The organism is Chitinophaga silvatica (genome assembly GCF_003419895.1).
In the GTDB taxonomy this organism is placed as follows: domain Bacteria; phylum Bacteroidota; class Bacteroidia; order Chitinophagales; family Chitinophagaceae; genus Chitinophaga; species Chitinophaga silvatica.
In genome coordinates, this window is the sequence record NZ_QPMM01000002.1 from 1 (window position 1) to 57,671 (window position 57,671).

Here is a 57,671-nt window from a genome sequence, read left to right on the forward strand (position 1 = left end):
GTAGATTGATATTAACATGAAATATATCTACCGGATGAAAATTTAGTTTCGGTGAAATCCTGTTGGGGCAGGGTTTTAGCAAATTATAGTTTCCATATTATAGAATTGTTTCTTAATAGAGTTGAAATTAGTAGATTGACATTAACATGAAATATATCTACCGGATGAAAATTTAGTTTCGGTGAAATCCTGTTGGGGCAGGGTTTTGGCGAATTACAGTTTCCATATTATAGAATTGTTTCTTAACAGAATTGAAATTAGTAGATTGATATTAACATGAAATATATCTACCGGATGAAAATTTAGTTTCGATGAAATCCTGTAGGGGCAGGGTTTACCCCTGCCCAGTCTACGGTAAAGGAAATCAGTCCTTTAAATTGAATTCAATTTAATAACATGGCTTTTGCCTCCACACAATCTACCAATCATTTTAGAACCAAGAAGGAATAGAAATCACTCCAAAATAAAATTTCTACAATTTCCAACGTCCATACAGAGACCTTACAAGTATACTACAATGATACTCTCTCTATTTTAACATAGCTCACGTCTTTACATCTGATTATCAAATCAGAGTCTTTATTTTCTTTCAAAGTTGATGCTCCGAGTCTTAAGGGAAAGAAATCAAAAGTCAAAACTCCATTTTCCTTGATCAAAAGAGCTTCATTGATAGAAACACTAGCTTCATTTTCATTTTCAATAAATCGAAAGGAAATCACATCATTAAATGAGAGTTTAATTGTTTCATACTTATAGTCATTTAATTTGTTCATACAATCAATTGTAACTATAATTTCCTTAGAAGCTCCTCTTGTGAAGTATTCGAACTTCAAAATTATTGAATCTGAAAACTGTTCGTATTTATTTTGTATCTCATTTAACATGAATAAAATTTTACAATCACGCAATCTATAGGTAACTCAAATATTTAGTTGTGTGCCAAATCCTTTATCGCCTGAATTGTTTCTTCACTATCGCACTGTTTTTCAATCTTTTATTGAAAGCACAAAAGTATCAGAAGCAAAACCTTTTTTTATAAGATTGAGATACTGAATTAATCCTTCAATTAAATACCAATCATTTCTTCGTTAGATCCAACTCTTGCCCAACCGTCAATGTCACCATTAAATCGCAGGTATATTGTGATTTTAGCTATTGTGATCACAGGCTAAGGATATTATTTTTTTAACAAAAAAAAGAGATTGCAAAAGCGAAAATACTCATGCAATCTCTTTAAAATATATCTATCAAAATATCTACTTTATCTCCTTCAACAAATCCAATACTTTCTCCCGTTTAAGAATGAGATATCCGATCTTCTCTTTTGCAATTCCATCTTTCAATTGATAGGTAAAATGAAGATCATCATCAATTACAGTCGATTCAAAATATTTAAATTGAATTCTCTTTTCTCCGCTTAAATCTTCTGCAATTTCATACAGGTGTGTGCTTAGGATAAAGAGACAATTAGAACTTTGTAATAAACCTCTGATTACCGCCAGAGAACAGTTTCGGGCATCTTCAATATTAGTACCTTTAAACATTTCATCTATCAGCACCAACCACTTTTTACCGTTATTGATCTGGATGATTGTGTTTTTGATCCTTAATACTTCACTAAAGAAATAACTTTCCCCCTTGAAGATATTATCCTGTACCTGGATGTTACTGAAGATGCCATCAAAAAAGCTTAGCTGCATCTTTTGTGCAGGCACACCCATGCCAATATGGGCAAGGAATGTAGCTACTCCCACTGCTTTGATATAGGTAGTTTTTCCTGCCATATTTGCACCGGTGAGGAACATAAAATGACTGATTGCATCGAGCCTTACATCATAGGCAACAGGATTGCTAAGAATAATATGATATAACTGATCTGCTATAATCAGCGGATGCTCAGTCTCTATAAACTGTGGGAAGGTCAGTTTGTAGCTTTTTACGGCTTTGGCCATTGAATAGAAGGCATCCAGTTGCTGATAAATAACCACCAGTTCATTGACCGCTTTGCGGTGTTGTGATCTGATTAAATTATCGAATCGCAGGATTTCAATAAAATTGAGTTTCCCTGTTTCATCCGATTTAAGTATTTCGTAAAAATCTTTTCTTGAAAGCAGTTGCTGGGCTCTGTCTAACAGTATTTTCAGCGTCTTAGGGGTCTTGTCTGTATTGAAGCCGTTGATTAATTCTCTGTAGCCTTTAAGCAAGTTTATAAGTTGGGCAAAAGAGAATTTGATAAACCCAAAATCCGGTGCATACAGGGTTTTTTTGATGGCAGCCTGAATATAGAGTGCCACTCCATCTGCATGGCCGATAGGTTCTATCTGTGCTTCCATGTAGTTTTCTACTACTACTATTGTACCGTTGGAAATGCTAACTGGCCAGTTACCTTCGTTCTCTAACAAAAACTGGATTGCTGCCTGTCTGTTGGTTATTTCCTGGATATTCTGGAGCGGATTACTAAAAAGATAACGTAGGTGCTCACGGCCGCCTGCTGTAGTAGTAAAATCAAGCCGGTGAAAGAGAGAATACTCTTCCTCGCGGTTGAAAATAGAGAGATCGTAATAGGAGGTTTTGTCCAGTTGCATGCAGCTTCGTTTTAGTGACTATACGTTGATAGATGCAAGGATAAAAAAAATCCATATCAGATGCAGGATTTTTTTAATAAAAAACCCTGCATCGAATAAAATTTATCTGCTGAATGCTAAGCGCTGGCCCTTAACATTCTCATTGAAAATACCATTTTCGTAGGCGAGATGGCCGCTCACAAAGGTATGAGTGATGGCTGAAGGGAAAGTATGACCGGTAAACGGACTCCAACCACATTTGTAATAGATATTATCTTTTTCTACCGTGCTTTTTCCATTCAGGTCTACTATTACACAGTCGGCATAATATCCTTCCCGCAGAAATCCTCTTTCCTTAATCTGGAAGCAGATAGCCGGAGCATGTGACATCTTGTTTACCAGTTGTTCCAGTGTTAACTTTCCTTGTTTCACATACTCGAGCATGAGCAGCAGACTATGTTGAACTAACGGTACTCCTGATGGAGCCTGGGTATAAGGTTGTTGTTTCTCTTCCCAGGTATGAGGAGCATGGTCTGTTGCAATAATATCCAATCTGTCGTCCAGCAATCCTTGCCAGAGGGCATCTCTGTTATCGGGAGATTTAATAGCCGGATTACATTTGATCAGATTACCATACTTCGCATAATCGTCTGAAGTAAAGTGCAGGTGATGCACGCATACTTCATTGGTAATTCTTTTCTCCGCTAATGGCAGCATATTGCTGAAGAGTTGCAGCTCCCGCCCGGTGGAGATATGCAGGATATGCAAACGGGCATTATGTTTTTGGGCAAACTGAATGGCTACTAAGGAAGATTCGAAGCAGGCTTCCACATTTCTGATCAGCGGATGATCTGCTGTAGTCAGGTTTTCTGTTCCTTTCTCTTTGATGAAGGCTTCCATATTCTGACGAATGATCTTTTCATCTTCACAATGGGTAGCGATCAGCAATTCACTATTACCAAATATTTTTTCCAGTGTGAGGTAATTATCTACCAGCATATTACCGGTAGAAGAACCCATAAATATTTTTATACCACAAACACTGTCTTTCTTTGCGTTTGTTTTAAGTACTTCTTCAGCATTATCGTTGGCTACTCCCATGAAGAAAGAATAGTTTGCGAGGGAGTGCTGACGGCCTAATTCATATTTATCTTCGAGTAGCTCCTGAGTGAGTGCTGCAGGTTTGGTATTTGGCATTTCCATGAAGGAAGTAGTACCGCCTGCTACTGCTGCCCGGGCTTCTGTATAGATGGTAGCTTTTTGCGTTAAACCTGGTTCCCGGAAGTGTACCTGATCATCAATAACGCCAGGGATCAGATGCTTTCCTTCTCCATTTATCTCTGTATAATTTCCAGTTACTGTAAGGTTCGGGGCCATTTTTTCAATACGGCCATCTTTGATCCAAACATCCTGAACTGTGGTATTACCTTCGTTTACCACAGCTATATTTCGTATAAGATAGTTTTGCATGGCACAAAGGTAAAACTATACCTCAAATAGATTGCTATTAACCTTCAAGGTGGATGGAAAAGACAAACATGCGTGATTGTAGTTTGTCTATCACATTGGAGTATCTGAGATTTGGATCCTTTACATGCACATTGCCGAATCCGTTACTGATCTTGAATTCAGGGCTAAAAATGAAGCTCTCGAAATAAAACTCAAAGCCAGCTCCTAATTCATAGCCATAATCACTTTTCTTGATTTTAACGAGGTCATCTGCCCGGCGAAGCCGTGCATTGGAAGAGAGATCATAATCGTATTTGAGGCCGGCAATGGTATAAACCCTCATGTTGCCGATACGATCCGACTTAAATTTAATTTGCAGCGGGAAGCTTAATAAGATAGACTCTATCCTTTTCTCAGTATCCTCGGGTTTTGGATAGGTATCTCTATAATAAAGGTTCTTGGAAGCGAAAATCAACTGTGGATTAAATCGAAGGTCGAAATGTTCGGAAAGGCGGGCATTAGCCAGCAAACCAAGGTTGAACCCCATAGTTTTAAGAGGTTCTGCTACCATAATAGAGTCTGTTGCCAGAAAAGCCGGTGAATGCTCTAATTTGAAATACGACTGGTTAGCGGCCAGTGTAATTCCGAAATAATAGGGTTTTGCATCATGTTCAATCATATTCAGGTTTTGCTGTGCCTTAGTTGTAAGGGCCAGCACCGAAAAAATGACTATTAGCGAGTAGCGCAATAGATGGAACATATGCCGAATGATAGCGTTTTGCATGTAACGGCTTGGAAACCAACGTTATTTAAAATAGTTTTCATCGCTTCGCCCTGAGGAAATGCTTTTACAGATTCTGGCAGATAACTATAGGCCTCCTGGCTTTTAGCGATCCATTTACCGATCAGGGGAGTTATATAACGAAAATACAAATTATATAATTGCTTAATAGGAAAAACTGTCGGATTAGAAAATTCTAATATCACTAATTTGCCACCAGGTTTTAACACCCGGCACATTTCTGCCAGTCCTTTTTCCAGATTTTCAAAGTTTCTAACCCCAAAAGCAACGGTTATGGCATCAAACGTTTTGTCCTGAAAACTTATTGTTTCACTATCTCCGGCCTGCAAGGTAATTTTATTGCTTAATCCCAGCTTTTCCACCTTTTCTCTGCCATGAGCGAGCATTCCTTCAGAAATATCAATCCCTACGATTTTTTCAGGGTTTAGCCTTTTTTCTGCCATAATCGCAAAATCTCCGGTGCCGGTAGCTACATCAAGCATGGTTTTAGGCTGTATGGAACGTAAATAATTCAGGGCTTTTTTTCTCCATATAATGTCAATACCCATCGACATAAAATGGTTAAGAAAGTCATATCGATAAGCAATATTATCGAACATGGTCGCTATCTGCTCCTTCTTGCTTAATTTTGACCCTTCGAAGGGTACAATCTTCTGAACATCTTGCATTTCTGACATAGTGCGCAAAGTTAAGTGAAATGTCGGCATGCTGTATCAGATTTTATATATAACAAAGCAGTTTCAATATGGTTATCAAAACGGCAACATATCTTATTAGTAGCCCGGACTGGACGAAATGTCCAAAGCCTGATTATCCCGAATACGCATTCATCGGGCGTTCCAACGTTGGTAAATCATCGTTGATCAATTTGTTGACAAATAATGAAAAGCTGGCGAAAACTTCCGGTACTCCAGGTAAAACTCAACTGATCAATCATTTTGAGATCAATAATGCCTGGTATCTGGTAGATTTACCCGGTTATGGATTTGCGAAAAGAAGTATGTCGCAACGTAAGCAATGGGAAAAAATGATTGAAGATTACCTGCGCAAACGTGAGAACCTGATGAATGTGTTTGTATTGATAGATAGCAGACATAGTCCTCAGAAACTCGATATCGATTTTATTAATCAGTTGGGAGAATGGCAGATTCCTTTTAGCTTGGTATTTACCAAAGCCGATAAGAGCACACAGCTTGAGGTAAGCCGGAATATCAAGTCTTTCCTTAACAAGATGAAAGAATCCTGGGAATTCTTACCACCTCATTTTGTAACATCTACTGTAAAGAAAAGTGGGAGGGATAAGATATTGGATTATATAGAAGAATTAAATGTGCAGTTCAGAGCTATTGCATAGGGGAGAAAAAGCCTTACAACGTGATAGCACGTTGATAATATAATTTGAGAGAGGTACACAAACAGTTAGTAGTGGCGCTAATTAACTACTTTATTAGCGCAGCTACTGCTGGCAAATGCTTCGGGCTTGGCCTTAAATGCGAAGCCCATTCCAAGAATATAACCCATAGCTTCGTGAAGCGCCAGATTACTCTTGAATTGTGGGTTAGTATTTATGTCGGCATGTACTTCCATGTCAACATCATACTCAGTAAACAGATCACAGAGTTCATAAGCAATTTCAATGCTTTTAGCTACTTCCACTAACATACGCTCTTTGATGGTATAGCGTTCTTTAGATTTTTCGTTGTGGATAAACATGAAACCTCCATGACCTTCTCTCAGGAATACGATAACGGTAGCAAATTCCGTATCTACACCTTTTACCTGAGAATCGGTGCCAATGCAAACTTTCAGATGAAATCCCTCTGCTGATTCTCTAATAATGGCCTGGCGTACTTCTTCCTTGATTGGAAGATGGATCGCTTCTCCATTAAATCTTCTCCAGATCATAAAATGTATAATTAAAGGGTGAACATGCGTAATTGGGTTTATACTAACTGCCTGCCTGATGAAGTAAAGCCATGCTGGGTGGGTCAACAGAATGGGATGTTCAATGGGGGATAACAGCTATTTGCACTAATATACGAATATTTCCCGCAAAGGCGCAAAGATTAATATTAAGGCAGCAAGGATTTTTTTAAGATTTTATTAAGGAATTTTCAACGGTTTAACTTACTGGAAACTTTCCTGCAATTCTTAAAAACATTTGCTTCAAATCTTAAAAAAATCCTTGCTGCCTTAATATTAATCTTTGCGCCTTTGCGAGCAATTGATGCTAAAACTGATTAGTACTAAGTAATACCAGAGTACAAGCTTCTACTGGTTGTATGTTATGTTCACGGGCTATTTCTTCGAGCTCGGGATTCTCGGCACCTGGATTAAAAATAATCCTCTTTGGCTGCAACTGCAGAATATAATCATAGTATTCTTTTTGAGCTATTGGGTTCAGATACATTGTTACCGTATCTACCTTTTCCAGCGGAGGATGTGTAGCAATAATAGGAGTATTACCTATCGTTGCTTCACGCTTTCCTATGGCCACCACAGGATGACCTTTGGCTTGTAATCTGTTTACAGCCATATTGCTATACCTTTCAGGATTAGGGGAAGCACCTAACACTACTGTGAGCTTTTTATTTTCGGTATTTTCCATACCTCTAAGTTACTGATTTCAGAACAAGTGGTAAGCATTGCGTGGCAGGTGTGCAATGATATCATTAATGGCTCCGGGAAGCTGTGGATATTGGAATTTGAAGCCAGCCTGAAGCGCTTTTGTTGGTACTACCCATCTGCTTTTTAGGAGTAATTCTGTTTCTGTACCTATGAGTGAAGCACCCAGTCTTAACATCAATGCTGGTGCAGGCAATCCAAATAGATGGCCGGTGGCATTTCTCAATGTTTTCATAAAATCTTTATTTAAAACAGGATTGGGAGAGGTGCAGTTGAAGGTACCTTCAAGATTATTATTTTCATATAGCCATTCCATCATATTTGCTACGTCGGCAATATGCACCCAGGTGTAACGTTGTTGCCCATTTCCCTGGTAACCACCCAGGCCAAATTTGAGCAGGTTTAGATAGGGATACATAACGCCACCAGGTTGCCATCCTAACGTAATTCCCAATCTCATGATAATTTTTCGTGTATCCGGTGCCGTGATATCAAGAAAAGTTTTCTCCCATTTTTTACAGACCTGTACGGAAAAGTCGTTCTCCATCTCGCCTGTAAATTCGTCCATTGGCCTGTCTTCCGCATGCCGGTAAATGGTTGCACTGGCTGCATTGATCCATACTTTAGGCGGTTGTTTTAATGTTGTAAGTGCTTGTCCTAACAGGGTAGTGGTAATTGTTCTGCTATCGAAGATCTGTTGTTTATTGGCTTCGGTATATCGGCAGTTTACGCTTTTACCGGCAAGGTTAACCAGGAGGTCGGCTCCTTCGAGTGCCTGGCTCCAGTTACCCATGGTACAACCATCCCAATGCTGGTATTTGACATTGGTTGTTTCAGTTACGGGCTGCCTGCTTATCACCGTAATTTGATTGTCTTTTTCCCAGAGTTCAACCAGGCTTCTGCCTATAAAGCCGCTGCCACCAGCGATTACAATGTTTTTGTTTTTCATTTTGATAGAGATTTAATTGATGAATAGAATAAATGGGTTAGCCTGATTACAGGGATAAATAGATGAAAGGCCATTAATGCGGGAAGGAGATATATAATTGACAGATATACAAATACAAAAACAGGCGGAATTGCCAAACCTAAAAGAGCAGATCCGATACATAAAGCCAGACTGGCAGCTGCCGATACCTGAAATATTTTTTCAAGTTTGAATACCAGCTTAGGTTTATAGTGTTTGTACTGTAGTAATGAATTAAAGACCTGTAAAAGAATTAATGTTACTATTGTAAGCGCTGCTCTATTGAATATAACTCCAATGGCCAGCAATATTTCAGATAGATCAATAATTACTGGGCTGATTCTGATTGATAATATATTTTTCATGTTTCTGAATTTTCAGTAAAATTTGAAATTTTGAAAGAAAAAAATGCTGAATGAACTTAAGAGATAGAAGTTTTTGTGTTCAGAATTTTCAGAAAATATTGAAATATAGGGGCAAAAAAAATTACTTTATCAGCTTAATCAGGCTGCTATAGAACCAATTTTCTTCTGATTTAATAAAGGCGCTGATAGTTTTATCTGTTTGCGCAGCAAACTTGGTAATGTTGTTAATTGAATCTTTAAAGGCTTTCATTTCCTTGTCTTTAGGATCACCTTCCGCCTGTTGTAATTGATTCAAAACTTTCATTATCGGGTCTAATTCCCGTTTCTTTCTTTCGCGGGCAATATAGGTGGCTACTTTCCAGATATCTTTTTCTGCTACGAAGAATTCTTTTCTTTCGCCAGGAATAAGAATCCGTTCTACAAGGCCCCAATTAATCAGTTCACGCACGTTCATGTTGGTATTTCCTCTGGAAATATTCAACTCTTCCATAATATCGTCTGCGCTCAATGGATCCGGCATGATCAGCAATAACGCGTGGATCTGAGCCATAGTGCGATTAATGCCCCATTGCGCCCCGAGCGACCCCCAGGTCTGAATAAATTGTGCCTTTGCTTCTGCTAGGTTCATTGTAGGTTGTAATTTATAGCTAAAACAATGATTATATCGCCAAATGTATATCTAGTTTTTGAACTTTCAAAATATAATGAAAGAAATTAACAAACACTTTATTTAAGAGATTGACTATAAACGGAAAAGACGCCCCATTCTACCCAATGAGACGCCCTTTAATTTCCGAATTCAAACCAACTTAGTAAGAATAGCCTGGGTTTTGCTTTAGGTTAGGATCTGCTTTTATATCGGCAGTCGGGATAAATAGTAATAACGAATGATCGGACCATGGTTGTTTTTGTGTTAGTGACCCTAATACTGTAGCTGATTTTTCTGTACGTTTCAAATCAAACCACCTGTGACCCCATTCTGCAAAGAACTCTACTCTACGTTCTTTCAAAATTGCAGTCAACAGATCTTCTTTACCAGTAGCTGTTGTGCCATTGAGGCCCGCTCTGCTTCTGATGGTATTCAAATCAGTGATAGCGCCACTCAGATCTCCTGATTGTGCTTTTGCCTCTGCACTGATTAAATATAATTCTGCAAATCGCACTACTGTATAATAAGGCTTAAAAACATCATAAGTCTCCGGATCAAGTCTTGGATGCTTTACTGGCCAGGAATAAGTGATCCCATTGTAAGGCTCAATATTTGGCATTTTTAAACTCCTTATCCAATCTTTTTTCCTCAGGTCATTATTTTCAAATGATCCGGCTAGCGAAGGAGTCAGATAATAGTTAGGAATGAGGCCTATAAGAATGATGGGATCAATTTGGAAAAGCATTTCTAAATCAGCTTCAGACAACATTGATCCATCTGTCTGAGGTGACAGATAGAAGGATTCCTGCAAATACTTATCTCCGTTGGCACTAAGTTTTAATTGCCAGATGGCTTCACTGCTGTTGGCTTTGAAAACCTTGTTTGTAGCTGCTAATGTAAATTTGCCGCTGTTGATCACCACATCAGCCATGGCCAATGCATCTGCCCATCTTTTTTCATAGAGATAAAATCTTGCTAGTAATGCTGCTGCGGTATAGGAACTAGGCCTGATCTTTTCTCCCCTCGATACATCGTAATTGGCTGGTAAATGCTGATAAGCAAATAGGAGATCTTCTTCCACTTGCTTTTTTACAAGATCAATAGCTGTTCTTGGCATAGCCGAGTGTGCTAACACATCTGTAGAAGTAACCATTGGAACATCCCCATATAAATTATAGAGATAGAAGTAACTAAATCCTCTTACCAGCCTGGCCTCTGATCTTAACTGATTTCTTGCACTATCCGAAAGTAAAACGGAGGTGGATGCAGCTTCTCCTTCAAGAATTGAATTGGCGGTATAGATTACTTTATAAGTTGGCCCCCAAAACATTCCATTTATCCATACATTAGATAAGCGAATTTTATTTGTGTATAACTCATAGGCATCTAAATCCTGCGCTCCCATGGTAGGAATCAATTCATCTCCTATTAATCCTCCGCCTATTGTCATCATACCATTGGTCAAACAAGGTTGATCCTCATTGTAAATCATATAACTATATAATCCTGCAATGGCATTGGCTGCATTGTCGTTAGTTTTAAATACGATTTCTGGACCTACTGTATCGATTGGTGGATCTATTTCTACCAATTTCTTACAACCCGTTACAGCTATAATGATTGCTAACAGTAATGTATATACGTTATTTTTATTTTTTATTGAGTACATGACAAGAATCTTTTAGAAAGAAGCGTTAATACTGAAAGTAATTGCACGTGTTGGTGGCACACCACCCTGAAATCCGTTTTCAGGATCTATTCCAATAAAGTTGGTGATTAGAAAAGGATTCCTTGCATTCATACCTACTACAAGTGATGAACATTTCATCTTTTTAATAAATGCATTAGGTGCACTCCAACCCAATTGGAGGGACGTACATCTTATTAAATTCACCATCTGATAACTGGCATCTGACTGAGCAAATTGAGCATCACCCGTTAAAGTAGGTTTGGCAATTGTAGCATCTGTTTGGCCAGGATATGTCCATCTGTGGTTGAATGAATAATAACTCGTATTGTAGAAATTTGTATTTGGAATAGTCAGCATAGTGTTCCACATATACTTTCTGCTGAATGCAAATTGTGTGTTTACAGACCATCTTTTGAAACTGAAAGATGTTCCAAAACCCCCGTTAAATCTAGCATTCATATCTAATGTAATAATTCTGTCGTCATCTGCCGTACCTGCTAATACTTCACTATTCACATAGATCTTACCATCTTTATTGGCATCTTCGTACATCCTCAAACCTGTTTGTGGATCTATGCCCAATGATTTAAGTACATAGTTATTGTTTAATGGATCGCCGACCTTATATACATTTTTGTATGGAGAATTTTCCAGGCCCGGATAAGAAATAAGCTTATTGTCCTGCAGATTGAGATTTAAATTAAATGACCATCTTACATCCTTAGTTTGAACAAGTTGGGCATTGACAGCAAAATCGAATCCTGAGTTTTTAACATTAGCTGGTAGATTCGCTGTAATAGTGGTAAAACCTGTGAAAGAAGCAAGTGGATAACCAACCAGTTGGTTATTACAACGGTTGTCATAAACATCAGCAGAAAAACTGAATCTGTTAAATAATTCCCATTCAATTCCAATTTCAGACTTCTTATTTAGCTGCCAGTGAAATGATGGATTAGCTGCCAACTTTACTACATTGGGCTTTAAACCATCATAATCACTATGATAATCGCCTGAGAAGTTACCCCATTGAGCCAGGTATTGATAATCTCCAACTCCATCACTTCCCGTTGTTCCATAGCTGGCGCGTAGCTTTAAATAATTAATGGCTTTAGGAAGAAATTTCTGTGCAAAAGATTCTTCAGTAATAATCCACCCCAGGCCCACTGCACCAAAATTCCCAAAACGATTATTGGGTCCGAATTTGCTGCTACCATCTCTTCTGCCGCTTAGGCTTACAATGTATTTGCCTGCATAATTATAGCCAATACTTGTAAATGCGCCTGAATATTTATACTGGGCGTTACGATTAAAGGTACTTGAAGTACCGGCATTACTTAATGAATTGATATAGTCGTCAGAGCTATAGCCAGAGGATGTTATGTACAGATTTTTAGAGGAAGTACTTTGATAAGTTCCCCCAACGAGAACATTTAAATTGCCCTGACCGATTGTTGTGCTATAACTAATCTGAGGCTCTAAGTTTAAATTGATTAACACGGAATTCCCAACATTATGTAATCCTTTCGATTCTCCTGCTGCTATATTATATGAGGATCGTGGGGATATACTTTCTGTATTGGTATTTGAATATGAATACCCCATTATCGCTGAAAACTCAAGACCTTTCATTAAAGTATAACCGATATTCAGATTAGAATTTAACCGGTTGCTTTTGGAGGAAGTAGTTTGTTTTAAATAATTAAATGAGGAAGTATTAATACTTGCTTGCTTTAAAACGTTCCAATTGATATTTCCCACACTGTCAAAAGGGTCAGGAAGATTTGGCGCGTAATTCCAAAGAGAGGGTACTTTGATAGAATTAGAAGAGGTAGTAGTAAAGTTCGATTGCAGAGAGGTTCTCAGTCTGTTATTCAAGCTGGTATTAGATAAACTAACCAACACATTTCCCGACTGATCTGAACCGCTTACAGTAGATAAGGATACTTCTTTGCTGTATCCACCACTAATCCTGTATGAATTGTTACCTGATCCTCCGCTAAGCGCTAAATTGGCGGTAGTATATTTGCCGGTTCCACCGTAGAAATACCTTTGCCAGTCGGTATACCTTGTACTATCCCAAATCATTAATTCTGGTGCATAACCCGGAGAACCCAATACCTTGGATGGTGTTACTCCTGAGTTTTGATACATCTCTCTTCTCATCTGAAGATAATCCTGGAGGTTTAGTGCGTCTGTATATCTGGCAACTTTGGTAAAACCCTCTGAAAATCCAACATCTAATTTGGATACACCTGCTCTTGCTTTTTTTGTATTTATAAGGATTACTCCATTGGCACCACGGCTACCATAAATAGAAGTTGCTTCTGCATCCTTCAATACTGAAATAGATTCAATATCATTTACATTCAAACCAAAAAGTGGGTTTAAACCAATATTACTACCCGATTGATCTAATCCAAATTGTACAAAAGCTTTTTTTAAAAGAGTACCTTCATAGCCACCTGTATTAAAGTTCAGAATAGTTTGAGGAACTCCGTCAATAATGATCATCGGATCACTGGAAATCTGCGCATTCAACGCATTACGACCTCTTACCTCCATTCTGAAAGGGGCACTGGGGGAGTTGTTGGCTCTTGCAATTACTAACCCGGGAACCCTTCCTTCCAATGCTTCCAATGGATTCTGAACAGGCAGGTTTTGAATATCTTTACCCGATACGGTAACGATATTTCCGGTGCTGTAACGTTTGGTAGTAGTTCCATATGCTTTAACTACTACATTATCCAATGTATTCTCTGCCCGCATCATCACTACGTAGACAATCGGATTTACAACCGGCTCTATCTTGGGCTTATAACCTACATAGGTAATCTGTATATTTTCTCCTCTTTCTACTCCTCTCAGCACAAAGTTTCCTTTCACATCACTAAGTGCGTTCTTTTTGGTTCTTGAAGTTGTTATGGAAGCATTTTGTAAAAAACCTCCATCTGTACTGGAAACAGTACCGGTAACAGTAAGAGTATCCACAGCAATTTCGGCTGTTACATCTTTAGTGCGATTACCTGCTGCCTGTACGGCTACTACCTTATCCACAACTTTGTACTGATAAGGAGATCCATCAAAGATTTTTTCCAGAGCGGTTTGCACACCGGTGTTTTTAAGTTCTACACTTACCAGTTGCTGTGAAATACGGTCTTTAGGGTACACAAAATAATACCCTGTCTGTTTTTCAATTTCCTTGCACACTTTGTCGAGTGGCATCTTGTTTACAGTTAGGTTCACTGTCTGAGCGCTTATGGCTCCAGTGGAAAATAATGCCAGGAACATCAATATGCCTGGCCGGAATCGAAGGTGCATAGAGTTGTTTGTTTGAGTGCGTCGGCGCTTCAAAAGAAATACTAGTTGCATGTCTCGAAAACGATTTAGATCTGTTGGCTGTTGATAACGCTACCAATCGTTGGTTTTGAATGGCGACTGTCAATGAATCGATATATCACAGGATAGAACGTGAAGCACTCAAATTTGAACTAGTGCGATTTAGATTTTTTTTGGCAGGGGAGTTCCTTTTTTGTGAGAACACGGGTAAGGAGAGGCAATGGATGTATAAAAAACAAACGAGGCTGACCAAAAACATAAAGTTTTCAATCAGCCCCGTCTTATATAAAGTAAGTTATAAACTAACTATACCAGCATGGTTACCGGATTTTCCAGGTAGCCTTTCAGTGTAGCAAGGAAACGAGCACCTACAGCACCGTCGATAGCTCTGTGGTCGCAGCTCATTGTCAACTTCATGATGTTAACAACTTTAATCTGTCCTTTTTCTACAACTGCAGTTTCTTTAATACCACCTACAGCAAGGATTGCTGAATCCGGAGGATTAATGATAGCAGTGAATTCGTCGATACCCAGCATTCCCAGGTTGGAAACGGTGAAAGTATTACCGCTGAATTCCTGTGGTTGCAGCTTCTTATTTTTAGCTTTATCGTACAACACTTTCGCATCGGCAGCGATTTGGCTCAATGTTTTCTGATCTGCGAAACGGATAACCGGAACGATCAGACCATCTTCAATTGCCACTGCAGAACCGATATGTACGTGATGATTTTCACGGATAAAATCACCCATCCAGCTACTATTTACTTCAGGATGCTGACGCAGTGCTAAAGCGCATGCTTTAATCACCATGTCATTGAAGGAAATCTTAACAGGAGAAATTTCGTTGATAGATTTACGAGCTTCCATTGCTTTATCCATATTCACATCTATTTTCAGATAGAAGTGTGGAGCAGTAAACTTGCTTTCGCTGAGACGCTTAGCAATTACTTTACGCATTTGAGAAAGCGCGTGATCGGTATGGCCTTCCTGACCAGCTGGTGTGAACGCAGCGGCAGCAGGAGCTGAAGTGGAAGTAGTGGTAGCTTTAGCAGCAGGAACAAAGTTATCCACATCTGCTTTGATAATACGACCACCATCACCTGTACCGGAAACCTGGTTGATATCAATTCCTTTTTCTGCAGCCAGTTTCTTAGCTAATGGAGAAGCTTTCACTCTTCCGTCAGTGCTGGTTGCTGCAGCAGCAGGAGCTGAGGCAGGAGCGGTAGTGGTAGCAGCAGGTGCTGAAGTTGCAGCGGCGGCAGGAGCAGCAGGAGCGGCGCCTTCACCGGCAAGAATAGCATCTACGTTTGTACCAGGTTTACCAACTATTGCAATGATGCCATTTACTTTAGCAGCATCGCCTTCTTTTACACCTACATATAATAATGTACCATCGGCATATCCGATTACTTCCATGGTAGCCTTATCGGTTTCCACTTCAGCCAATACATCATCACTCTTAACGGTGTCGCCTACTTTTTTATTCCAGGCTACTATTTTTCCTTCTGTCATAGTGTCGCTCAGGAGCGGCATTCTGATAACAGTTGCATTTTTTAGTGCTTCTTTTAAGGCAGCATCATCAGCCGGTGCAGCTGCTGGAGCAGGAGCGGCTTTTGGTGCCGGCGCAGCGGCTGCCTGTGCAGGAGCGGCAGGTGCGTCATTTTTACCTTCCAGTAAAGACTTATAATCTTCTCCTGGTTTTCCAACAATGGCAATGATATCGTTAACCTTAGCTGCTTTTCCTTTCTCTACTCCTAAATATAATAAGGTACCTTCTACATACCCCATTACTTCCATAGTAGCTTTATCTGTTTCTACTTCAGCTATAACATCGTCTGCCTTTACTGTATCGCCCACCTTTTTATGCCATTCCGCAATCACCCCTTCTGTCATCGTGTCGCTCAAAAGGGGCATTCTGATAACTTCTGCCATAATGCTTATTCAAAATTTTGCTCAAACCTACAAGTTTTTGCGCAAAAACGCAAAGAAGGAATTGTAAACGTTTAAAAATGTATGTTGTCTGTTAATTATTTATTAGATCACTCCCTTAGAAATCAAGCTCCATATTCAACCGGTCTTTTAGCTCCTTTACCAGTGGATATTTGTCGGCAATCTGCTGAAACTGCTCCCGGCTCGAAAGAGGGGCGGGCCCAATATCCTGAGTTTGCTGACTTTCGTCCAGTGATAAAGTCAAAACAATACTCTGATTGCTGAAGCGCTTTTTAAAATAATCGGCTATTGCCAGCTTTTCTTCTTCAATAAAGTTCAGTTGCACGATGTTACGGCTCACGATTCCTACCTCATCTTTCCCTTCCAGTATTTTTAACTGTGCTAACTGAAGGTTACTTACTACCGTCATTTTGTTGGCCTGGCGGTACTGATCTATGAATTCTTCCCAATATACGTGTAAAGCACCCATTGTCAGGGGAAGTGCCTGTACCTGAGTGTTTACCTGTTGTTTTGCTGCCATTGCCTCTTTCATAGCTGCCAGACCAGTTAATTTGGTAGTGGTGGCTGATGTAGTGGTAGCGGCGGCTGGCTTGGGAGCTGTTGTCACTGGCTGGCCAACAGGGGTGGCCACCGGTGGAGCTGGTGTTGTCGGAGTAACAGACGTTTGTGCAGGTAATGGCGTCGGAGGTACCGGATTGGATACAGGCACCTGCGGAACAGGCTGACCTATAGATTCTACAGTAGCAGGTTTTACTATCGTTTTAGCCGTAACTGGTTGAACACCAGGGGCTCTTAGCTTTTGTGGCGCACTGCCATCAGGAACTAATTTTTTTTTTGCTACTTCTCCATTACTATCGTCACTCACCAAAACAACCGCCTGTTGAAGATAACAGAGCTTAATCAACGCCATTTCCACATGCAACCTTTTGTTGCGGGCCATGCGATAGTTAATCTCCGTTTCATTCAGCAAATGAAGCGCTGTTATTAAATAAGCAGGACTTACCTGCCCGGATAATTGTTTATATCGATCTTTCAGATTACCAGATACTTCTACCAGGTGTAAGGCCTTCTCTTCTTTGCATAATAACAGGTTACGCAGAAACTCGGCCCACCCGTTAAGGAAGTTATCTCCCTCAAATCCTTTTCTCAAAACTTCATCAAAAATCAGGAGGGCAGTAGCTACATCCTGGTTTAATACCGATTCCATTACCCTGAAGAAATAATCATAATCCAGGATATTCAGGTGTTCGAGGGTATTCTGATAGGTAAGATGACCACTGGTGAAACTTACAATCTTATCAAGTGTACTGAGGGAGTCACGCATGCAACCATCAGTCTTTTGTGCAACAAGATGCAGGGCATCAGCTTCAGCCTGGATATTTTCCTTGGTACAGATTTCCTGCAGATGATCTACAGTGTCCTGAATGGTAATCCGTTTAAAATCAAAAATCTGGCAACGACTTAAAATCGTAGGCAGAATTTTATGCTTTTCTGTAGTAGCGAGGATAAAGATTGCGTATGATGGCGGTTCTTCCAGGGTTTTCAGAAAAGCATTGAAAGCCGAGGAGCTAAGCATATGCACCTCGTCTATTATATATATCTTATATTTTCCGGCTTGAGGAGCAAAACGAACCTGCTCCACCAGGGTACGGATATCGTCTACCGAATTGTTGGAAGCCGCATCCAGTTCATGGATGTTGAATGAACTACCTTCATTGAAGGAGGTGCAGGAATGACAGGCATTACATGCCTCCCCGTCTGGCTGGAGGTTTTCACAGTTAATAGTTTTAGCTAAAATACGTGCACAGGTAGTTTTCCCCACACCTCTGGGCCCACAAAACAGGAAGGCATGAGCCAACTGGTGATTGCGGATGGCATTTTTCAGAGTGGTAGTAATATGTGCTTGTCCGACAACGGTTGAAAAATTTTGTGGACGGTATTTTCGGGCTGAAACGATAAAATTCTCCATATAACGGCTTACGCATTCGCGAGCGTCGAAAATACGCACAAATTCACTAAGAGAAAAATAACGAGTAAGAATAAGGGTTTCAGAAGCTAATTGCCTGGTTCAAGTGTCAGAATAAAATCAAGATATGTTTTTTTCAATAATATTATTCCGCTGTTAAAATGTTCCATTAATGTAGAACTGATTTCATGTAGCGACTGAATAGCTACATAATCAGGAACCATATCGTCTACAAAGCGGCAATCCTGTTCCCGGAATTTCCTGATTTTATCATCTACTTCTTCTGGAAATGAATGGTAAATCGGGGAGTTAACCAGTTGGGCCAATAACATTTTAAAATTCCAGCATTCTGTAGATAATACATCAAACAGGTCTGGAAGAATAGCAGAATGCTGATCGCTACTGTTGAAAATCAGGCTTACACAGTGGATAATCTTTATTACCTGATTATTTAATCGTTGCCCGCTCTGCTGGTATTTTAATATTTCTGTATACTGTTCTACCAATAAATCTGCAATTTCCTGACTTTCCTGTTGGGCAATGGTATAATGATATCTGAAGGCAAATTCATCATGGTGTTTCAACCAATCCTGCTCCTGATTCACGTGCTCCCACAACATTCTGGATAATTGCTGGGCTCTGGGAGCGCTGTATTTTTGGCCATTGAACTCAAAATGCTTTGTTTTCAACTCCCCATTACTAATGGCTTGCAGCATTTCGGCATCCTGACGATCCCTGTAGAAGCTGCGCATCCGGAGCACCACTGCCGGATGGTAAATTGTAGCCATATTATTACTGGTCAGATCCTCCCGGCTTAAAGGGGTGGAGTACGATTCATTGAATTCGCTGAAAGCCCTGTTATCGTAATAATCATTAAATACACACGGATACTCATAAAGCTGATGACGTTCTGCCAGTTCATCAATATATTCATCAGCACTGATCATCTCCAGACTATCGAAAGATGGAGTGGTGAGCTCATATATATGGTTGGTCATGGCCTGCTGCAGTTGTTCGGGATCTGTAAACAACACCCATGCGCTTAATGATAAAGGTTCGCAGGTAATGTTGGCATCTTTGAAATGAGTTTCCCGGGATTCGCGGGTAAGATGAGAGGTCCATTGTTCCCGCAGCTGAACCTTACTTTTAAGAAAGGATTGAAAATAATTATCTGAAATGATTGGTAAACCGGCATCATCTAACGACAGATGATGTTGCATTGCATAATAATGAATCAATGATTGCTGAACGAGAAAAATATTATCAAATCGCAATGATTTTTCTGCCAGGTCAGGAAGTTTATGAAAACAATGATCAAGACAATATGCTCCCATTTCCTGGCGACGTAAGCCGGAAATAGCAGTTTCTGTACTGCTAAGATTTACGGCAATTGTATCGGCATACCATTCCATTTCCTTGCTTAACTCAAGGTATTGCTGATTAGTTATGGAATAGAATTTTTTTAGAATAGATTGAATAACATGCAGAATTTTACTTGTTATATGGGCATAAAAACTGAATAAATGATTTTTATGCTGCCAGTTAGCTTCTATTTCGTTCCACTGTTCATTTTCATATAACAGGTTATACAATCGCTTATTGAAGGTGTAAACATAGCAGCCCAGTTTCATGCTTCTTTTTGAAAAATGGGCAAATTCATGTGCCAACAGCATTTTAAGCTCACTCAGATTCACGCTGTTGATAAGACCAATTCCAATTTCAAGATTTTTGCGGGGCGCCCAAAACAGGCTGAGTAAACTGGGATCATCAAACATCGAGGTATTTGAATCAGGAACCAGGAAAATTTTTTTAGGAAAACGAATACGGGTATCTTTTACCAATTGTTGAATAAAATCGAACAGGTAAGGGTGATTGGCTGCCAGTATCTCTCTTCTGTAAGGGTTGCTGCTGCTACGTTTACTAAACAGGAACTTCATTAAAAAAAACAATACCATTCCCCCCAGCACAATAAAGCTAATGCTTATTGCACCAGTGAGCCAACCAGGATAGGTACGAAATAATAAAGCACCACCTGATATGCAAGCAACAGCCAGGGCCACGGCTGTAAGTAACAAAACCACGTAAAGGATAAAAAACAACACCACACAGCTGATCGCCTTTACTATTTGTTGTTTAAACAATAACGTGGGTTCGATGAGTGCCAAGCCTGCGTTTCTCTGGCACTCGGGATAGAAGTTGGTCATAGCAAACATCCGGTTAGAAAAGATCGTAACAGCAAAAAGGAATTAAATGTATGTAATATTCACTATTTCTTCTGCTCCAAATAGCACTCGTATAAACATATGATTGGGGTAAGTGGGCCATCGGTAAGGGTTTGAAACTTTTTTAAATTGATATTTTTTTTAAAGTTATATATAAATGCACTTATGTTTGGTCAGATTCTTCAAAAAAAAGATGCATAGTCAATTTTACAACCATGCATCTTCCATATTAAAAATATATTAAATAAAATTATAATCCAATTATTGGGTGTCTTTCATATGGTGCATTTCTATCAAACAAATACCTGTAAGTTGTCAGTTTTCGCGATGGTACAGCTCCCAGGTTCTCACAAACATTCATCATCTTGGGATTAAAATCTCCCACCCATTGCATCTCATAATCTATATATTTAGTGTGATGCTGAATAATATTTGCGCCTTCAACAATAATGTAAGAATCTACCCCTTTGCCCTGAAAATCAGGTACTACACCAAAAATAATCCCTACGATTTTTTTACAATATCCAGTGTTTTTCAACCATAAAAATTTGAGTTTTTGCAATAACCCAAATTTCCCATCCATCAACTTAATATACTGATTCAGGTCAGGTAAGTTTAGCCAGATAGCGATTGGTTCATCTTTATAAAAAGCAAACCAGGCAACTTTTTCATCCAGCAGAGGCTTCATTTGTTTGAAGAGTGCCAAAGCCTGTGCTTTGGGCATATCCTTTCCTCCGGCGTGTTTTGCCCAGGCCTTATTATATACGGTACAAAAAGCATCAGCATACTTATTGAGATCCTTTTTGCTTATATGTTCGGCCCTGTAATTAGGATCTGCAGCAATAGCTTTATGACGATCATAAAATTTAGGTTGCAATTCTTCCGAAACAGCCATGCTATAGCAGATCTGGTTGAAAAACAACTTAAACCCATAATTTTCAAACAATTGAATATAATAGGGAGGGTTAAAGTTCATACAATACATAGGTTCCTTGAAACCCTCTGTCAGTAAACCCCACCAGTTATTTCTTTCACCAAAATTAATGGGGCCATCCATGCCAATTATTCCTCTTTCCTCCAACCATTTTTTAGCTGTATCGAAAAGATAATTAGCAGTATCCTGATCATTAATACAATCAAAAAATCCCACACCGCCAATTAATCCAGGGTCACCCTTGGATTTGTATTTCTTATTTACGAATGCTGCAATCCTTCCGATCAGACTACCTTTTTCGTCCTGAAGTACCCACCGAATACACTCTCCATGTCTGAATGCCTTGTTCTGTTTCGGGTCAAATACCTGGTTGATATCCTTATCCAGCGGCCTGATATACCCTGGTACATCTTTATTCAATGCAATATGTACGTCGAGAAACTGCCTGGCTGTTTGTTCATTGTTTACAATTGTTAGTTGCATTGTGACTAGACTATTTGTACAAAAATAAATAAAAACTGTATTGGCACTATTTTTTCTCTTCTGCTAAGCATGAAGAGAAATGTCGTATATCCTGTTGTCCTTCTTTTACTTGTTATAATATTTAGTTTGGGCTATTGCCAGCAGCAACGCCATTCACGTAAGATATTGACAGAAAATCAGCGACTTTGGAACGAAAATCGTGATTTGCGTAAAAGTTTGCAACAAGCAGGGGCTATTGACGATCAAATAGCCAGTCATCAGGCGGTTCAACAGCGCACCGCTGGTCAGTTTATTGAACGTCGCGCTTATTATCGCCGCAATTGGAAGCAGTTTATTGCCGTTTCGGCCGATGATTATAAAACAGGGTTCCTGGGGGGCATCAAAAATCTTCACATCCTGGTACGTAATCAAACCGAATATGCTATCGATAATGTGGTTGTAACCGTTGAATATTTACGCAATAATAACGAAGTATTTAAAACTGAACAATATACAATCAGTAATATTCCAGAAAAATCTGTTCGAAGTATCGCCGCTTCCAATAGCCGTAAAGGCAGCAAAGTGAACGTGAAATTGGAAAGCATCACCAGTCAGGCTATGAATTTCTGCTATGCGGTATCCAAACCCGTTTTGGCAGGAAACCCCGACCCCTACGAATGCGTTCCGTCATCCCACCAATAATTGGTAACTTAGCTAATGATCCATCTTACACCAACTCTTACAGCCGATAAATATACCAAACACCTCTATATAAATTCTTTCCCCAAACATGAAAGAAGATTATGGACCAAACAATTGGAACTACTAAAACAAAATCAATTAAAGCTCTTAAAAATTCTGAATGAAGAACAGGAAGTCGGATTTATATTTTATTGGCAGCTCAACAAATTTGCCTTTATAGAACATTTTGCAATAGACCCCAATGCCAGGGGAGGGGGGATTGGATCACAAGTAATGAATAAAGTAGCAGAGATATTAAAAACTATTATTCTTGAAGTGGAGCCACCTTTAACTGAAATGGCTAAGCGTAGAATTAATTTCTATGAAAGGTTAGGATATCAAACATTTAATGATACGTATCTCCAACCTCCGTATAATCCGCATAACCCTCCTCTTGAACTACGGTTAATGTATCTGAACCTACCTTCGGAACTGACTTATGAGGAGGTTAAAAATGAACTTTACAGTACTGTTTATAAATAGGAAAGCCGGCAATTAGCCGGCTTTCCTATTCTATTTATCCTTCACGCTGTGGGCGTTGATGTTGTTGTTCGGGAGGGCGTTGTTGTTGCTGCGGTCTTTGCTCCTGTTGTCTTTGTTGCTGCTGTTGCTGTCTTTGTTGTTGTTGCTGTTGCTGCTGAACCCTTTGCTGTTGCTGTTGTTGCGCCCTTTGTTGCTGCTGTTGTTGTTGTTGGACCCTCTGTTGTTGCTGTTGTTGCTGTTGTTGTTGAGCTCTCTGCTGCTGTTGCTGTTGTTGCTGAATTCTTTGTTGTTGTTGTTGTTGTTGCTGAGCTCTCTGCTGTTGTTGTTGTTGCTGCTGAACTCTCTGCTGTTGTTGCTGTTGCTGTTGTTGAATCCTTTGCTGTTGTTGTTGCTGTTGTCTTTGTTCTGCCTGAACTCTTTGCTGTTGTTGCTGCTGTTGTTGTTGCTGTTGAGCTCTTTGTTGTTCTTGTTGTCTCTGTTGTTGTTGCTGTTGCTGTTGTTCAGGTGTTACTCTTGTTGGTCTGTTATTATTATTTACAGGATTATTATTGTTACCTGGATTAACTCTGCCAGGGTTATTATTATTACCAGGATTATTATTTCCAGGGGTTACTCTACCCGGGTTATTATTGTTACCTGGATTTACTCTACCCGGAATATTACCTGGATTGTTGTTGCCAGGGTTTACTCTACCGCCATTGTTATTATTATTGTTCTCAACTCTATTTGGTCTGGAAGGATTATTTCCTGGTTGAACAGGTCTGTTACGATCCGCTTCCTGACCTCTTTGAATGGCACTTCTGTCTGGACGGTAAATGCTTAATTGATTATTGTTAACCCTGCTAGGAGTTGGACGACTTGAATTCTCAACTCTTATTGGCCTGATCTGTTGACCTGAATATCTTTGTACATCACGGGCAGTTGGACCAGTATAAATTCTATTACCCTGATAGTTATTATAATTATTGATAACAGTTGTATTATTAATAATAGTGGTATTTCTACTCCTGTTTACATAGTAATTACTAATTCTCGGACTATTAATGTATTGTCTTGGTACGAATGTCCAATATGCAGCCGGGGAATTATAGGAATAATCGTATTGAGGACCCAGAGGTGCCCAACCGTAATAATCGCCTCCGGTTCTCCAGCTTACCCATGCCGGACCCCAGTCATTACCTGGTATCCATAACCATCCAAGCAAATTATCATATAACCAACGTCCATAGTGAAATGGCGCCCATCCCCATGAATAGTTCGATACCCATGTCCACCCATAATCTGTATATACCCAGTTACCATCAGAGTAATATGGTCTGAAATCTGATCCTACATTTGGTCTCCATACTCTGTCATAACCCGGATAACTTTGCCAGGTACCATAAGGACTCAGCGCATCATAGAAAGAAACAGATACACCCACCTGAACCTGTGGCCCGGAAGGATACGTTCCATACTGATCATCATAGGCTGGTACATATGCTGCTGTTGCGCAGCCACTGAAAAATCCTGCTATGATGAAAAGTGTTACTCCTGTATATTTTATATATGTTTTCATGACTCTTTAATTTATAATAAACGGGATATAGGAGAATAATAATGATGGCTAATTGATTAGCTGGTTCTATGAATGTATAACTGGTGGCATACTTTAAATGTTAAAGGATTATGTTAAAAATTTTATAACGTGTAAAGATCTTTCCTCGTTTATAAGCTATATGACAAAAATGATTCCAAAATCGCTATTCCCTTTACCATACTGATTCTTGCCGTTTTTATCCAGTTCCCGATATACCTTGGATTTTATGATTGAAGTAAGGCCGACAAATTATCTCTTATAATTATTAAATTGTGCTGGTAGCTCAAGTAATTATTCTATGTCTTTTGCCGACGTTTTTAATACCCTCTTAATATTAGGAACCTTACAAGGATTGATCCTGTCAGTACTATTATTCTTCACAAAAAAGAATCGTAGGGCTAACAGATTCCTTGCCGTAGTAATGCTGCTATTTGCATTGGCTTCACTTAATTTATTTATTTACTATTCTCCCGCTGTTAAGAACGTACCAATATTATTTTTTGCCTTAAATTTTATCCCGCTAATCCTTGTAATGCCAATTGGGCCGCTGATCTACTTTTATGTCAGAAGTAATTTTGAACCTGATTTCAAACTAAATAAAAATCAACGCTGGCATTTTGCTCCTGCGATCATCGACATTGTTCCGCAGTTGACTGCTGCAATTTTTGTCATTGGTGTATTAACTAATACTATAAGGAATAATCCCGGACCCTGGACTATATTTATTGATACCTATAACATTTATGCAGATATTCCCAGGTGGCTCTCGGTTAGCCTTTATATCTGGACATCTATTAAATACCTGCGTTCAGTAACCGGAGTTACAAATAACAGATTGAAGTGGTTCCGGCAGTTTCTTCAGATTTTTATGGTTTTTCAGGCGATTTGGGGAATATACCTGATACCGTATGTTATTCCTGCTTTTACAGATTTTATGTTAAATACCTTCGATTGGTATCCTGTATATATACCAATGGTTGTCCTTATTTATACGCTAGGTCTGAAAGGCTATTTACTGCCGGCTCAGGAACCTTTAATTGTTAGAAAATCAATTCCACCTCCTGAATCTACTGTCAATGAAGTGGTACCGCTCCTAATTCAGGCAATGGAACAAGATAAGAAATATCTCGATCCGGCTCTAGACCTCACCCAATTATCCAAACATATCGGTATTCCCGCAAAAACTATTTCTGCTGTCCTTAATCAACATTTACATCAAAGCTTTAATGAATTTATCAATAGCTACAGAATAAGCTCCTTTCAACAAAGAGTACTGAGTGGAGAATTTAAAAATATGACGATCATGGGAATTGCATTCGAATCGGGTTTTAATTCCCAGGCAACCTTCCAGCGATCCTTCAAACAACAAACTGGTATATCCCCCAGTGAATTCATTCAACAGAATACACAAAAGGTTGAAAACTAATACTCAAATCCGGATTTGAATAGGTCTGATAAACGTTTTCGGCGTCCTTTGGTTTAAAAAAAACTATGCTGAAAAGGACCATCAGACTATTTGTGATTTGTTTATTCTTATCATGTAAGATTCTCTCTGCCCAGGAGAATTATGAAACTATCATTGGAAAAGTTAAAGAAGCAGCATCTTCATCTCCCATCCCTTATGCTACTATTCAGTTAAAAGATCACAGCCTTGGTACCGCGTGTAATGGAACCGGAGAATTTATCTTAAAAATTCCACAAGCATTGCTGACAGATTCACTTATAATTTCATCTGTCGGTTATAAAACACAAACAATTTCAATCCCTCATACCAGTGTCATAATTGAACTTCAGGCAGCCCCAATCTTACTGGAGGGTATAACAGTTAAAACTATTGATGCACTCGATATTATTAAGGAGGTAATTGTGAGAATTCCTGATAATTATGATACCGCTGCTAATAAGGCTACCGCTTTTTACAGGGAGTTCATCAAACTACAATCAGATACTATCAACTATAATGAATCAGTTCTGGATATCTATAAATCTCCCTACTATCAGTCTGTCAAGGCAAACCAGATTAAACTAATCAAGGGGCGAAGACTGGAGTTCGACCAGCATGGCGATCCACGCTTCTATGGATGGATAAGTAATATTATGAATACTGCCTACAGTTCTCTCATGGAAGATATTCAGCGTACCCCAAACTATCCTTATTCCTTCCTGAATAAAGACTACTTCCAGGATTATAAATATAGTTATGAAGGGATGATAGAAGAAGGTAATATCAATCTGTTTGTAATTTCATTTGGGCCTAAAACCCCTAAAAGTAAGGCAACCGTTAGTGGTAAACTGTATCTCGATGCTACTTCTTATGCCATTGTAAAATGTGAGTGGAAAGCAACCCCTTTCGGAATTTGGTATGTCAACAAGCATGGGAGAGGTGGAATGGGATACAAGGTTACAACCTTTTTAATAAAGGCCTCTATGGATTTTGTGGGTATACAAACGGTGATAGATTATAAACAATATCGTGGCAAATGGTATTTAGGAGGGATTCAAAGACATTGGAATATAGATATAAATAGCCCCAAACGTGGATTTAAAAATGCTCCGTGGGTGGGCTTGTTTACCATGCAGATCACTGATATTAATACCGATTCGGTAAAGCCATTCAGAGATAGCGTTATTAATCATTTCTCATCTGTTAATTCGCAAATCAGGAATATCTATGATACTTCATTCTGGGAGCATCATAATTTTCAACTGCCTGAAAATACTGTAAAAAGTAGGGATTCGCTTGTTCATTTAGGGAACAGGCAACAGGGATTCAACCGGGGGGATACGCTGAGAGGTATGCTTACGGATCTTCGTACGTGCTATGATGTTAGTTATTATAATTTGGATGTTGATATTGATCCTGATAAGAGATATCTGAAAGGAAGTAATACTATGACATTTAAAGTGCTGCAACCCTTTACGCGAATGCAAGTGGATCTGTATAGCAATATGAAGATTAACCAGATCAGGTTTCATGGGGTACCGGTGAAGTATACACGCGAATATGACGCTGTATTCATAGAATTACCTGCAACGTTGAAGCCCGGAAATACAGAGGCCGTAGAAATTGATTACGAAGGTAGCCCACAGCTGGCCAGGTTTGATTTACCAATGTGGGGCGGTATGCTTTGGGATACTACTTCAACAGGTAAACTGTGGGCTCAAATGGTTTGCCAGGGCTCTGGCGCCAGTGTCTGGTGGCCGAATAAAGATCATCAGTCAGACGAACCTGATAGCATGCGAATATGCATTACCATTCCAAATACCTATACTGAGATATCTAATGGCAGGCTTGTGAGTAAAACTCCCGTGGGCAACCAAATGAGATATGAGTGGAAGGTTTCTTATCCAATAAATAATTACAACGTTAGCTTCATTATTGGCTCCTATGCCAATTTTCGCGATATCTATATCCGAAATGGCGTTGATACGTTAATGTTAGATTATTACGTACTGCCTGAGCATCTTGAGAAAGCAAAAACACTATTTACGGAAGTAAAACAGATGCTAAAGATCTATGAGAAGTATTTTGGTCCTTATCCCTTTCCCAAAGATGGTTTTAGGTTGATAGAAAGTCCTTATCCCATGGAGCATCAAAGTGGTGTTTGTATCGGAAAGGTGTTGGCAGATACTTCTTTGGAAATGCTACCCCCGATTGTATGGCATGAATCCGCGCATGAGTGGTGGGGGAACGCCATTACATCAAAAGATATAGCCGATATGTGGATTCATGAAGCGTTTGCAACGTATGCCGAATCACTGATGATGGAAGAGATGGTTGGAACAGAAAGCGCTGCGGAATATCTGAATGCCCAGCGTACGAGTATTATTAACAAAGAGCCGGTGACGGGCGTATACAACGTCAATCATATTCATTATGATATTGGAGATATGTATTCCAAAGGCAGTCTGATGCTGCACACAATCAGGAATAGCCTGAATAATGATAGTAGCTGGTTTGCGTTACTTAAAAATATACAGACATATTTCCGCTATCAGACTATCAGTGCTGATACACTGATAAGTTTTATTTGCAAAGAGCTGAAAGCAGACTACAGACCTGTGTTTGAGCAGTATTTACATCAGACAGCCATACCTGTTTTTTCTTATCATTTAAAACAATTAGGGAATGATTTACAGGTTAGTTATCAATGGAAGGATGTAGTAGCCGGATTTGCAATGCCTGTGTGGGCAAGTATTTCGGAAGATGAGAAACAGATGCTTTACCCTACTGCTGAATTAAAAACTATTGTTATAAAGAATATTCGGGCGAGTGATTTTAAGGTTGATGAAGCCAATTTTTTGATCAATGTAAAGCAGTTGTAGTTGGCTGGCCTGTGGAAGGCCAGCCCTAAGAATTATTTAAGCGTATATTCTCCAACTTTAGTTCCGTCATCTCTTAGCATCTCGAGTTTTAACTGAGACTGATCTGCTTTTATTTTGATGAGGGTTCTTTTGCCGTCCTGTGGCCCGCCACCAATGATTAGTGGGTATTCATGTTCTCCTTTGGAAGGAGCATAAACGCCATATTTATGAGTGTGCCCGCAGATGAGCATATCTATTTTATACTTATTAAATAGTGGTCCGAATAATTGCCGGCAATGCATAACTCCGTGCCAGTCGCCCGATTGGTAGTGAGGAATATGCATCATTACGATTTTATATTTTGCTTTTCTGAAGGCTTTGCTTTGCAATTGTTGTTCGAGCCAGTGCGCCTGTTGTTCTCTGTAGTTATCGAAATCCACTATTCCGGCGTAAACGGGGGTATTATCTTCTTTGTCTTCTCCGGTATCCAGGACGATGGCGGCAACTGGTCCTGCCTGGAAGGAGAAGTAATAACCCTGGCCGGGGTTATCGAAGTATTGGTGCCATTCCCTGGCGTATTTTCCGCGGGTTTCGTGATTTCCTCTTACATACATGAAGGGGGTTTGAGTAGAGAAAGCCTCGCCGCAGGGAGTAAGCAGGTGGTCTATGATCTGCTTTTCGTCGGCCTGGTAGTCGAACATATCTCCATTCAGGAATACGAAGTTATAGGGATCATTTCCGTGAAGGCTGATCAGGTGCGGGATAGAGGCTGGTCTGTCGTGAATATCATTAAGAATAAGCCAGGATACTTCTTTGGCGTTAGGATCGGGAGCTGTAAAAGCGTATACGGGGCTCTCGATAGTTTCGCCGTAGGTAAGTTTATAAGGCTCGAAGGAAAGAATATCTTTTGAGAATATTTTATATTGATATTGTTTCCCTGGTTCGAGGTTATCGAGTCGGATGCAGTGTTGGCGATTATGGGCATCGACCAGGCCATTGGTAACGTGATGTGCTTTTTTATCAAGTTGTCCGTTTGTGCCATAGGTTACCCAGCTGTAGCATGGTTTGGCAGTCAGCCAATTTACCGAGATGGTTTGTGGACCAGGAAATTGGAGATAAGGTTTGCAGAGGAAAATGTGGTCGGGTTCGGGGGCGTTCCTATTGCTGTTGGAGGAAGCTTTGAGCCCGGTGAGCCCGATTATTCCGGCTTTGGAAATTTGGCCAAGAAACTTTCTTCTTGGATGTTCACTGTTGTTGTTCATATGATAATATAATATATATCAGACGGATAGATGAATAAAAATAATATTGTGAGGAGAAGGAAGGGTGATTTTTATATGAGTGGTATTGATTAGTTATAGATAATTTTTTTATTTAATATCACAGGCTACTCTTTAAATTGCGGGGAATGGAACATTTCTTAACGAAGAATTGGCAAAAAAATGGGTAGAGAAATGCTTTTTTTTCATCGTTGTCGTTTTGATATTCTCCCATTTACACTTACCTTTGCGGCAAATTTCAGAAACTGTATGCATAGAGCTGAGTGCCTGAGATTATTTTTAGTATTTTATAAACCACTTTAAAATATGCCTAACACAGGTAAGATCAAGCAAATAATCGGTCCCGTAGTGGACGTGCATTTTGATGACAAACTGCCCGAAATCTACAGCGCATTGGAAGTTACCCGCGAAAATGGTCAGAAGGTAGTATTGGAAGTACAACAACACCTGGGTGAAGACAGTGTACGTACAGTAGCAATGGATTCCACAGACGGTATGGTTCGTGGAATGACGGTAGTAGATAAAGGCGCGCCTATTAAAATGCCGATTGGCGACCAGGTTAAAGGTCGTTTGTTTAATGTGGTAGGCGAGGCTATTGATGGTTTAGGAGATATTGATACCTCCAATGGTTATCCTATTCACCGTGAACCGCCTAAATTCGAAGATCTGGCTACAGAAACAGAAGTATTGTTTACTGGTATCAAGGTAATCGATCTGATCGAGCCATATGCAAAAGGTGGTAAGATTGGTTTGTTCGGTGGTGCTGGTGTGGGTAAAACCGTATTGATTCAGGAGTTGATCAACAACATCGCTAAAGGTTACGAAGGGTTATCAGTATTTGCCGGTGTGGGTGAGCGTACCCGTGAAGGTAATGATCTGATGCGTGAGATGATTGAAGCTAACATCGTAAAATACGGTGATAAGTTTAAAGAATCTATGGAGCATGGCGACTGGGATGTAAATTCAGTTGACAAAAACTTACTGAAACAATCACAAGCAACTTTCGTGTTCGGACAGATGAACGAACCACCAGGAGCACGTGCTCGTGTGGCTTTATCTGGTCTGACACTCGCAGAATATTTCCGTGATGGTGACGGTTCTGCAGGTGGTGGCCGTGATATCCTCTTCTTCGTTGATAACATCTTCCGTTTTACCCAGGCTGGTTCTGAGGTATCTGCGTTGTTAGGTCGTATGCCTTCAGCGGTAGGTTACCAACCAACTCTGGCTACTGAAATGGGTCTGATGCAAGAGCGTATTACTTCTACTAAAAATGGTTCAATCACTTCCGTACAGGCGGTATACGTACCAGCGGATGACTTGACCGACCCTGCTCCTGCAACCACCTTCGCTCACTTGGATGCTACCACGGTATTGGATCGTAAGATCTCCGACTTAGGTATCTATCCTGCGGTGAGCCCTCTGGATTCTACATCACGTATCCTGACACCAGCTATCGTTGGTGAAGCTCACTACAATACTGCTCAACGCGTTAAAATGATCCTGCAACGCTATAAAGAATTACAGGATATCATCGCCATCCTCGGTTTGGATGAATTGAGCGACGAAGATAAACAGACTGTAGCACGCGCTCGTCGTGTTCAACGTTTCCTGTCACAACCTTTCCACGTGGCAGAACAGTTTACCGGTCTGAAAGGTGTACTCGTTCCTATCGAAGAAACTATCCGTGGCTTTAATATGATCATGGACGGAGAAGTGGACGAATATCCTGAAGCAGCTTTCAACCTCGTTGGTACTATCGAAGAGGCTATCGAAAAAGGTAAGAAATTACTGGAAGCAGCTAAAAACTAATTAATGATGATCCCGGCGCTGTCGGGATCATTTTTCACCATTTACGATCATAACATGCTATTAGAAGTATTAACACCAGAAAGAAAATTATATACCGGCGAAGTGTACGGAGTACAACTGCCTGGTATTGACGGTTCTTTTGAAATACTGGATAAACATGCGCCATTAATTGCTGCTCTCGGAAATGGTAAAATGAAAGTTCTGAAAGATAAAAATCATTCAGAATTCTTCACCATCAGCGGCGGTTTCGTTGAAGTTCTGCGCAATAAAGCTACCGTACTGGTTGAAGGTGCGGTTGCCGTAGATAAATAAGCTATACCAGCTACAAAGATAATAAGGCCGGGTAAGATTACCCGGCCTTCGCTTTTGTCCTAACTATTCCAATCTTAGATGAACCCGAATAAATACGACTATCCGCTCGGGTTGCCCTCTGTATACAAAATATAACCAGTACGACTATACGTGATAGCCGAGTTACAACTTGTACACTCAATAGACAGCCATGTCAAGGCTGCATATATTACCTAATGAATATTGCCTTTAACGATAATTAACTTATTGGTATTCAGGTAAAAAATTAATTCGGTCTATGGAAGGATCAACGTGTATTTCATAGGTTTTGCCTTCATAGGTGTATTCTGCTCGGTTTTATTCTTTACTTACCTTACCTGAAATCGGGTTAATATAATTGCCTTTGTTTTTACCAATTACTTTAGCAAGATATTTAATTTGTTTTAATAAATAGCATCCTGATGGATCATTTTTTAAGATTAATTCTTACTAATTTAAAGACGGGTCTATCGGGTAATTTTCCATCATGGCAAATGAACTGCCTAAGTTTCTTAATGATTGCTGCCAGATTTGCTGCTCATTAGGGTCAAAAATCAATGATGCCCCCGTTTGGGATACAATCCACGACTTCTCCTTTACTTCCTCTACTAACTGCCCGTCCGTCCATCCTGCATATCCCAGGAAGAACTTAACATGGCTCGGGTCTAATAATCCCTTATTCAATGCACCGATTACGTCCTCAAAACGCCCACCCCAGAATACTCCTGGTAATATCTCCTGCCCCCCGCTTATCAGCTCAGGAGTTCTATGAATAAAATGAACGGTATCCATCTGCACAGGTCCTCCATAATACACCGGAATATTATTCAATAATATCTCAGGTATCAGCTCGTTCAACCGCTGCTCAAATAACCTGTTGATTACGAATCCTATACTACCCTTCTCCTGGTGATCACATAACAATACTACCGTGCGGGAAAAGTTTGGATCTTTAAGGAATGGATCAGCTATTAATAAAAGGCCGGGCGTCAACGGTACCATAGACATACAATTTTATAGCTACTCCAAATTTACTAAATGACTGAATATAAAGGAAAAAAGAAAGGAAGAGGTAGAAAATAAAAAAAGGAGGCTAGAAAACCTCCTTACCATTTTATCAACCAAAATCTAAATCGCTTATGGAACGAATCCACATCGATGTATGTAGAAAGTTTAATTACTTTGTCATGATCCTTGACTAATCAAATTTAGTACCAGGATTCTGAAGCAAAGGTAATGAAAGAAGGATTAATAAATTCAGCAGTGGCCAGTTAAAATTACGTTAAAGTGATGGTCTATTGCGGGAATAACCAATGGTTGCGAGTTTCGCCTGGAATTTTGTATCATTGCCGCAGTTTCACGCTTCTTTTTTAACAAATTTTAATACTACCTCCAGCTTATCTTTGGTAGATATTTAAGCCTGATCAATTTTTACATGATACCTTTAAAGCGGATTTTTCCTGTTATTGTCACTCTCATTACCTTATCCCTCCTGGGGATTATCTATATCCAATACAACTGGATCAAAAATGCAATCCTGATCAAAAAAGATCAGCTCCTGCAACGTTCCATCAGCATGTCGAACGATGTCTATAACGATATGATGTATCGCAGACAAGCCGCCATTATGTTCAAACTGGATAAAGATCCTGTAACTAAAGGCTTCAGCTTCGATATGAACCGCCAACCGTTTAATCCTCCGGTGAGCGACTTCTTCACCGTGCAGGAAGTGAAACGTTGTATCCAGACCAACATGAGGAAAAATCACCTCGATTCTACAAAATTCGAATTCGCAATTCTCGGTATCGTACCCGGCTCCAACCTCGCTAACATAAAAATGCAGTCGGCCGGCTTCGTGAAAATGTATGAGAAAAATGAAGAAGATAGCCTCAAAGGAACCAAAGACTATCTTATTCAGGTAATTCCACTGGCAGAACAGAACGACTATAGCCCAAGGGCCGAAAAACTCGTTATTATCATGCCTACAGACGATTCCATTGCCAAACAACTGGGTATCATGATTTCAGGTGGGGTCCTGTTTACAATCATCATTATTACCGCTTTCGCTCTGACGTTAAGAACAATGCTTAACCAGAAAAAGCTCTCTGAAATCAAGTCAGATTTCATCAACAACATGACCCACGAACTGAAAACGCCTTTGGCCACCATCTCCCTGGCCATCGACGCTATCAGAAACGAAAAAGTTCTGGCTCAGCCTCAGAAAATCGAATACTTCTCTGGTATAATCAAAGAAGAAAATAAAAGAATGAATAAACAGGTGGAAAGCATCCTGCAATCTGCCCTCCTCGAGAAAGACGAAATAGGCATGAAGCTACAGGCTACTGATGTTCATTCGGTTATCCACAATACCACCGAAAATCTACAGCTTCAGCTTGCCAGTAAAAATGGAATCGTAGACCTCCAGCTCGATGCCATTAACCCGATTATCATGGCCGATGATGTGCATTTCTCCAATCTGATCTTTAATCTGATGGATAATGCTATCAAATATTCCACCGACAACCTGGAAATCGTTATTCAAACTTATAATACCCGCAAAAGCCTCTTTATAATCATCACTGATAATGGAATCGGAATGAGCAGAGATACGATTTCACGTATCTTTGAAAAATTCTACCGCGCCCATACCGGTAATGTCCATAACGTAAAAGGATTTGGTCTTGGGCTCACTTATGTGAAGGCAGTTGTAGATGCACACAAAGGAAAAATTAAGGTTGAAAGTACTTTGGGCAAAGGCAGTAAGTTTACACTGGAATTTCCCCAGGAATAAGATTAAAGCAGAATTATGATACTGAGCGAAAAAGAATTGCAACATTTTAAATTGCCAATTGCAGTTCCTGGCATGGGTGTGTCTATGCAGGAAAAATTGAAAGAGGCAAGAGTTTTAGTAGTAGGTGCAGGTGGCTTGGGAAGCCCTGTTATTCAATATCTTAGCGCCAGTGGGGTTGGGGTAATAGGGATTGCCGATTATGGAGTGATTAATGATGAAGATATGCCCCGGCAACCTATTTATCAGATGCAGGATGTCAGGAAACATAAGGCTAAAATGGCCGCCAGCCGTTTATGGGCAGTAAACCCATATACCAAGCATTATCCGATTTTAATGCAGGTAAAACCTGAAACAATTGCCATGATGCTGGTAGGCTTCGACCTGGTAATAGATTGTTCTCAGCACCGTCCTACTCATCTGGTTGTTAATGATGCCTGCATTGTACACAATAAGCCTTTTATTATTGGTGAAGTACACAACTGGTTGTCGTGGTTTGCCGGCTTCAATATGCCGCAATTAGACGGCGGTTTCACTGCATCCTATCGTTGTGCCTCCGAACAGGCCGAAAGCTATCGTAATTTCGATGCCGGCGCTATTGGTATTACACATGGTGCAACGGGTATACAGATGGCTTGCGAAGCAATTAAGTATATCATGGGTATTCAAACAGGTATAGCAGGCAAATTCTATGGAACCGATTATCTGCACAAACAAACTACTGTTTTAGAGTTGCAGGCAGATAATGCGGCTATAGAAAGTGTTCGCACTGCCGGTGTGTTGACAGCCGACGAATATGGTCTGGAAATCGTTCCCGACGTGGAAGATTAATTAAATCTCTTTCAATACTGTTTTAGCACCAATCTTAAGTTCGTGCTTCATGCCTAATTTCAGGGCATAATTCGCATCCTGATGGCCAGATGGGAAACCAAAGCAGACAGGATAATCATAATCTTTTACCAGATTATTGATTATTTCATATTCCGTCTGGCCAAATGGAGTAGCGGTTTCCTTTCCATCTACAAAAGCTCCTACTACTAACCCTGCCAGTTTATCCAGCCAGCCGGCCCTTTTGAGGTTATACATCAGCCGGTCTATATTGTACCTATATTCGCCAATGTCTTCCAACAGCAGTATTTTCCCCTTTGTATCGATCTGTGAAGCTGTTCCTGATAAATTGGCCAGTATAGAAAGATTGCCTCCAACCAGTATTCCCTCTGCTTTACCTTCGCGGTTTAAAGGGTGTGCAGTAGCGGTATAACGATAAGTTTTGCCTTTAAGCGCCGCTGCCAGGCTGTGAACGTATTCGTTATCTACCGTTTCCGGTGTAATTCCACTGCACATCAGCGAATGGAGGGTTGGAATACGATATCGACGCTGAACGTGAGCGTGCAATGTGGTAACATCACTGTATCCACACAGCCATTTTGGATGTTTGCGGAATGTGGAAAAGTCTAGCTTGTCTATAATACAAACCATTCCATAGCCTCCCCGGCCAAAAATAATAGCTTTAATTTCGGGGTCATCTAACATATCCTGGAGCTCTTCCAACCGAAGTTCGTCTGGTGCCGAGAAATTATGGAAGCTGGTGCCTACTGTGATTCCCAGATGCACTCTATAGCCCCATGAGGTTAAAACTTCAGCTGCGTAATTGGCTGCCTGCAATTCCATTTTGCTGCTAGAACAAGTAATTCCGATCAAATCACCCTTTTTCAAATATGGCGGAATTTTTACCATTGTACCTTTTGTTTACCTTTGCAGATTAGTTAGTATAATTTAGTTTTTACTGAACTAAGATGATAAATTGTAATGGTGATACCAAAACAATCATCTGATTTAAAGTTTATTTAAGCATTCTTTAAGAGAATATGGGAAAATTTAATAGATATTTAATAACTGCGGCATTACCGTATGCCAATGGCCCGGTACATATCGGGCACCTGGCGGGTTGTTACATCCCTGCAGATATTTATGTGCGATATCTTCGCGCCAAAAAGGCCGATGTAAAATTTGTTTGCGGCACCGACGAACATGGCGTACCTATTACCATCAAAGCAATGAAGGAAGGGGTTACTCCACAGGATGTTGTAGACAAATACCACAAAATCATCGGCGATAGCTTTGCTGCTATGGGAATATCTTTCGATATCTTCTCCCGTACCAGCAACCAGGTTCACCATAAAACTGCTTCGGATTACTTCCTGAAAATGTATAACGACGGACTTTTTGAAGAAAAAGAATCCGAACAATACTTCGATCCTAAAGCCAATATGTTCCTGGCCGACCGATATATCATAGGCACCTGCCCTCATTGCGGCAACGATAAAGCCTATGGTGATCAGTGCGAGAAATGTGGAAACAGCTTAAGTCCGGATGAATTAATCAACCCACATTCCGCCCTCAGCGATGCTGTGCCTATCAAGAAAAAAACCAAGCACTGGTACATGCCCCTGCAGAACTACGAGCCATGGCTGAATGAATGGTTACTGGAAGGCCATAAAGAATGGAAAAATAACGTTTACGGACAGTGTAAAAGCTGGCTGGATAGTGGCCTGCATCCAAGAGCTATGACCCGCGACAGCAACTGGGGTATTCAGGTTCCTTTAAAGGATGCTGAAGGTAAAGTACTGTACGTATGGTTTGATGCCCCGATTGGCTACATCTCTGCTACCAAGGAACTGACAGAAAACTGGGCCGATTACTGGTGTAAAGAAGATACTAAACTCGTGCACTTCATCGGAAAAGATAATATAGTTTTCCACTGTATTATTTTCCCTGCGATGCTGAAAGCACATGGTGGATTCGTACTGCCAGACAACGTTCCGGCAAACGAATTCCTAAACCTGGAAGGTGATAAGATCTCTACCTCCCGTAACTGGGCTGTGTGGGTAAACGATTATATCCAGGATTTCCCTGACCAACAGGATATTCTGCGATATGTGCTCACTGCCACCGCTCCTGAAACCAAGGATAATGACTTTACCTGGAAGGATTTTCAGGCAAGAAACAATAACGAACTAGCCGATAACCTCAGCAACTTCGTACACCGTACTATGGTGTTAATGCATAAACTTTGCGGTGGTAAGGTACCTCCTTTACATCCCGATCTGATAACAGATTATGATAGGGAAACCGTTGCCTCGTTTAAATTTGCTAAGGAAAAGGTTGAAAATGCCCTGGAAGCCTATAAATTCAGGGAAGGATTATCTGAAGTAATGGCTTTTTCCTCTGTAGGTAATAAGTACATGCAGGTGAATGAACCATGGATTCTTGCTAAGGCTATAGAAAAAATTAAGAAAGGCGAGACCCATGAAAAATATACTGAAGCAGATATCGAAATGCTTCAGAAGAGAATTGATATCTGCCTGCACGTTTGTCTGCAATTAGCAGCTAATCTGGCTATTCTGGTTAATCCATTCCTGCCATTTACTGCTAAGAAAATGTGTCATATGTTTAAAGTGGTGGATAAGATGCTGGAGTGGGAAAATGCTGGTGCAAGTAATTTATTGAAAGTAGGTTATTCATTACGCCCTTCAGAAATTTTGTTTAGCAAGATTGATGATTCTATTATAAATAAACAATTGGAAAAATTGGCTGAAACTAAGAAAGAGGTATTAGCGGCTGCTGCTGCAAATGCACCTGCTCCGGTAGCTGAAGAAAAACCAGCTGCTCCTGCTAAACCGGAAATTCAATTCGATGATTTCGCCAAACTGGATCTCCGCGTTGGTACAATTTTACAGGCAGAGAAAGTTGAAAAAGCAGACAAATTGTTGAAACTGCTGGTAGATATCGGAACAGAGAAACGCACAGTTGTTTCAGGTATCGCTATGCATTTCAACCCTGAAGATATAGTAGGCAAACAAGTGACTTTAGTTGCTAACCTTGCTCCTCGTAAGATGAGAGGTATCGAAAGCCAGGGAATGATCCTGATGGCTGAAGATAATGGCAAACTGGTTTTTGTTAATCCAGCTGAGGCTGTAAAGCCTGGTAGTGGAGTAAGTTGAGTAATCAATGAGCTAAATATTAAAAGGTCGCAGCTTCCCACTGCGACCTTTTTTGTGTGATGAATTCTCCGTAACCGCATCAGATTACCTGTCATGAATAGTATATAATCTAAATAAAGTCAAAATAGTGTTGATTTAAGTCAATTTCCTCGGCTGCTTGATTTGCTTCTGCTCTTAATTTTGGAATCGTACAATCAAACTTAGTGTTCCACGGAATAAACGTATCTCATACATTTCCACAATCAGACGTATTGCCAATAAAAAATCCAAAGGATTATTCACAGGTAGGATAATTCACGTTTTTGAAAAAATTTAAATCAACCACAATGCTATTACCAGTTCCACGAAAGTGGCTACACCATTACGGTTTGTCACTATTTGCAATTCTCCTGGGCCTGTTGCTTTCCCAGGTATTGTATGCACAGTCACCTGTTACCATTCAGGGGCGGGTGTATGACAAAAGTAATCCTATACCAGGTGCTACTATTAGGGTAGAAGGCACTACTACAGGTGCCACTTCAGATGCTGCCGGGTATTTTAAGATCACTGCCTCCGCTAATGCCACCTTGCTTTTCACTGCCTATGGCTTTAAGCCTCAAACGATTCCGGTAAATAATCGTACGTCCATCGACGTTATAATGGAAGTCGATACAAAAGCTCTTGATGAAGTAGTAGTGGTAGGATATGGTACTCAGAAAAAAGTAAATCTTACGGGTGCTGTAGCAACGGTGAAAGGGTCCGACCTCCTTACCAGACCAGTTACTAACCCAGCTGCCATGCTACAGGGAACCATGGCCGGTGTACAGGTAGTACAAAGCACTGGTGAACCAGGTAATGAAGGGGTATCAATCCGCATCCGCGGAACCGGTACCTACAGCGGCGCGGGTGTAGACCCACTCGTACTGATAGATGGGGTAGAAGGAAAACTCACAGATCTGAATCCTAACAACATTGAAAATATTTCTGTCCTGAAAGATGCGGCTTCAGCTTCAATTTATGGGGCTCGTGCTGCTAACGGCGTAATTCTGGTAACTACCAAACAAGGAACCGAAGGCAAAATGGTGGTTCAATATGATGGTAATTACGGCATTTATAAACCAACAAAATTGTTCAAGCTCATTACCAATTCAGCCGAATATATGGAGTTGTATAATGAAGCCCGTATCAATTCGGGATTGAATAACGGATTGTATCCTCAGGATCAGATCGATCTTTATAGAAATGCGACTGATCACAATCTCTATCCGAATACCGATTGGCTTAGCCTGATCTTCCAGACAGCTCCAACTCAAAATCATAATCTTTCGTTTAGTGGTGGACGTAATGGTACTACCTATAATGCCTCTATTGGGTATGTAGATCAGCAGGGGATTATGAAGGGATTTAATTATAAAAAATACAATGCCCGCCTGAATATCACTTCACAAGTAAATAAGGCTATCAGGTTCGGAGCAAATATAGCGTTGAAATCAGGTAAGAAAGAAGCTCCTGTATTCGGGGCTGAAGATATGTTCCTGTCTGCCATGGCACAGGCTCCAACTTACTCTCCAAAACTAGCTGATGGCAGTGGCAGATATACTTACAAGGCATATGATTTTGAATACAATAACAAAAATCCTATTGCATTACTCGACGGCAAAATCAATCATAATACCGACGATTATGCTGTAAATGCACAAGGCTGGTTTGAAGTACAAATAACCAAACATCTTAGCTGGTATACTAAAGCGGCTGTGAATGCAGCCTTCGATAAATATAACGATTTCAGACCCCCTTTACAGTTGTATAATTTCAAAACAAATGAATTTATGACAACCCTCGATCTGGGTGGTGGTCTGGAAATGCAGGATCAACAAAATATCTATACCAACCTTTATTCCTATTTAAACTACGAACGCTCTTTCAATGGCCATAATTTTAAACTAATGGCTGGTTACAATAACGAAAGCAGTACTTATCAATATCTGAAAGCGGCGCGTAAAAACTTCCCTACTGATGATCTCAGACAATTAGATGCCGGAAGCCCTTCTATCCAATATGCCAATGGTACAAAAAATGGATGGGCACTAATGTCTTATTTCGGTCGACTCAATTATAATTTTAAAGACCGGTATCTGTTGGAAGCGAATTTAAGATATGATGGATCTTCACGTTTAACACCTGCTTCCCGTTGGGCCGCTTTCCCGTCTTTCTCAGCAGCCTGGAGAGTAACAGAGGAGTCATTTATGAAAAACCTTCAGCTTAGCTGGTTAGATAACCTGAAACTACGTGGTAGCTGGGGTAAGCTGGGAAATCAGAACATTGGTAACTATCCTTATCAATCTATTCTTAGCTTCACCGGTAATTATTCTTTTGACGATGCCACTCTTAATACCGGTGTAGCACAGGAACAATTAGCCAACCCAGGTATTCGTTGGGAAACAACTACTATCAGTGATATAGGAATTGATATCGATGTGTTGAAAGGATGGAATATTACAGCCGACTGGTATAAAAAACGCACTACTGATATCTTAGCCAATGCTCAGGTTACTGCGGCAGTAGGTCTACAACCTCCAACTATCAATAATGGAACGTTGGATAATACAGGTATAGAATTAGGATTAGCATACAATCATTTAGTTCAGCAAGGTGCACTGAAAGGCCTTAGCTATACTATTGGCGGTACCTTGGAACATTACAAAAATAAACTGGTAAGCTTTGGCCCGCGCCAGATAGATGGATACCGCATTCGCCAGGAAGGACAGGAATATAATGCCTATTACATGCTGGAGCAAATTGGAATATTCCAGTCTGAAGATGAAATCAAAAACTCTCCTAAACAATTTAATGATGCCACTGTACCTGGTGATCTGAAATATAAAGATCAGAATGGTGATGGTGTGATTAATGATCTGGATAGAGTTACTATGTCGGGCAACTATCCTGCACTAAACTACTCTTTAAGAGTGGCTCTACAATGGAACCGGTTCGATTTGTCTGCAATGGCTCAGGGTGTGAATAATGTGAAATTCTATGTGAGCGAATGGGGAACAATTCCATTTGTACAGGGAGCCCCTCCAACTACTGATTGGCGCGACAGGTGGACCGAAACCAACCACTCTACCACTATGCCAAGGATCTATTGGGGTTGGAATGCGCCAGACAGGGTGCGTCGTGCTTCTTCTTACTACTTACAGGATGCCTCTTATTTACGTCTGAAAAATCTCACTATCGGTTATACATTACCGGTAACGGTTACACGCCGCGTTGGTATAGATTTTCTGCGTGTTTATTTCTCGGGCGACAATCTGTTTACTGCTACCAAATACAAAGGCTTAGACCCTGAACGTTACAGCAGCGGTAATTTTGTTCAGTATCCTCAGAATAAGATCTATTCCTTCGGTATCAATGTCAAGTTTTAATTCCATGGTTATGAAAATGCATAAGTATCTCTCAATAATATTAATAGGAACCATATTCATTGGTTGTACCAAAAGTTTGAATATGAATCCGGAAGATAAAATCTCCTCTGGTACCTTCTGGAAAAGCCGTGGAGATTTTGATAAAGCCCTGACTGCTTGTTATGCCTCTTTGCAGGCTGCTGAATGGGCCGTAGAAATTCCTGTGTGGGATTGCTTTACAGATAACGGATTTGCCCAGCACAATTCAGGAGCAGCCAGAGAAATTGTTGCCGGAAGTATAAGCCCTTCCACCGGTGGCTATATTAGTGGTATGTATAACGATAGCTATACCGCAATCGCCAGAGTAAATCTGTTTTTAAAACAGATGGCGGCTTATCAGAAAAATGATTTCTCGGACGAAGACAAAAAGAAATGTGAAGCTGAAGTTCGCTTTTTAAGAGCTTTTTACTACTGGGAACTATATCAGATGTATGGGGATGTGCCATTGGTATTAGAGCCGTTGACACTTGAAACTCAGTTCCAGCCAAAGGTTGCTGCTGCCGATGTTTTAAAGCAGATCATGACAGATCTCGATTTCAGTATAGCGAATCTGAATGCTACTCCGTATCCTCAGAATACAGGGCATGCAGCTGTAACATCAGCTCAGGCATTGAAAGCCCGCATTCTCTTATTTGTAGCTTATGGAAAAACCGGTACTCCGGATATCGAAATATTGAAGCAGGTAAGAGATCTTACCATCGAGATTCAAAAGTCATATACATTGAGTGCTAAATTTGAAGACATTTTTCGGGATGCTTCTCAAAAGAATAATCCTGAAATTATCTTTTCTGTGAATTTCCTGGCGCCAAATAATACTGCTCCATGGGATATGTATTATGGCGACTGGTTAGTAGCCAGCCCATTACAAAATTTTGTAGATGCATTTGAGTGTACCGATGGCCTGCCATGGGGTGTTTCTCCGCTTACTGATGCTTCTGCTCCATTCAAGAACAGAGATCCAAGATTGGCTAAAACGGTATTTGTAGATCATCCGGATTTTGGAGGTGGTAAAGTACATACTCCTTCTAATAGCCGACCAACAGGGTATGGGGTATTAAAATTCCTGGTTCCTGAAAATATTCCATATGGTTTTTCTACTTTAAGTCAGCAGAATGCTGTAGTATTCAGGCTAGGTGAAATACTACTGATGTATGCTGAAGCACAGAATGAAATAGCTGGTGCTGATGCTACCGTATACAAAGCCATGAAAGATCTGAGAGCAAGAGTAAATATGCCGGAATATCCTGCTAACCTGAGTAAAGAAGAAATGCGCGAGAGAATCAGGCATGAAAGACGTATTGAGCTTGCATTTGAGGGGTTGAGATACTATGACCTCCGTAGATGGCATATTGCAGGTCAGGTATTGAATAATGTGAAAGATGGAGTAGTTGCTTACCACTTCGAGGACAAATTTTACCAGTGGCCACTTCCACAGTCGGAAATTGATAAAAATAATGGGATCTTGATCCAGAATCCAGTTTATAAATAAATAATAAAGCATAATGATTCAACAGCAATCTTCTTTACGGTATCTCGTTCTGATTATAGTTTCAGCCTTTCTGTGGCCGGAAACAAGCATCGCACAGGAAAAAACATTAAAGCTCTGGTACAATAAACCTGCTAAGGTTTGGGAAGAAACATTGCCATTAGGAAATGGACGTTTAGGTATGACACCAGATGGTGGCGTGAACCGGGAGAAGATTGTGTTGAATGATATTACTCTTTGGTCTGGTGCTCCTCAGGATGCAAACAATTATGAGGCGTACAAACAATTGCCGGCTATCAGACAGCTGATTAAAGATGGAAGAAATGATGAAGCACAGGCATTAATGGATAAATCATTTGTTTGCACTGGCAAAGGTTCGGCAGATGTGCCTTTCGGATGTTTTCAAATGTTAGGTGAATTATATCTCGATTATACTACTTCAGGTACAGCCACCAACTATAAACGTACTTTATCATTAAATGATGCAGTTGCTACAACCAACTATCAGTTAAATGGTGTCAATTATTCGCGCGAATATTTTACTGATTTTAATGGCGATGTTGCCGTAGTTCTGCTCAAAGCAGATAAAGCCGGGAAGCTTAATTGCAGAATCGCGATTGGCAGACCAGAAAATGCTACAGTACATATGGAGGGTAAGGAACTCCGGATGTCTGGCCAGCTAAAAAGCGGTAATGCCAATCCTGGTATGAAATACCTCACAAGAGTACAAACTAAATTAAAAGGTGGATCATTACTAACGGAGAAGGATACACTCATTATTGAAAATGCAACTGAGGCTATTATTTATATATCAACGTCTACTGATTTTAACAACCCGGGTTATAAAGAACAATCACAGCGCCTGATGGCAGATGCATTGAAGCAGGATTATGCAAAGCAGAGAAATAAACATATTCTGGCTTACCAACGTTTGTTCAATCGCGTTAATGTATCTATAACAGGAAATTCTGCGATAGATGTGCCTACAGATAAACGGATGCTGAACTTTCACACCGCGCCTGCTGCAGATAACGGATTGCCGGTATTGTTTTATCAGTTTGGAAGATATTTAAGTATCAGCAGTACCCGTTTGGGTTTGCTGCCTCCTAATTTACAGGGATTATGGGCCAACCAGATACAAACACCGTGGAATGGCGATTACCATCTCGATGTAAATGTACAGATGAATCATTGGCCGGTGGAAGTAAGCAACCTGGCAGAGCTTAATCTACCTCTTGCAGCGCTGGTTAAAGGATTGGTGGAGCCAGGACAAAGAACTGCCAAAGCATATTATAATGCAGAAGGTTGGGTTGCGCATGTGATTACCAATGTATGGGGATTCACAGAACCTGGTGAAAGTGCTTCATGGGGAATTACAAAATCTGGTTCGGGTTGGTTGTGTAATAATCTTTGGGAACATTATGCTTTTACAAACGATAAAAAGTATCTGGCCGATATTTACCCTGTGCTTAAAGGGTCTGCGGCTTTTTATAATAGCATCCTTGTAAAAGATGATAAAACAGGATGGTTGGTTACTTCTCCTTCTTCATCTCCCGAAAATTCCTTCTATCTGCCAAATGGTAAACATTCAAGTATTTGCAACGGTCCTACAATCGATAATCAGATCATCAGAGAGCTATTCATGAATGTGATCACTGCAGCTAAAACACTTGGGAATGATGCAGCCTTTGCAGCTACATTGGAACAAAGACTAAAAGAATTACCACCTGCAGGAATGATTGGAAAGGATGGAAGATTAATGGAATGGTTGGAAGAATATAAGGAAACTGAACCCACTCATCGCCATATTTCACATTTGTACGGATTATATCCCGCATCGCTCATTACTCCTGAAGCCACACCTGAATTGGCAGAAGCCTGCAAAAAGTCGCTCAATGTGCGAGGCGATGATGGCCCCAGCTGGTCTATTGCCTACAAACAATTATTCTGGGCAAGATTGCATGATGGCAACAGGGCATTTAAATTATTCGCAGGGCTAATCAAACCAACCTATAATACTGATATAAACTATGGCCCGGGCGGCGGAATCTATCCTAATATGTTTTCTGCCGGTCCCCCTTTTCAGATCGATGGTAACTTTGGCGGAACAGCAGCGATCGCTGAAATGTTATTGCAAAGCCATGCTGGTTTTATTGATATTTTGCCTGCCTTACCTGATGCCTGGAAAGCAGGTGGAGAAATCAAAGGTCTGAAAGCAAGAGGTAACTATTTAGTGGATTTTAAATGGAAAGATGGAATAGTAACCAACTATAAGATTAGCAGCTCCAACAATCAGAAAGTGAAAGTGCGGGTGAATGGAGCTATCAAAGAAATTATACCAACAAAGATTTAGTTATAGTGAAGAAACCTCTCGTTTATACTCACGAGGGGTTTTACCTTTTATTTTTTTGAAGAATCGATTAAAGTGCGTGGTATTTCGGTATCCGCACTTATTCGATAATTCAACCATCGACATCTCCTTCTCCTGTAATAATCTGCAAGCATACCCTATTCTTAATTCATTTACAAAATAGGTAAATGACTTTTGTGTTCTGCTCTTAAAAAACCTGCAAAAAGAGTGTACATTAATACCTGCTATGGCAGCTATTTCAGATAAAGGAATATCCCTTTTAAAGTGTCGGAAAATATACTTAAATATATCATCCATCCTGGTTTGATCTTTATCGTTATATGGATTTACATAATTAGTGCCGGCCAGAAATTCATAACTTTTAGCTGTCATCATTTTATGTAATAAAGTGATGAAGGAAATAGTCTGTTGCAAATCCTGTTGCTGCAACATTTGCTGCATTAGCGCTACTATCTCCGTTTTTACAGGCCCATGAAATTGTACTCCCCGCTGGGCTTTTTTTAACCAGGATTTAACCGCGTTAGTATTGGTAAATGATGATAAATGTTCGGTCAAAAGATCAGGAGAAATATAAAGCGCTAAAGATCTTGCCTGTAACTTATCCCTGCCTTCAAAATATTTCTGTTCATTAATCCAGACATGAGGAGTACCCGACCCTACAAAGATCAATTCACCACTGTCGAAATAACTTATATTATCTCCTATGATTCGGCGGCCGGCACTTTCTACTACATATACCAGTTGGCACTCGTGATGAAAGTGAAATTCAGTGGAAAAGAAAGGCTGAGTAATTTCCTTAACCAGGAAAACACTCTGCTCTAAGGCTTTATCACCAGGTATTGCAAAAAGAGGCTTCATATTACCATACTAAAATATAGAAATTGGAAAATAAAGTCAAGATAGTGTTTATTTAAGTCAATATACCCAGTAGCAATTCGGTAATCCCTGCTTACTTTTGGAGAAGTACATTAGATTACCATCATCCACGTTAAAGAGAAATAATGAGCTTGAAAGACAAAATAGTGCTGATTACCGGTGGGGCCTCTGGTATTGGTCAGGCTTGTGTAGAAGCCTATGCACAACAAGGAGCAATAGTTGCTGTACTGGATAAAGATGAAACTGCCTTGCAGCTGCTGCAATCCCAATTAGGTTCACCACATAGTTTTATTTTGGCAGATTTGAAAAACAGCAATGCGATTCGAGAGGCTATTCAGCAAGTGATAAAAACCTATGGTCATCTTCATGCTATTCACAACAATGCAGGTATTGCTTCTCCTTCCAAACCTTTACATGAAACCAGTGAAGATGAGTGGGAAGAAATTATGGATGTAAATATTCGAAGTATCTATTATACTACACGTTTTGGTTTCGAAGCACTAAAAGCTGTAAAAGGTTGTATACTCAATACCAGCAGTATGGTAGGAGAAATAGGGCAGGATAATCATGCCGCTTATGTAGCTAGTAAGGGAGCCGTGAGTGCACTTACTAAGGCTATGGCCCTCGATTATGCACCTTATGGTATTCGTGTAAATGCTGTGGCTCCGGCTGGAGTATGGACGCCAATGCTTCGCAAATGGAGCCAGGAGCAACCTGTTCCCGGCAAAATTGAGCAATATCTGAATAATATTCATGCACTTGGTTATTGCCCCGAAGCCAATGAAATAGCCGACGTATGTGTTTTCCTTTTATCAGATCAGGCACGTTTTGTTACTGGTTGTATTATGCCTGTAAGTGGTGGTGCTGAACTGGGATATAAACATAGTATGTAGAAATAAGAACCCAACTTCTCTATAAACGAAAGATAAATGATCAAAAACATAATTGTAAAGGATGCCCGGTTCCCATTGAAAGGCGGTGCTGGTAGTGATGCGGTACATCAAAATCCAATTTATTCTTATACTGTAGCCTGTTTATACGATGATAAGGGCAATTGCGGAACCGGCCTGGCTTTTACTCTCGGCGCCGGTAATGAACTGGTATGTGCCGCCGCCAGATTTTATGGCGAAAAACTAATAGGGAAAGACCTTACAGAGATCATGGCATCATTCGGAGATTGGTTTAGGCAACGGTCTGATGAGCAACAATTCAGATGGTTAGGCCCACACAAAGGAGTAGTGCATCTCGCACTGGCTGCTGTTACCAATGCCTGTTATGACCTGTGGGCCAAACAACAACAGGTACCCCTTTGGAAACTCCTGTTAAATCTGAGTCCTGAACAATTAGTAAATACACTCGATCTTTCCTATCTGGAAGAAGTGCTTAGCAGAAAAGAAGCAATCGATATGCTTGCAGAAGCTTCTGATAGTCGGAATACCCGTGAACAAATACTTCAAAATGGATATCCTGCCTACGATACATCTGCCGGGTGGTTCAACTACCCCGATGAACAATTGGAAGCAAATTGCAAACAGGCATTAGAGAAAGGATTTCGTGCGCTGAAATTAAAAGTAGGTTCCAGAAATCCGGATACGGATATACGTAGAGCTAATATTGTGAGAAATGTAGTGGGGCCGGATATTAAAGTAATGGTGGATGCAAACCAGCAATGGAATTTACCGCAGGCAATTTCTATTGGTAAAAGGCTGGCGGATATTAATCCTTATTGGATAGAAGAACCAACACATCCGGATGATGTGCTATCACATAAAATATTAGCTGATGCTCTGGCGCCATTAAAGCTGGCTGTTGGTGAGCATGTTCCGAATAAAGTAATTTTTAAAAACTATTTGCAAACCGGATGTGCAGGATTTATACAGGTAGATGCTGTTAGGGTAGGTGGAGTAAGTGAATTTATTACTGTAAGTCTTCTTTGTAAAAAATTTGGAGTACCTGTTGTGCCGCATGTTGGCGATATGGGGCAGTTACATCAGCATCTGGTATTATTTAATCATATTGGTATGGGGCATGAAGCCTTATTTCTTGAACATATTCCACACCTGCGCGAATATTTCGTAAATCCTGCTTCTATAGTTGATGGACATTATCAAACACCTCAGGAACCTGGTAGTAGTTGTGACTTACTTTCTATAAATTCTTTTGCAGGATGATTGCAACCACAGATATTATCATCAGCATCAGCTACATTATTTTCATTGTAGCATTAGGCTTTTGGGCAGGCTTGTCTGGCAAAAAAAATAAGACTGAAGCCGGGGAATACTTCCTTGCCGGAAAAACCTTAAAGTGGCCGATAATAGGCATGGCATTATTTGCTACCAATATATCTTGCCTTCACCTGGTTAGCCTTGCACAGAGCGGATTTGATTCGGGGCTACTGGCCGGGAATTTTGAGTGGATGGCTGCTTTCACATTAATATTACTTGCACTATTTTTTGTACCATTCTATATTCGATCGGAAGTTGCTACCCTGCCTGATTTTCTTGAACAACGTTATAATCGCGCCTGCCGCGATTGGCTGGCATTAATTTCAGTTGTATCGGCTATAGTTATACACATTGCTTTTTCATTTTTGGCTGGTGGAATTGTACTGGAAACCCTGTTTGGCATTGATATGTTTACCAGTATAATTGCTATTGCAGTGGTAACCGGTGCTTATACCGTGGTAGGTGGACTTAGAGCTGTTGTGGTAACGGAAACAGTACAAACCATTGTTTTGCTGGCAGGAGCTGTAATTATTACAGTTTTATCCTGGCATCATGCAGGAGGCTGGAAACCCGTGTTGGAAGTACTCAGCAGCAATCAGCAACTCGATAAGCTTTCTATGTTGCATGGTCCATCAGATCCTAATGGTCTCCCCTGGTATGCTGTATTTTTAGGTTATCCGGTTATAGGAATTTGGTATTGGTGTGCCGATCAGACAATTGTGCAGCGTGTATTGGGTGCTAAGGATGAAAATCATGCACGTACTGGTGCTTTGTTTTGTGGTTTTATAAAAATTCTACCTGTTTTTATTTTTATTCTGCCTGGTTTGTTTGCTTATGTGCTGTACAAGCAGGGAACCCTGGATCTGGAAGTATTACGGCAGGCAGACGGCCAGCTGCATACCAAAGGAATTTATTCGGTGATGATCACCCGGTTAGTACCCAAAGGATTGGTTGGCGTGTTGGTGGCAGCCTTGATATCCGGACTTATGAGCCAGATTTCCGGAGCATTGAACTCAATAGCCACATTGGTTAGTTACGATCTGTATAAAAGAAATAAACCACAGGCAACAGACAGTAAGCTGGTTACAGTAGGCAGAATTGCCGCAGTACTGGCCTTATTGCTCTCTATTGGACTCTTGCCTTTATTAAATAGGTATGAAAGTCTTTTTATAGGGATTAATGACGTTATATCACATATTGCGCCACCAATAACCTGTGTATTTCTGTTAGGCATCTTCTGGAAGAAGGCTTCAGCCAGGGCCGCGCAATATACCTTATGGATTGGGTCGCTGCTGGGAGCCACAGTTTATTTTGTGGGAAAGATCTATCCGCTGAATGTTCCTGCATTGTTAATTGCATTTTACCTGTTTCTGGCCTGTGTATTCTTACAGGTGACGCTATCTTTCGTTTATCCAATGCAGCATACTGCTGCAAGTAGTAAGCTCTATTGGGAGAGTCCTTTGGCGCCTTTACGGGATAAAGGTTGGCCAGGGATAGCCAATTACAAAGTGCTTTCTTTGCTTTTAATACTGATAATGGTGGTGTTATATTGGCTATTCCGTTAATATCAAATCAATGAATATCATCATGTTAATTTTCATATAATGAAAATTAGCGAAGCCTAAATTCCTAGCTTCTTGACATTCTTTACTCTTTTGCAAGAAACTTTAACCCTTTCTTTACTATTTGCGTAGAAAAAAGTCCTAAATTCAAGGATAGGTTAAAAGTCAATAAAGCTATGCAAAGACACATCAACAAAGTAGCCGTTTTAGGCTCGGGAGTAATGGGATCAAGAATAGCCTGTCATTTTGCAGGTATTGGCGTTCAGGTTTTACTGCTGGACATAGCACCGAAAGAACTGAACGATGCTGAAAAGAAAAAAAATCTTACGCTAGATAATCCCGCTGTGAAGAACCGGATTGTGAACGATGCGCTGCAGGCCGCAATAAAATCAAACCCTTCACCAGTATATACCAAAGACGTTGTAAAACGTATTCAAACAGGGAATTTTACCGACGATATGAAACGTATCGCCGAGGTAGATTGGATCATTGAAGTAGTTGTTGAGAATCTTGATGTTAAGAAAACTGTTTTTGAACAGGTCGAAAAATTTAGAAAGCCAGGAACACTAATCTCTTCCAACACTTCCGGTATTCCTATTCACCTGATGACGGAAGGCAGAAGTGCCGACTTCCAGAAATATTTCTGCGGTACTCACTTCTTCAATCCTCCTCGTTACCTCCGTTTATTAGAAATTATACCAACTCCACATACCGATCCTGCAGTAATAGATTTTCTCATGCATTACGGGGATTTATATCTTGGGAAAACAACAGTACTGTGTAAAGATACTCCTGCATTTATTGCCAATAGGGTAGGTGTATTTTCTATCATGGCTATTTTCCATATCATGCAGGAAATGGGATTAGGTATCGATGAAATTGATTCATTAACCGGACCAGTAATCGGCCGGCCAAAATCCGCTACATTTCGTACAGCCGATGTTGTGGGTATAGATACTCTCGTAAGAGTGGCTAAAGGAGTAATGGATAATTGCCCGCAGGATGAAGCTATCGGCATCTTCCAAATTCCTCCTTTCCTGCAAAAAGTAGTAGAAAACAATTGGCTGGGCGATAAAACCGGCCAGGGCTTCTACAAGAAAACAAAAGGGGAAGGCGGTAGTAAAGAGATCTTAACGCTCAACTTACAGACAATGGAATACGGACCTAAACAAAAGGCCCGTTTCGCAAGTATAGATGCCGCCAAACCAGTAGAAGATCTGAAGAAACGTATCAAAATGCTTGCCGCTGCAACAGATAAAGCGGGTGAATTCTATCGCAGCTTCCATGCTTATCTGTTCTCCTACGTATCTCACAGAATTCCGGAAATTGCGGATGACCTCTATAAAGTTGATGATGCCATGAAAGCTGGTTTCGGTTGGGAAATCGGGCCATTCGAATCATGGGATCTTTTAGGAGTGGAAACTTCCGTAAAACTAATTGAAGAAAAAGGTTTAACCGTTGCTCAATGGGTGAAAGATATGCTCGTCAAAGGCATTTCATCTTTCTACAAAATTGAAAACGGAAAAAAATTATACTACGATATTACTACCCAAACCTACAAACAGTTACCTGGAGAAGGCGACTTCATTATTCTGGAGAATTACTCCAATAATGTTGTCTGGAAGAACAGTGCTTGTAGCTTAATTGACATAGGCGACGGTGTTGTATGTTTCGATTGGAAAACAAAGATGAATACCATCGGAGGAGAAGTGCTGGATGGCCTCAATAAAGCCATCGACAGGGCAGAGAAAGACTTCCGCGGATTGGTAGTTGCCAATGAAGGCACTAACTTTTCTGCAGGTGCTAATGTTGGAATGATATTCATGTTGGCTGCCGAACAGGAGTTCGACGAACTGGATATGGCTATCAGACTATTCCAGCGTAGTACTATGCGCCTGCGCTATTCCTCTATTCCCGTTGTGGTGGCGCCACATGCACTTACACTGGGTGGTGGTTGCGAAATGGCATTGCATGCAGATAAAGTGCAGGCTGCTGCTGAAACCTATATCGGATTAGTAGAACTAGGTGTTGGGCTGATCCCTGGTGGTGGCGGTACTAAAGAAATGACCCTCCGTGCAAGCCTCGAATTTAAACCTGGCCGTATCGAAGAAGAACCGTTAAAAGACTACTTCATGACCGTAGCTACTGCAAAGGTGGCTACCAGCGGTTTCGAAGGCTACGATATGGGTGTTTTGCGCAAAGGTCATGATGAAATTACAATGAACCCGGGCCGCCTGATTGCCGACGCCAAGAAGAGCGTCATTGCAATAGCAGACGAAGGATATACCCGCCCGGTAGAAAGAACCGATATTAAGGTAATGGGCCGTAGTGCATTAGGTGCATTACTCTCTGGCGTATATGCAATGAAGTTTGGTAACTATATTTCTGAACACGATCAGAAAGTGGCGAATAAACTGGCTTATGTAATGTGCGGCGGTGACCTCACCGAACCATCATTGGTAAGCGAACAATACCTGTTGGATCTCGAAAGAGAGGCTTTCCTCAGTTTATGCGGTGAGCGTAAAACATTGGAACGCCTGCAAAGCGTGATTAAAACAGGTAGACCAATCAGAAACTAACTTTTACCAGTTTTTTTAAAGGGAAATGTAGAGTGATTAGCCATAAGATCATTTACTGCATTTCCCTTTTTTTATGCTAAAAATTACTATCCGATGCCAATTCTTACCTTAAACAATATCTCCAAAAAATATGGCTCCCTACAGGCATTATCGGATGTCTCCTTCAGTGTACCTGCCGGTAGTGTATTTGGTATCCTGGGGCCTAACGGTAGTGGAAAAACTACCTTGCTGGGAATTGTAACAGATGTATTGAAAGCAAACAGCGGAAGCTTTCAGTTATTCGATAAACCCCCTACTGCCAAAGAACGACAGCAAATCGGAACATTATTGGAAACTCCTAATTTCTACCACTATCTCAGTGCCTACAAAAACCTGGAAATTACTGCTACCATTAAGAAACATGGCAAAGAAGATATAGACAGAGTGCTGAAGGTTACCGGACTGCTCAACAGAAAAAACGATGCCTTCAAAACCTATTCTTTAGGTATGAAACAACGATTGGCCATAGCTAACGTTTTATTGGGTGATCCGGATGTGCTGATCCTCGATGAACCTACCAATGGCCTCGATCCTGCCGGGATTGCTGAAGTAAGGGAATTGATCCACCAATTATCTGCAAGTGGCAAAACAATCATCCTGGCCAGCCATTTACTGGATGAAGTGGAAAAAGTATGTACTCATGTTGCGATCCTGCAAACCGGGAAATTACTGATTTCCGGACCTGTAAATGAAGTGATTGCCAGAAACGATTTCCTCGAGATGGCGGCCGCAGATATGAATCACCTGTTTCAGATAATGCAGGCATACCCGGGATGTACGGCTGTGGATTTATTGTCAAATACCCTCAGAGCCCAATTCAATATAGCAATAGATCCCGCAGCTATCAACCGATATTGCGCTGAGCATAATTGCTGGCTCACCTTTCTGCAAGTCCGTAAAAAAAGCCTGGAAACAGCTTTTCTTGAAATTACTAATAACCCTAAGGCATGAAATCAATTATCTATACAGAATGGCTGAAAGTGAAAACCTATCGTACTTTTTGGATTATGATAGGGTTGATGTTAATAATTATCCCGGCCGGCAATTTTTTATTGGCTGAAATCATTACCGGCAACCTGAAAATGTTGGCCAAGATGGCTGGCAGTCCATTTAGTTTCCCTGATGTTTGGCGTTTGATGGCGGTAATAGACAGCTATTACTCTCAGGTTCCAGGATTTCTACTGATCATTTTAGTTACTAATGAATACTCCTTCCGTACAAACCGGCAAAATGTAATAGATGGATGGGAAAGAAAGGAATTTGTATGGTCGAAATTATTCTGGGTTTTCTTTTTAGCGATAGTAACCTTGTTACAGGCAACGATTTCGGCAATGCTGATAGGGTTGATTTATGGTGGAAAGCCGCTTAGCTTTTCAGGCTTTGAATATATGCTCTATTATTTCATGCAGGTACTTGTTATGCTTACCATTGCACTGGTAATAGCTATCTTCACACGAAGGGCCGGAATGGGCATTATTCTCTTTTTTGCTTATGTAATAATGCTTGATCAGCTGTTTTCTTTCCTGATCAAAAAATATATCGGAAAAATCGGTAGCCTGTTCCCATTACAAAGTGGGGATGAATTACTGCCTTTCCCTTCTCAAAATCTGGTGATCAGTACCGATCAGTATCCTACATACATTTACGTTGGTGTTATGTTATTGTATATTGTTTTGGGTATTTACTTGGTTTTCAGGAGGGTAATGAAATACGATTTATAGGGGTATAGATATATTTTACATTCTTTTAAAGCAAAATCTCTGATATTGCTCTTAAATTTGTAAAGAAAGATAATTTAGTGAGATGACAAAGAAGGAACCTGTAATACTGGTAACAAACGATGATGGGATTACCGCCCCGGGAATTCGTGCATTGATTGAAGCGGTGAAATCATTGGGCAGGATAGTAGTAGTGGCGCCGGATAGTCCACAATCGGGCAAGGGGCATGCTATTACAATAGGAGTGCCTTTAAGGTTGAATGAGGTCGATATCTTTGAAGGAATTGAAGCCTGGCAATGTTCAGGTACGCCTGTCGACTGTGTAAAGCTCGCAAGGGATAAAATATTGCATGGTAAACCGGATATTTGCGTAAGCGGGATCAATCACGGAGCTAATCACTCTATCAATGTGATTTATTCCGGTACTATGTCGGCCGCTATGGAGGCTGCCATTGAAGGAATTCCGTCTGTTGGTTTTTCTTATCTTGAATATAGTTACGAGGCCGATTTCTCCTTGCCAAAGGAAATTGCGCATAAAGTAACCAAAAAGATGCTGGAATCTGATTTGCCTGCCGGGTCACTGTTTAATGTGAATATTCCCGTGGTTAGCAAAAAAGAGTTTAAAGGGCTTAGAATGAGCCGCCAGGCAGATGCTAAATGGGTGGAGGAATTTGATGAACGCCGGGATCCTCATGGGAAAAAATATTACTGGTTGACAGGTGAGTTCAAAAACCGCGATAGTGGAGACGATACAGACGTTTGGGCGCTGGAAAATAATTATGCCTCCATCGTACCTGTACAGTTCGACCTTACCAACTATTCATTGAAAAAGAAGTTAGCAGAAGACTGGAAAGACCTGTAATTCAATCGTTATCGCCATTATAATAGCACTATGTTAAAAAAAGACAATCTTCAATTAGGTATCGTTTTGGGATTTTTAACCCCATTAGTGATGTTTCTCGGGTATTATTACTTTGGAATCAGGCCGCACAATCATGTGTCGCTGCCTCAGTTTCTTGGTATTTTAAACGATAATCGCCAGATGATTCCTAAATTGGGAAGTGTATGTTTGTTATTGAATGGAGTGGTATTTTATCTTTATACCAGAGAGAAGCTCGATATTACATCAAAAGGTATCTTTTTAGCTACCATGCTTTATGCTGTTGGCATTTTGCTGGTTAAACTGATCAATTAATTTAAGCATTAGATTTTGAAATATTACATTATTGCGGGAGAAGCGTCAGGTGATTTACACGGAAGCAATTTGGTGAAACAAATTCGGGAAGTCGATACCCAAGCCAATATTCGTGGCTGGGGCGGTGATCTGATGGAACATGCAGGAGCCAATATTGTAAAGCATTACAGAGACCTTGCATTCATGGGATTTGTGGAAGTTGTGATGAATTTACGTACCATTCTGAAGAATATTGATCAATGTAAAAAAGATATTACTGCCTTTAAACCTGACGTATTGGTACTGGTAGATTATCCTGGGTTCAATATGAGAATAGCAGAATGGGGCAAGCAACAAGGATATAAAATCGTTTATTATATTTCTCCACAGGTTTGGGCCTGGAAAGAAAACCGAGTAAAGAAAATTAAACAATCAGTAGATAAGCTTCTGTGCATCCTGCCATTTGAGAAAGAATTCTACCAAAAATGGAATTACGAAGTAGAATATGTAGGTCATCCACTGGTGGGAGTTATTAAAGATTTTAAAGAGCAACCAGTTGAGCGTCCATTGGCAAACAAACCTATTATTGCTGTTTTGCCAGGTAGCAGAAAGCAGGAAGTGAGTGTTAAATTGCCTATCATGCTTACGATGGCAAAACATTTTCCTGAATATCAATTTGTTGTAGCACAAGCACCGGGGTTAGATGATCATTTCCTGGAAAGCCTTACTGGCCAGCATCCCAATGTAAGTATGGTAAAAGGTCAGACTTATAACCTCCTCAAACAGGCTACCGCTGCTTTGGTGACCTCTGGAACAGCTACTTTGGAAACTGCTTTGTTTGGTGTGCCTGAAGTAGTTTGTTATAAAGGAAATCCTATCTCATACTTCTTCGCAAAAC

General features: G+C 40.3%; 43 protein-coding genes (1 of these 43 running past the window's edge). 22 read left to right on the forward strand and 21 right to left on the reverse strand.

The genetic code is table 11. The annotated features are described in order from the left end of the window. Positions 1 to 512: 512 nt before the first annotated feature. The 5 genes from DVR12_RS04340 to ubiE all read right to left on the reverse strand — a co-directional run bounded on the left by DVR12_RS04340 (position 513) and on the right by ubiE (position 5,492). A complete protein-coding gene (locus DVR12_RS04340) occupies positions 513 to 884 on the reverse strand; it encodes a hypothetical protein (protein ID WP_116974256.1) in 372 nt (123 codons plus the stop codon). A 372-nt stretch (positions 885 to 1,256) separates the two neighbouring features. Next, positions 1,257 to 2,585 carry a MutS-related protein gene (locus tag DVR12_RS04345; RefSeq protein ID WP_116974257.1) on the reverse strand — a complete coding sequence of 443 codons (1,329 nt, stop codon included), beginning with the start codon at positions 2,583 to 2,585 and terminating at the stop codon, positions 1,257 to 1,259. Between the two features lie 102 nt (positions 2,586 to 2,687). Then, a complete protein-coding gene (locus DVR12_RS04350; protein WP_116974258.1) occupies positions 2,688 to 4,034 on the reverse strand; it encodes a dihydroorotase in 1,347 nt (448 codons plus the stop codon). Positions 4,035 to 4,071: 37 nt separating this feature from the next. Next, entirely contained in the window at positions 4,072 to 4,773 is a 702-nt protein-coding gene (gene porT / locus DVR12_RS04355) for a type IX secretion/gliding motility protein PorT/SprT (protein ID WP_116974259.1), read from the reverse strand. Beyond that, on the reverse strand, positions 4,746 to 5,492 hold the full coding sequence (gene ubiE / locus DVR12_RS04360; RefSeq protein WP_233522126.1) for a bifunctional demethylmenaquinone methyltransferase/2-methoxy-6-polyprenyl-1,4-benzoquinol methylase UbiE: 747 nt from the start codon (positions 5,490 to 5,492) through the stop codon (positions 4,746 to 4,748). Before ubiE ends, porT begins: the two co-directional genes overlap by 28 nt. Positions 5,493 to 5,560: 68 nt before the next feature. Between ubiE and yihA the strand changes: the two genes are divergently transcribed. Further along, positions 5,561 to 6,169: a ribosome biogenesis GTP-binding protein YihA/YsxC gene (yihA, locus tag DVR12_RS04365; protein WP_116974260.1), complete on the forward strand. Its 609-nt coding sequence runs from the start codon at positions 5,561 to 5,563 to the stop codon at positions 6,167 to 6,169. Positions 6,170 to 6,246: 77 nt separating this feature from the next. Here yihA and DVR12_RS04370 read toward each other — a convergent pair whose 3' ends face one another. The 11 genes from DVR12_RS04370 to DVR12_RS04420 form a co-directional block, all read right to left on the reverse strand. Further along, positions 6,247 to 6,720 (reverse strand): ribonuclease H-like YkuK family protein, encoded by a 474-nt coding sequence (locus tag DVR12_RS04370; RefSeq protein WP_116974261.1) that lies wholly within the window; start codon positions 6,718 to 6,720, stop codon positions 6,247 to 6,249. 325 nt (positions 6,721 to 7,045) lie between these two features. Next, the gene (locus tag DVR12_RS04375) at positions 7,046 to 7,423 is read right to left on the reverse strand and encodes a CoA-binding protein (protein WP_116974262.1); all 378 of its coding nucleotides are present in this window, start codon (positions 7,421 to 7,423) and stop codon (positions 7,046 to 7,048) included. Positions 7,424 to 7,441: 18 nt separating this feature from the next. Continuing rightward, a complete protein-coding gene (locus DVR12_RS04380; RefSeq protein ID WP_116974263.1) occupies positions 7,442 to 8,389 on the reverse strand; it encodes a TIGR01777 family oxidoreductase in 948 nt (315 codons plus the stop codon). After that, positions 8,386 to 8,772: a hypothetical protein gene (locus tag DVR12_RS04385; protein ID WP_116974264.1), complete on the reverse strand. Its 387-nt coding sequence runs from the start codon at positions 8,770 to 8,772 to the stop codon at positions 8,386 to 8,388. Before DVR12_RS04385 ends, DVR12_RS04380 begins: the two co-directional genes overlap by 4 nt. Positions 8,773 to 8,893: 121 nt before the next feature. Then, positions 8,894 to 9,400 carry a GbsR/MarR family transcriptional regulator gene (locus DVR12_RS04390; RefSeq protein WP_116974265.1) on the reverse strand — a complete coding sequence of 169 codons (507 nt, stop codon included), beginning with the start codon at positions 9,398 to 9,400 and terminating at the stop codon, positions 8,894 to 8,896. 181 nt (positions 9,401 to 9,581) lie between these two features. After that, a complete protein-coding gene (locus tag DVR12_RS04395; RefSeq protein ID WP_116974266.1) occupies positions 9,582 to 11,090 on the reverse strand; it encodes a RagB/SusD family nutrient uptake outer membrane protein in 1,509 nt (502 codons plus the stop codon). Between the two features lie 12 nt (positions 11,091 to 11,102). After that, positions 11,103 to 14,480, reverse strand: a complete 3,378-nt coding sequence (locus DVR12_RS04400; RefSeq protein ID WP_116974267.1) for a SusC/RagA family TonB-linked outer membrane protein — start codon at positions 14,478 to 14,480, stop codon at positions 11,103 to 11,105. Positions 14,481 to 14,753: 273 nt separating this feature from the next. Next, on the reverse strand, positions 14,754 to 16,379 hold the full coding sequence (locus DVR12_RS04405; RefSeq protein ID WP_116974268.1) for a pyruvate dehydrogenase complex dihydrolipoamide acetyltransferase: 1,626 nt from the start codon (positions 16,377 to 16,379) through the stop codon (positions 14,754 to 14,756). Positions 16,380 to 16,494: 115 nt separating this feature from the next. Further along, a complete protein-coding gene (locus DVR12_RS04410) occupies positions 16,495 to 18,366 on the reverse strand; it encodes a DNA polymerase III subunit gamma/tau (protein ID WP_116974269.1) in 1,872 nt (623 codons plus the stop codon). Positions 18,367 to 18,452: 86 nt separating this feature from the next. Continuing rightward, positions 18,453 to 20,567: a M48 family metallopeptidase gene (locus DVR12_RS04415; RefSeq protein WP_158563197.1), complete on the reverse strand. Its 2,115-nt coding sequence runs from the start codon at positions 20,565 to 20,567 to the stop codon at positions 18,453 to 18,455. Between the two features lie 268 nt (positions 20,568 to 20,835). Next, entirely contained in the window at positions 20,836 to 22,002 is a 1,167-nt protein-coding gene (locus DVR12_RS04420) for a hypothetical protein (RefSeq protein ID WP_116974271.1), read from the reverse strand. 69 nt (positions 22,003 to 22,071) lie between these two features. On the opposite strand from DVR12_RS04420, the gene DVR12_RS04425 reads away from it, so the two are divergent. Both DVR12_RS04425 and DVR12_RS04430 read left to right on the forward strand, forming a co-directional pair. Further along, entirely contained in the window at positions 22,072 to 22,683 is a 612-nt protein-coding gene (locus DVR12_RS04425) for a hypothetical protein (RefSeq protein ID WP_147323406.1), read from the forward strand. Positions 22,684 to 22,698: 15 nt separating this feature from the next. After that, the gene (locus DVR12_RS04430) at positions 22,699 to 23,205 is read left to right on the forward strand and encodes a GNAT family N-acetyltransferase (protein ID WP_116974273.1); all 507 of its coding nucleotides are present in this window, start codon (positions 22,699 to 22,701) and stop codon (positions 23,203 to 23,205) included. A gap of 34 nt (positions 23,206 to 23,239) precedes the next feature. On the opposite strand, the gene DVR12_RS27540 is transcribed toward DVR12_RS04430, so the two are convergent. Beyond that, complete coding sequence (locus DVR12_RS27540; protein WP_158563198.1) at positions 23,240 to 24,763, reverse strand: DUF6600 domain-containing protein; 1,524 nt, start codon at positions 24,761 to 24,763, stop codon at positions 23,240 to 23,242. Positions 24,764 to 25,082: 319 nt separating this feature from the next. On the opposite strand from DVR12_RS27540, the gene DVR12_RS04440 reads away from it, so the two are divergent. Beyond that, a complete protein-coding gene (locus tag DVR12_RS04440) occupies positions 25,083 to 26,210 on the forward strand; it encodes a helix-turn-helix domain-containing protein (protein WP_116974274.1) in 1,128 nt (375 codons plus the stop codon). 65 nt (positions 26,211 to 26,275) lie between these two features. Further along, entirely contained in the window at positions 26,276 to 29,110 is a 2,835-nt protein-coding gene (locus DVR12_RS04445; protein WP_116974275.1) for a M1 family aminopeptidase, read from the forward strand. Between the two features lie 32 nt (positions 29,111 to 29,142). Here the strand turns inward: DVR12_RS04445 and DVR12_RS04450 are convergent, their stop codons facing one another. Further along, positions 29,143 to 30,351, reverse strand: a complete 1,209-nt coding sequence (locus DVR12_RS04450) for a purple acid phosphatase family protein (RefSeq protein WP_116974276.1) — start codon at positions 30,349 to 30,351, stop codon at positions 29,143 to 29,145. Positions 30,352 to 30,675: 324 nt separating this feature from the next. Between DVR12_RS04450 and atpD the strand changes: the two genes are divergently transcribed. Beyond that, on the forward strand, positions 30,676 to 32,178 hold the full coding sequence (atpD, locus tag DVR12_RS04455; protein ID WP_116974277.1) for a F0F1 ATP synthase subunit beta: 1,503 nt from the start codon (positions 30,676 to 30,678) through the stop codon (positions 32,176 to 32,178). A gap of 3 nt (positions 32,179 to 32,181) precedes the next feature. Beyond that, positions 32,182 to 32,490, forward strand: a complete 309-nt coding sequence (atpC, locus tag DVR12_RS04460) for an ATP synthase F1 subunit epsilon (RefSeq protein WP_233522127.1) — start codon at positions 32,182 to 32,184, stop codon at positions 32,488 to 32,490. 468 nt (positions 32,491 to 32,958) lie between these two features. Here the strand turns inward: atpC and DVR12_RS04465 are convergent, their stop codons facing one another. Continuing rightward, positions 32,959 to 33,510: a YqgE/AlgH family protein gene (locus tag DVR12_RS04465; RefSeq protein WP_116974278.1), complete on the reverse strand. Its 552-nt coding sequence runs from the start codon at positions 33,508 to 33,510 to the stop codon at positions 32,959 to 32,961. A gap of 433 nt (positions 33,511 to 33,943) precedes the next feature. Here DVR12_RS04465 and DVR12_RS04470 point away from each other — a divergent pair, with 433 nt between their 5' ends. Both DVR12_RS04470 and DVR12_RS04475 read left to right on the forward strand, forming a co-directional pair. Further along, entirely contained in the window at positions 33,944 to 35,299 is a 1,356-nt protein-coding gene (locus tag DVR12_RS04470) for a sensor histidine kinase (protein WP_116974279.1), read from the forward strand. A 15-nt stretch (positions 35,300 to 35,314) separates the two neighbouring features. Next, complete coding sequence (locus tag DVR12_RS04475; protein ID WP_116974280.1) at positions 35,315 to 36,127, forward strand: HesA/MoeB/ThiF family protein; 813 nt, start codon at positions 35,315 to 35,317, stop codon at positions 36,125 to 36,127. Here DVR12_RS04475 and DVR12_RS04480 read toward each other — a convergent pair whose 3' ends face one another. After that, complete coding sequence (locus tag DVR12_RS04480) at positions 36,128 to 37,033, reverse strand: S66 peptidase family protein (protein ID WP_116974281.1); 906 nt, start codon at positions 37,031 to 37,033, stop codon at positions 36,128 to 36,130. A gap of 131 nt (positions 37,034 to 37,164) precedes the next feature. Between DVR12_RS04480 and metG the strand changes: the two genes are divergently transcribed. The 4 genes from metG to DVR12_RS04500 all read left to right on the forward strand — a co-directional run bounded on the left by metG (position 37,165) and on the right by DVR12_RS04500 (position 46,582). Further along, positions 37,165 to 39,300: a methionine--tRNA ligase gene (gene metG / locus DVR12_RS04485; RefSeq protein WP_116974282.1), complete on the forward strand. Its 2,136-nt coding sequence runs from the start codon at positions 37,165 to 37,167 to the stop codon at positions 39,298 to 39,300. 326 nt (positions 39,301 to 39,626) lie between these two features. Further along, the gene (locus tag DVR12_RS04490; RefSeq protein ID WP_116974283.1) at positions 39,627 to 42,704 is read left to right on the forward strand and encodes a SusC/RagA family TonB-linked outer membrane protein; all 3,078 of its coding nucleotides are present in this window, start codon (positions 39,627 to 39,629) and stop codon (positions 42,702 to 42,704) included. Between the two features lie 10 nt (positions 42,705 to 42,714). Next, complete coding sequence (locus DVR12_RS04495; protein WP_116975103.1) at positions 42,715 to 44,232, forward strand: RagB/SusD family nutrient uptake outer membrane protein; 1,518 nt, start codon at positions 42,715 to 42,717, stop codon at positions 44,230 to 44,232. A 13-nt stretch (positions 44,233 to 44,245) separates the two neighbouring features. Beyond that, on the forward strand, positions 44,246 to 46,582 hold the full coding sequence (locus tag DVR12_RS04500; protein WP_116974284.1) for a glycoside hydrolase family 95 protein: 2,337 nt from the start codon (positions 44,246 to 44,248) through the stop codon (positions 46,580 to 46,582). On the opposite strand, the gene DVR12_RS04505 is transcribed toward DVR12_RS04500, so the two are convergent. Continuing rightward, positions 46,583 to 47,458: an AraC family transcriptional regulator gene (locus DVR12_RS04505; protein WP_116974285.1), complete on the reverse strand. Its 876-nt coding sequence runs from the start codon at positions 47,456 to 47,458 to the stop codon at positions 46,583 to 46,585. Positions 47,459 to 47,601: 143 nt separating this feature from the next. Here DVR12_RS04505 and DVR12_RS04510 point away from each other — a divergent pair, with 143 nt between their 5' ends. From DVR12_RS04510 to lpxB, 9 genes are all read left to right on the forward strand, one after another. Next, complete coding sequence (locus DVR12_RS04510) at positions 47,602 to 48,369, forward strand: SDR family NAD(P)-dependent oxidoreductase (RefSeq protein WP_116974286.1); 768 nt, start codon at positions 47,602 to 47,604, stop codon at positions 48,367 to 48,369. Positions 48,370 to 48,405: 36 nt separating this feature from the next. Then, positions 48,406 to 49,647, forward strand: coding sequence for an enolase C-terminal domain-like protein (locus DVR12_RS04515; protein ID WP_116974287.1), 1,242 nt, complete (start codon positions 48,406 to 48,408; stop codon positions 49,645 to 49,647). Then, complete coding sequence (locus DVR12_RS04520; RefSeq protein ID WP_116974288.1) at positions 49,644 to 51,266, forward strand: sodium:solute symporter family transporter; 1,623 nt, start codon at positions 49,644 to 49,646, stop codon at positions 51,264 to 51,266. The genes DVR12_RS04515 and DVR12_RS04520 overlap by 4 nt, the downstream gene beginning before the upstream one ends. A 173-nt stretch (positions 51,267 to 51,439) precedes the next feature. Continuing rightward, entirely contained in the window at positions 51,440 to 53,842 is a 2,403-nt protein-coding gene (locus DVR12_RS04525) for a 3-hydroxyacyl-CoA dehydrogenase/enoyl-CoA hydratase family protein (protein WP_116974289.1), read from the forward strand. A gap of 93 nt (positions 53,843 to 53,935) precedes the next feature. Continuing rightward, positions 53,936 to 54,832, forward strand: a complete 897-nt coding sequence (locus tag DVR12_RS04530) for an ABC transporter ATP-binding protein (RefSeq protein ID WP_116974290.1) — start codon at positions 53,936 to 53,938, stop codon at positions 54,830 to 54,832. Continuing rightward, positions 54,829 to 55,602, forward strand: coding sequence for an ABC transporter permease (locus DVR12_RS04535; protein ID WP_116974291.1), 774 nt, complete (start codon positions 54,829 to 54,831; stop codon positions 55,600 to 55,602). The genes DVR12_RS04530 and DVR12_RS04535 overlap by 4 nt, the downstream gene beginning before the upstream one ends. Positions 55,603 to 55,684: 82 nt before the next feature. After that, positions 55,685 to 56,461 (forward strand): 5'/3'-nucleotidase SurE, encoded by a 777-nt coding sequence (gene surE / locus DVR12_RS04540; RefSeq protein WP_116974292.1) that lies wholly within the window; start codon positions 55,685 to 55,687, stop codon positions 56,459 to 56,461. Between the two features lie 30 nt (positions 56,462 to 56,491). Next, complete coding sequence (locus DVR12_RS04545) at positions 56,492 to 56,794, forward strand: hypothetical protein (RefSeq protein WP_116974293.1); 303 nt, start codon at positions 56,492 to 56,494, stop codon at positions 56,792 to 56,794. Between the two features lie 15 nt (positions 56,795 to 56,809). Continuing rightward, positions 56,810 to 57,671, forward strand: the 5' portion of a protein-coding gene (gene lpxB, locus DVR12_RS04550; RefSeq protein WP_116974294.1) for a lipid-A-disaccharide synthase. 242 nt of this gene lie beyond the right edge of the window; 862 of the gene's 1,104 nt are visible here — the first part of the coding sequence; its start codon is at positions 56,810 to 56,812; its stop codon lies off the right edge, out of view.

What these genes read in the sequence shown, in the direction of transcription:
- DVR12_RS04340 (WP_116974256.1), bottom strand. Translation starts at nt 884, where the DNA reads ATGTTAAATGAGATACAAAATAAATACGAACAGTTTTCAGATTCAATA.
- DVR12_RS04345 (WP_116974257.1), bottom strand. Translation starts at nt 2,585, where the DNA reads ATGCAACTGGACAAAACCTCCTATTACGATCTCTCTATTTTCAACCGC.
- DVR12_RS04350 (WP_116974258.1), bottom strand. Translation starts at nt 4,034, where the DNA reads ATGCAAAACTATCTTATACGAAATATAGCTGTGGTAAACGAAGGTAAT.
- porT (WP_116974259.1), bottom strand. Translation starts at nt 4,773, where the DNA reads ATGTTCCATCTATTGCGCTACTCGCTAATAGTCATTTTTTCGGTGCTG.
- ubiE (WP_233522126.1), bottom strand. Translation starts at nt 5,492, where the DNA reads ATGTCAGAAATGCAAGATGTTCAGAAGATTGTACCCTTCGAAGGGTCA.
- yihA (WP_116974260.1), top strand. Translation starts at nt 5,561, where the DNA reads ATGGTTATCAAAACGGCAACATATCTTATTAGTAGCCCGGACTGGACG.
- DVR12_RS04370 (WP_116974261.1), bottom strand. Translation starts at nt 6,720, where the DNA reads ATGATCTGGAGAAGATTTAATGGAGAAGCGATCCATCTTCCAATCAAG.
- DVR12_RS04375 (WP_116974262.1), bottom strand. Translation starts at nt 7,423, where the DNA reads ATGGAAAATACCGAAAATAAAAAGCTCACAGTAGTGTTAGGTGCTTCC.
- DVR12_RS04380 (WP_116974263.1), bottom strand. Translation starts at nt 8,389, where the DNA reads ATGAAAAACAAAAACATTGTAATCGCTGGTGGCAGCGGCTTTATAGGC.
- DVR12_RS04385 (WP_116974264.1), bottom strand. Translation starts at nt 8,772, where the DNA reads ATGAAAAATATATTATCAATCAGAATCAGCCCAGTAATTATTGATCTA.
- DVR12_RS04390 (WP_116974265.1), bottom strand. Translation starts at nt 9,400, where the DNA reads ATGAACCTAGCAGAAGCAAAGGCACAATTTATTCAGACCTGGGGGTCG.
- DVR12_RS04395 (WP_116974266.1), bottom strand. Translation starts at nt 11,090, where the DNA reads ATGTACTCAATAAAAAATAAAAATAACGTATATACATTACTGTTAGCA.
- DVR12_RS04400 (WP_116974267.1), bottom strand. Translation starts at nt 14,480, where the DNA reads ATGCAACTAGTATTTCTTTTGAAGCGCCGACGCACTCAAACAAACAAC.
- DVR12_RS04405 (WP_116974268.1), bottom strand. Translation starts at nt 16,379, where the DNA reads ATGGCAGAAGTTATCAGAATGCCCCTTTTGAGCGACACGATGACAGAA.
- DVR12_RS04410 (WP_116974269.1), bottom strand. Translation starts at nt 18,366, where the DNA reads ATGGAGAATTTTATCGTTTCAGCCCGAAAATACCGTCCACAAAATTTT.
- DVR12_RS04415 (WP_158563197.1), bottom strand. Translation starts at nt 20,567, where the DNA reads ATGACCAACTTCTATCCCGAGTGCCAGAGAAACGCAGGCTTGGCACTC.
- DVR12_RS04420 (WP_116974271.1), bottom strand. Translation starts at nt 22,002, where the DNA reads ATGCAACTAACAATTGTAAACAATGAACAAACAGCCAGGCAGTTTCTC.
- DVR12_RS04425 (WP_147323406.1), top strand. Translation starts at nt 22,072, where the DNA reads ATGAAGAGAAATGTCGTATATCCTGTTGTCCTTCTTTTACTTGTTATA.
- DVR12_RS04430 (WP_116974273.1), top strand. Translation starts at nt 22,699, where the DNA reads ATGATCCATCTTACACCAACTCTTACAGCCGATAAATATACCAAACAC.
- DVR12_RS27540 (WP_158563198.1), bottom strand. Translation starts at nt 24,763, where the DNA reads ATGAAAACATATATAAAATATACAGGAGTAACACTTTTCATCATAGCA.
- DVR12_RS04440 (WP_116974274.1), top strand. Translation starts at nt 25,083, where the DNA reads ATGTCTTTTGCCGACGTTTTTAATACCCTCTTAATATTAGGAACCTTA.
- DVR12_RS04445 (WP_116974275.1), top strand. Translation starts at nt 26,276, where the DNA reads ATGCTGAAAAGGACCATCAGACTATTTGTGATTTGTTTATTCTTATCA.
- DVR12_RS04450 (WP_116974276.1), bottom strand. Translation starts at nt 30,351, where the DNA reads ATGAACAACAACAGTGAACATCCAAGAAGAAAGTTTCTTGGCCAAATT.
- atpD (WP_116974277.1), top strand. Translation starts at nt 30,676, where the DNA reads ATGCCTAACACAGGTAAGATCAAGCAAATAATCGGTCCCGTAGTGGAC.
- atpC (WP_233522127.1), top strand. Translation starts at nt 32,182, where the DNA reads ATGATGATCCCGGCGCTGTCGGGATCATTTTTCACCATTTACGATCAT.
- DVR12_RS04465 (WP_116974278.1), bottom strand. Translation starts at nt 33,510, where the DNA reads ATGGTACCGTTGACGCCCGGCCTTTTATTAATAGCTGATCCATTCCTT.
- DVR12_RS04470 (WP_116974279.1), top strand. Translation starts at nt 33,944, where the DNA reads ATGATACCTTTAAAGCGGATTTTTCCTGTTATTGTCACTCTCATTACC.
- DVR12_RS04475 (WP_116974280.1), top strand. Translation starts at nt 35,315, where the DNA reads ATGATACTGAGCGAAAAAGAATTGCAACATTTTAAATTGCCAATTGCA.
- DVR12_RS04480 (WP_116974281.1), bottom strand. Translation starts at nt 37,033, where the DNA reads ATGGTAAAAATTCCGCCATATTTGAAAAAGGGTGATTTGATCGGAATT.
- metG (WP_116974282.1), top strand. Translation starts at nt 37,165, where the DNA reads ATGGGAAAATTTAATAGATATTTAATAACTGCGGCATTACCGTATGCC.
- DVR12_RS04490 (WP_116974283.1), top strand. Translation starts at nt 39,627, where the DNA reads ATGCTATTACCAGTTCCACGAAAGTGGCTACACCATTACGGTTTGTCA.
- DVR12_RS04495 (WP_116975103.1), top strand. Translation starts at nt 42,715, where the DNA reads ATGAAAATGCATAAGTATCTCTCAATAATATTAATAGGAACCATATTC.
- DVR12_RS04500 (WP_116974284.1), top strand. Translation starts at nt 44,246, where the DNA reads ATGATTCAACAGCAATCTTCTTTACGGTATCTCGTTCTGATTATAGTT.
- DVR12_RS04505 (WP_116974285.1), bottom strand. Translation starts at nt 47,458, where the DNA reads ATGAAGCCTCTTTTTGCAATACCTGGTGATAAAGCCTTAGAGCAGAGT.
- DVR12_RS04510 (WP_116974286.1), top strand. Translation starts at nt 47,602, where the DNA reads ATGAGCTTGAAAGACAAAATAGTGCTGATTACCGGTGGGGCCTCTGGT.
- DVR12_RS04515 (WP_116974287.1), top strand. Translation starts at nt 48,406, where the DNA reads ATGATCAAAAACATAATTGTAAAGGATGCCCGGTTCCCATTGAAAGGC.
- DVR12_RS04520 (WP_116974288.1), top strand. Translation starts at nt 49,644, where the DNA reads ATGATTGCAACCACAGATATTATCATCAGCATCAGCTACATTATTTTC.
- DVR12_RS04525 (WP_116974289.1), top strand. Translation starts at nt 51,440, where the DNA reads ATGCAAAGACACATCAACAAAGTAGCCGTTTTAGGCTCGGGAGTAATG.
- DVR12_RS04530 (WP_116974290.1), top strand. Translation starts at nt 53,936, where the DNA reads ATGCCAATTCTTACCTTAAACAATATCTCCAAAAAATATGGCTCCCTA.
- DVR12_RS04535 (WP_116974291.1), top strand. Translation starts at nt 54,829, where the DNA reads ATGAAATCAATTATCTATACAGAATGGCTGAAAGTGAAAACCTATCGT.
- surE (WP_116974292.1), top strand. Translation starts at nt 55,685, where the DNA reads ATGACAAAGAAGGAACCTGTAATACTGGTAACAAACGATGATGGGATT.
- DVR12_RS04545 (WP_116974293.1), top strand. Translation starts at nt 56,492, where the DNA reads ATGTTAAAAAAAGACAATCTTCAATTAGGTATCGTTTTGGGATTTTTA.